This is a genomic window from Paenibacillus elgii NBRC 100335, from assembly GCF_004000865.1.
Classification (GTDB): domain Bacteria; phylum Bacillota; class Bacilli; order Paenibacillales; family NBRC-103111; genus Paenibacillus_G; species Paenibacillus_G elgii.
Genome location: NZ_BIMB01000014.1, coordinates 57672 through 114108, shown reverse-complemented (window position 1 = coordinate 114108; position 56437 = coordinate 57672). Strand labels below are relative to the sequence as shown.

Below are 56437 nucleotides of genomic sequence, written 5' to 3'. Positions count from 1 at the left end.
CGGAGGAAACGGCCACGCATTACAGCGGGACGAAAATCGTGATCAATCTGCACCGGGCAACGGACGATCCGAGCTATAATTTCAACAGTCAACGCATCGGAGCCGTATCGCCGAATCCGCGCACGTTCGAGATTGCGGGCTGCGGGACGCTACTGCTTACCGATGTCCGCAGCGATATTACCCGTTTCTATACGCCGGGACAAGAGATCGTCACCTATGCTTCGCCAAGCGAGCTGATGCACAAAATCGACTATTACCTGCACCATGAAGAAGAGCGGCGGTTTATCGCGCTTAATGCGCTGCGGCGCACGATGCTGGAGCACACGTATCCTCGCCGGATGGCGCAGATGATGCGCATTATGTTCGAAGGCGCCACCGGATGATGCGGTAGCTTTCCGTCTTCCGCGAAATAGGCGCTTTCGCTTCGTCCGTTTCTGCCGCCATCCGCATATGGTATAGGGACGTATGCGGATGGAAGGAGGGACGGAGGATGGCCAAACGCACCGCGCGCAAGCGGGCGGGCAGAACCAGGCTGCGCCGGGTCCGGAAAAGGAAACGCAGTCTTCGGCCGCTCCGCAATCGACGGCGGGCCAGACGCCGCACGCTGAAGACCGGGCGCCGTACGCGGAAAACCGGACGGCGGAGGCGGGTCGTAAAGCCAAGGCGGCGCAGCTACCGGCAGATTTATAACGAGGCATTCGACAAAGCTTACAGCGAAGGCTTTGCGCTCGGCTTCGCCAGAGGGCTTCAGGACGGTGGAGCGCCGCAAGGCTGAGGGAGAACCGCAGAGGCCGACATGCCGGGGATTCCTCAAGGAGGAATGTCCCGGCGTTCCGTTTCCGCGGAACCGGACAAGCCCTTCAAGGACAGGGACGGGCACGGAGCCGCCTCTTTAGGCGGCAGAATGGGTAAATGTCGTGCCGGACTGGTTATTTCCCTAATATATTATAAAGACTTGAGAACAAACCGAGGCGGAGGGGATGCAGGTGGAACAGGACAGCGGCACACTGCGGGCGGAACGTTCTCCGGCTCCGCTCCGTATTATGCTTTTCGCTCCGAACGGCGGCAGGCAGGCGTTGACGGGTATGGAAAAATATATGCTGACGCTGATCCGGGAGCTGAAAGAGCAGGCCGAATGCCTGCTGGTGGCCGACGAACCCGGCGTCCTGGCGGCTGAAGCCGGCTTACCGGTCATCGCACACCCGGTGCCGCCTTATCATCTGCCTGCAGAACATGAGGAATCGCCGGACACCGTCATCCGGCGGCATCCGGCATGCGGGTCCCTTGTCAATCTGCTGCATATGCGGCAACCGGATATCGTGATTGTCGGCGGTCCCCATCCCGTGCTTCCCGCGTCAGCGGCCAAGACGCTCGGCATTCCGGTGCTCTGGCTGTTGACCGAAACGGTGACCGATCCGGCTTGGACGTCGCAGACCGGGCAGTGGATCGAGAGTTACGCCGACTGGATTGTCGGCGTGTCGGACGCTTCGCTTGCGCCGCTGCGTACAAAAGCGTCCGAGAGAAAAATTTTCCTTCTCCCTCCCACCCGAAGGGGCGAGGAACTAAACCCCGATCTTCACCCCGTCTATCGCCACAAGCTCCGATCGGTTCTGCCCGTCGAGGAGGAACACCGGATCGTCGGCTTTGCCGCACCACGCTTGAAGCCCGAAATGGGGCTCTCGTGGTTCGCCGCTATGGCCGTGCAGGTGGCGGCCGTGCATCCGGACGTTCGCTTACTGGTGGCCGGCAGCGTCTGCGACGAAGCGCACTACCGCTCTTGCCGTCGCCTGATCGAAGAATCGGGGTACGGGAGCCGGTTTCATTACGTGGAACTCGAACCGCATCGCGAGCAAGTGCTGGCCGCGATGGATCTGATCGTCGTGCCAAGCTTGTTTGAGGAAAGCTTCAGCATGACGGCACTTGACGGATGGCTGCTCGGCAAAAACGTCATCACTTACCGGAGCGGCGGCTTGGAAGAAATGATGACGGCAACCGGCAATTCCGGGCTGCTGGCGCCGCAAGGGGACGTTGAGGCTTTGACGGATTGCGTGCTGAAGTGTCTGGAGACCGGGGAGCAACCGGGCTCAAGGGCGGAAGCCAGCCGGCGTTCCGCCGAAGCGGCGTACGGGGAGGAGGCGTACCGGAAGCGGCTCGCGAAACTGATGGCAAATGTCTGCAATCGTGCCCTAGTGCTTCGGCGCAGGCGGAAGCCGAGTTCGCGTCCTATGCTCCGGTCCAACGCCGTCTATAAAGGAAAGTGGAGCCCGGCCTTGTTTTTGCTGGAGCGAGGCATGAAGCGGCCGTTTGCTTCTGCAGAGGCGTTCCGCTTTTACCGCTATCGGGGAGACGATATCCGCGTGGTGCCGGATGCGGTACTGAACCTTTTCCCGACGGGGCGCATCCTGCGGCACGATCCTCCGTCGCCTCCGAATCGTCCTTCCGTTATGCTGGCTAAGGGCAGGGGGAGGCTCGTGTATCTGTTGACCGGCGGCCGGAGGCTGCCGCTGCCGGTCGTATCGCAAGCGGCGCTGCGGCAGCGGGGCCTCGATCCGACTCGTGTCGTGCTGTTGCCGAGCGACGAACTGCACGCCATGCCGCTCGGCAAGGCGCTGCAAGGTCCCGGAGACCGCAGGCGGAGCCCCAAGGGCCAGCGCCGCCGGTATCTCGGATCGAAGCAAGCGGGCTGGGCCATAGACGATAACCCGGTTCGCGGCAGGAGGCTTAAAAGCCGAAAGCACTCACGGGCCCGCCCATGACGGCTGGCTGCGGTTGGCGGAAGCTTGGGAAGCGGGGATTGCAATCGGGGAGGCGGCAAAAGGTGGTCAGGCACCGCGATAAGGAAAGGTGGCCGTACGGAGAGCGCGAGCCGATGAAGGTGCTCGTGATCGGCGGCGATGGGATGGCGGGACATATGCTGCTGCGGTATTTGGCGGCTTGCACTTCGTATGAAGTGTTCTATACGACGGAGCACGGAAAAACAAACTGCGGACGGTCTTGGGCGCTCCCGGGGGCGGGGCTTTGCCTGGACGCAGCGGATAGCGTGATGGTCGATAAGCTGGTCGAGGCGGTGTGTCCCGATCTGATCGTCAACGCCCTCGGGATCATGTACGATGCAGCCCGGCAAAGGGAGCTTGAGGCCGTCCGGATTAATGGCCTGCTGCCGCACCAGCTTGCGGAGCTGGCCGATCGGCTGCACGCGCGGCTTATCCAGATCAGCACGGACAGCGTGTTTCTGGGAGATCGCGGCCACTACGAAGAGCGCCATGTGCCCGACGGGACGACGGCGTATGCCAGAACGAAAGCGCTTGGCGAAGTGGTACGCTCCCCCCATCTGACGATCCGCACGTCGTTGATCGGACCGGAGCTGCAGGAGGAAGGCGGCGGACTGCTTCCATGGTTCCTGAGGCAGCGGGGGGAGATCCGGGGATTCGTCCGCGTGCCGTGGAACGGAGTGACGACGCTGGAGCTGGCGAGATTTATCCATTATGCGGCGGAGCGGAAAGGCCGGTTAAGCGGCATTGTTCATTTGACCGCGGCGGAGAGCGTCAGCAAATACGAGCTGCTGGAGCGATTACGGCGGATCTTCGACAAGCGGGATGTCTACATCCGGCCCGACGATACCGTTGCGCTAGACCGTACGCTGCGCTCGACCCGCCCCGAGCTTGACTTCACCGTTCCTGGTTACGACCGCATGCTTGAAGAACTGCGCGAATGGATGGAAGCGGCCCCGTAGCGGAGAGACGGCGTTTTCTTTGGCGGGAGCGTGGCGGAATCGTTTCATGGAGAGGAGGGACACCTATGCGGCATATTCGCAAGTCTCGCAATCGGAGAGGCGGCGCCTTGGGGGCGGCTTCGGTGCGGACGGCGAACGTCTCGGTCATTATTCCGGTGATCAACGAGCGCAAAAAACTGCCATCCGTGCTCCGGGAAGTGAAGAAGATCGGCGCGGGAAAGCTGGAAATCATCGTCGTGGCCAACGGCTCGACGGACGGCTCGAAGCAAATCGCCGAATCGATGGGCGCAAGGGTCGTCAGCTTCGAGGAGCCGCTTGGCCACGACGTCGGACGCGGCATCGGGGCCGGCCTGGCGAGCGGGGAAATCCTGCTGTTCCTCGACGGCGATATGGTGATTCCCGCACGCGATCTGAAGCGGTTCGTTCATGCAGTGCATAGCGGAGTGGATGTGGCTTTGAACCGCTATCTGGGACCGATCCGGACACGAAGCACCCATCCGGTCGTGCTGGCGAAGCACGCGCTGAACGTGGCGCTCGGCCGGCCCGATCTACGGGGGACCTCGATGACGACCATTCCCCATGCGATCAGCCGCAGGGCGCTCGCCGCGATCGGCGCGGCGGCGCTTGCGGTTCCCCCCAAGGCGCACACGATGGCCGTGCAGAAGGGGCTTGTCGTGCGGCCGGTCCATCTCGTGCCGGTCGGACGCATGAATCCGCGGCGCAAACGGCCCTTGACAAAGCATGGCACTGATACGATCGGTCAATTGATCATAGGAGACCATTTGGAGGCGATTCGCTGGTTGACCGAGACGGCGGGGGAGCGAGGATGCCATACCGATTTGATGCGAAACCGCAACGTGGTGAGGTGAATGGATCGATGAAGCAGCAACAGGCGATGTTGTTTGAGAAACCGGCGGTTCGGGGCCGCCTGGTCCGCAAGCCGCCGCCGGAAGAGGACGGCAAGGCGGTCGTCTCGGCTGCGCCTGTGCGGAAGAAGCCGACAGCGGCGGTCAAGCGCGCCCGGAAGCGCACCGCCTCCGGCCCTCGGCTGTTTCTGCCCCGGAAGCGGGCGGCGTCCAGGGCTTACGGCGGGGCCGCCTATCGGCTCGGCCTGCAGCTTGGCCGCGCGGACGCTCCGTCTGGGCCACCGGAGGGCGAGGGCGAGCTGCGCCGGCTGCTGAACTGCCGCTGGGCGGCGCGGGTGAAGGAACGGGGCTTGGGCGGTTATCCGTGGGCCCGCTATCACGCTGCTGCGGCCGGCTATGTCCGCGGCTTCTTCGCAGGCATGGGCCGGTCGGCGCCGGACTGGGTGCCGCTTCCGACGGAGCGTTCGGTGGCCGTTATCGTGACGGCCAAGAATGAGGAGCGCACGATCGCCGCGGTGCTGAAGGAGGCGGACCGGCTGACGGACGAGACGTATGTCATCGTCAACGGCTCGAGCGACGAGACGTTCCGGCAAGCCAGAGCGGCTTCACGGGCGATCGTGCTGTCTTACCCGCAGGCGCTCGGTCACGACGTAGGAAGATCGATCGGCGCCAAGCTGGCCCGGGCGGACATCCTGCTTTTCACGGACGGGGATATACCGATTCGGGCGGAGCAGCTCGTCCCCTTCGTTCACGGCATCGAGCAAGGACTCGACGTGGCGCTCAACAACATTTATCCGTACCTGAGGCCGTTCGGCCGGCAGGATACCGTCACGGTCATGAAGCAATTTTTAAACCTGGCGCTGGGCCGGCGGGATCTGAAGGCGAGCTCGCTCACGGCCGTGCCGCACGCTTTGTCGCGGCGCGCGGTAGAGACGCTGGGCCTTGAGCTGCTGTCTGTCCCGCCCAAAGCACAGGCGCTTGCCCTGCTCCTGAAGCTCCGGGTCGGCCATGCGGGCCAGGTGAACGTCATCCGGGGCAACAAGCGGCGCAAGCTGAACAGCGGCCGCGGCAATCCGGTGGCCTCGATGATCGTGGGAGACCATCTGGAAGCGCTGAAGCTGGCCGGCGACCGGCTGGGCGAGCGGCTCGTGCATCCGGACGTGCTGCGTAAACGACGCTATATCGGAGGCGATGCCTGATGCAGACCGTCAGTATCATTATTCCGAATTATAATGGAGCCAAGTGGCTGGCTATATGCCTGGAATCGATCCGCCAGCACGTCGCCGTGCCTCACGAAGTGATTGTGGTCGATAACGGCTCCGCCGACTCGTCGCTGCGGGTGTGCCTGAAGCATGAGGTCAAGCTCATCTCGCTGCCCAAGAACCGCGGTTTTCCCGCTGCGTGCAACTTCGGGCTGCAGCTCGCTTCAGGCAATGCGCTGATGCTGCTTAACAATGACACGCGGCTGACGGCCGGCGCGCTGGATAATATGTTGCGCTGCCTGTACAGCAGCGGCGATGTCGGCATCGTCGGCCCCATGACGAACTATGCCAGCGGCAAGCAGCAGATCGAGGAGCCTTTCACCTCGATCGCCGATATGGCGGCGCGCATGAACCGGCCGAACAGCGGAAAATGGCGGCAGACGGAACGGATCGTCGGACTGTGCTTCCTGTTCAAGCGGGAGCTGGTGGAGCGTATTGGAGAGCTTGATGAGCGCTTTTCACCGGGACATTTTGAAGACGACGACTATTGCTACCGCGCCCGGCAAGCGGGGTACCGGCTGCTGATCGCGGGGGACGCCTTCATCTACCACGAAGGCAGCGCAACCTTCCGGCTGGAAAACGAACAAACAATCAAAGCTCTGCTGGCAACGAACCGCCAGAAGTTCATCGACAAATGGGGCGTCGATCCGCATTCTTTTATATGAACCGTGTGGGCGTGAGCCGTGGACCAGGGTGCCGCAGGCGCATAGGATACTAAAAAGATATTAAAAAAGCGGAACACATGCGGCCGGCGAGGAGGTGGAGGGAACGATGCATCGGCAAGTGACCCGTATGATCCGGCATATGGCGGCGTCCCAGCAGGAAATGGCCAACATTCTCGAAGCGAACCGGCATGTGGCCGTGCGCATGGCCCAATTGGTTCACGACATTCCACCCGACAACCCTTCCTTTCAGGATATCGAGTCGCTGACGGAGCATTCCTTGCACGTCTCGAAAAGCATCGCGGTTTATTTAAGCGGGCTCGCCGATCTGGAGGAGGCGTTGGCGGAGCATATGGCGCTCATTGTCAAAATCGTTGAAATCCCGGACGACGAGGAGTAAATCCGGCATCCCTTTGGAAGAAGGAAGGGGGGTATACGTGAGCAGAATCGAAAGCTACCATAAAATGATGCAGGCCGCTTCCCGATTCCAATATAACATCGCACTGATTCTGGAAGCCAAAGCGCTGGAGGCAGCGCGCTCGTGCCAATGGATCTGCGGGCATTTGTCCAGCGCCCACTTTGCGGACCATGGCGACCAAGTGAAGAAGTCGCTGGAAGTGCACGATCAGATGATCGAAGTGATCGAAAGCATGACGAAGATGGAGATAGCGCTTGCCAAGCATTTGCACATCCTTCTTGGAAGCGGCGAGGCGGGTGGAACGGACCCGGCAAATGGGGACGGAGGAAATTATTATTCGTAAGGAAGCGACGACTCCCAATGAATTGGCATGAAGAGGAAAATAAAGTAAAGCTCCATATTCTTCATTCGCTCGCCCGCAGCCAGCGTGCGCTGGCCCGCATGATCGAAAGCATGGCCGATGTCGTGGAGAGCTCCGAGGAAGCGGCCCGCAAGCTTTCGGCGCACATTGAGGCGATCAGCCGGTATCAGCTCCAAATCGCTATGAAAATGGCCGGGGTCCGCATACGCCGCCGCTTGCGGCGCGGAATTCCGGGCAAGCCTTGGCTTGGCGAAAAGGTGAAAAAGACCGTAATAAGGAAGAGAGTCCGTACCTAACCTCCAGGAGGAAGGGCGGACTCTTTTTCTCGTGTCTAGACTTTCGGAGTTAGCGCCTTCCAGCGGAGCAGCAGTCCGCCGTAAACGAGACCTCCACCGAAGCCGAACAACAGAACGGTATCGCCGTCCTTCAGCTTCTGTTCCCGGGTAGCTTCTTCCAGCGCAAGCGGAATCGTCGCCGCAGACGTATTGCCGTACTTCTCGATCGTGTGCAGCGTCCGCTCCATCGGAATCCCCATCTTCTCGCATACGGAATCGATGATGCGGAGGTTGGCGCTATGCGGGACGAACCAGTCGAGGCGATCCGTAGACAAGCCGGTTTGGCTCAGCAGTTCGTTAACGCCTTTCGGAATCGTTTGGACGGCGAATTTGTATACTTCACGGCCGTTTTGCACAAGCTTGCCGTTCGTGTTCACCGGGTTGCCATCGATATGATCGGCAAGCAGGGAGCGGTAAATGTGCGCCCCGCCGCTGCCGTCGGTACCGCCCGTATAGGCAATAAATTGAGGGGCGGTGTCCGAATCGTCCCGCTCGAGCAGGACCGCTCCGGCGCCGTCGCCGAATAGCACGCACGTCGTACGGTCCGTATAGTCGACGATCTTGGACAGGGCGTCAGCGCCGATGACGAGCGCTTTGCGGTGCAGGCCGGAAGCGATCATCCCGTTAGCCATATGTAGGCCATAGACGAATCCGGCGCAGGCTGCGCTCAAATCGAAGGAGGTCGTCTGCTTCATGCCGAAATGCGCCTGAACCCGGCAAGCGGTGGCAGGGAAAGCGAAATCGGGGGTGCTGGTGCCGACAATGACCAGATCGACATCGTCCAGCACGGCGCCGTAGCGGTCAACGAGCTGCTGTACCGCCCGGATGCACAAGTGGCTCGTATACTCCTCCGGCGCGCTGATACGCCGCTCGCGGATGCCGGTACGCTGCACGATCCATTCGTCGTTGGTCTCCACCATGCGCTCCAGATCGGCGTTCGTCAGACGGCGTTCGGGAACGTAGCTGCCGATGGCGGTAATACGGGAGCGGTAAAGTGTCGAAGGGGAAGCAGGTTGAACTGATGATTCCATACGGGTTCACCTCGTAAAATTTAAAATGTAAAATAAATTGCCTGATATCATGAGTTAGTATTAGTACCTGGTAATAAAAATGATACTTCGATTTCTAGCTTTTGTCAATTGCCCAGTGGCCCTATGTATCCGGTAACCGTCTTTCAATCCTTTCTAATAAGCCTAAAATAGCCATATAGGCATATTGCTTCCTGTTCCGCATCAATCTATAATGTAAAAGAATAAATGTGGATTATTTTGGCTTATTTTGGCTTTAACAAAAAGGAGAATGACACAATGCTAAACAAGAAGCTAATCGCCTCGGTTGCGGGATTGTCTCTGCTTGTTGGAGTAGGGACCGGCGTTTATGCCGGCAGTAACTTGCAAGAAATCAAAGCCTATTTAAACGGCGATCTCAAAGTGCGCGTCAACGGCACCGTGGCGCAATTAAACGACGAGCAGGGCTCGGCCATTTTGCCGATCACGTATAACGGCAGCACTTATTTGCCGGTCCGTGCCGTAGCCAACGCTTTGTCGGTAGCTGTCGATTACAATGGGGCCAACCAAGAGGTCATTCTCGGGGAAAAAGTGGACGGGACTCCTTTGAATGCGGAAAAGTTCAATAACTACATGTATACGAAAGATCCTGCCCAAACTACCTATAACAATAAAAACTACAAGGAAGCTTTTTATTATCATGAGGGATCCGGCGGACCAACGATCATTATTACGCCGGACAAAAAATACCAAAAGCTGCACCTGAAGATGGCGGCGATTGATAAAGAATTGACGGGCATTAAAATTCACGATCTGGATAATAATGTGCTCTTGAAAGATGTAGGCACCATTGCAACGAAAGACGGATTAAAAGAAATCGTCGTCGATATCGGCAACGTGAAAACCGTAACCATTGAGGCACAGGTGAAAGATGGCGGCGGCTTATTCGTGCCTCTCATCGATTCTTACTATAAATAAATCCATACAATGAAATAAGATCGCCTAACAGCCTTGGTCGGATTTTTATCGACCAAGGCTGTTTTATTTTGCACTCCTTTTCTTTTAAGAGACTAAGTCATAGGAGTTGACGATAGAAACCGCCGTGCTACATGCCTTAGAGATAACCGCGTATTTATTGGTCTGGCCCCTTGCCCTCCTCTACGAAAACCGCTCCTCCAGTTGCCTTCCATAGGTTTCCGTACAGGCGTTCCGAAGAGGAACGCATATGATGAACAAATGGATGCCGTGGTTCAGGACCGTACTATTATTGAAGGAGGAAATCAATGTGGATAAATTTTATCCTGTTGCGCTGCCTGTCTTGAACGGGAATGAGAAGAAATACGTGATGGATTGCCTGGAGTCGACGTGGATCTCCTCTAACGGATCATATATCAAGCGTTTCGAAGAAGAATTCGCCGCCTTTTGCCAGGTGAAGCACGCCATCGCCTGCAGCAACGGCACGACAGCGCTGCATCTGGCTTTGCTCGCGCACGGTGCGGGGCCCGGAGACGAGATTATCGTCCCTACGTTAACGTTCGTCGCCACAGCGAATGCCGTCACCTATTGCGGGGCGAAGCCGGTGTTCGTCGATTCGGAGCCAGAGACTTGGAACATCGATCCGAAGCGGATCGAAGAGCGGATCACGCCGAGAACAAAAGGCATCGTCGCGGTCCATCTGTATGGGCATCCTGCTGACATGGACCCGATTCGGCAGCTTGCGCAGCAATACGGCTTATTCGTCATCGAAGATGCGGCTGAAGCGTTGGGAGCCGAGTATAAGGGAAAGCGTACCGGGGGACTGGGGGACAGCGCGATCTTCAGCTTGTTCGGCAACAAGATCATTACGACGGGTGAAGGCGGGGTATTGACGACGAACGACGATGCGCTTGCGGACCGGGCCCGGCTGCTTCGGGGACAGGGGATGGACCCGGAACGCCGTTATTTCCACACCGTCGTCGGTTACAATTACCGGATGACCAACATTCAAGCAGCTATCGGCTGTGCGCAATTGCAGAACGCGGAGTGGCACATCGCGCAGAGACTGCGGATTGCAAGTTATTATACCAAGTATTTGCGGGGTTGCAGCGCGCTTGCACTGCCTGTCCAGCAGGATTGGGCGAAGAACGTCTATTGGCTGTTCAGCGTCGTGCTGCGCGAAGGCTCGGAAGCCCAGCGCGATGAAGTCATCCGTCGGCTGCAGCTCCATGGGATCGAGAGCCGGCCGTTCTTTTATCCGATGCACGTGCTGCCGCCCTACGAGAAGCTCCAATCCGCAACGGAGTTTCCGGTGGCGGGCCGGATTGCCGCTCAAGGCATCAATCTCCCGAGCTACGGCACGCTAACCGAAGCCGATGTGAGATATATTAGTTCTACGCTGGTAAATATCGTTTCGGGTCTTTGATTCGTCCGGTCGTTGCGGCAAAGGAGTCCCTGACCAGTTCACCCGGCTGGCGGGGACTCTGTTCATTTTCTCCAGCCTTTCAACATAATCGTAAAAGAGGGATTAATTCATGAAGGAATTTTTTGAGCAATTCATTGCCGCAAGACGGAATAATATTGAATCCAAACAACAAGAACTGGATCTTCTGCGAGATATTGCTGGAACCGGCAATGAAGAGCTTATGAGATCATTTTTAAACTACAATATCATTACCAGCCCGAGGCAACCGCTTCCTTCCACGATCACGAATCCCCCCAGTCAACCGGTTAGCGTATCCAATTTGAATGACTTGCGTTCGGTGACAACCGTTACTGGCAAAGTATTCGGTTCTACGACCGACTTTTTAACGGCGGGTAACAATCAAAACATTGTTGCCGTCCTGTCTAATCCTGCGGGATCAACCTTTAATTTAGCCATTTCCTTAGTCACGCTGGCCACTTTAAAAGATGTAACCAATCAGCGGGATATTCGAAACGGTACCATAGCGGGCACGTTGACGGCCAACACGATCTACAACTTGAATAACAATTTTGGCAATACCTCCGTCGCTGCCTTTCAATCCGCAGGGGGTTCAGGCATCGACTTAACAGGCGGAACCCTTTTGGCAACAAGGGCGTTTCCGGCGAATACGACAAGTGTTTTTGACTTCTCTTCAGCGATTATTATTAAACCGGGTGACAGTTATGGAGTCAAATTTAATTTTCAGTCCGGCGGTACGGCAGCCGTTAATATGATTTGGGAAGAACAAACGAGATAAACTAGTAGTCCCTGACGATTTTTTACATAAGCCGCCGTCCCGCTCCGGGTTTATAAAATCCGTTGACTTTATAGGCTTGGAATAACTATTATGGTTATAACAAGAAGGTGATGCAAAAATGAAAAAATTAAGCAGTCGTTTCTCGATAGCCGTTCATGTTCTCTGTTTGATCCATTTAAGCCCGGCACTTTGTACCGGGGATTTCATAGCAGCGAGCGTAAAGACCAATCCGGTTATCATTCGCAATATTATTGCCCAACTCAAAAAAGCCGGACTTGTCGACGTACGTCCCGGAGTGGGCGGAACATTTTTGCTGAAGGACTTGGGAGAGATCTCGTTGCTGGACGTATACCATGCTGTAGAAGTTATTGATAACGGCGAGTTGTTCAATGTACACGCAGAACCGGATACGAATTGTCCGATAGGCAAAAATATGGTAGCTGTTCTACGGTCGGAAATGAGAGCCGCTCAATCCGCCATGGAACAGAGGTTAGCTCAAGTTTCGTTACGACAATTGGTTATAGAACTTGGCGAACGGAACGATGCTTAACGGAACTATTTTTTTAATCTCGTTATAATCAAAACACTTATAACGAAGTTGATTATAACTTGATGATATAAAAACGATGAAAGGAAGATCCGTTCATGAAGATTATGGTTACAGGAGCAACTGGTCAGCTTGGAGGTCTCGCTCTACAACATTTGCTCCAAAAAGTTCCGGCAAGTCATATTGTTGCCGTCGCGCGTAGTTCTGAAAAAGCCGCCGCACTTGCAGGGCTTGGGGTTGAAGTTCGTCAGGGCGATTATAATGATCCGGAGTCTCTTCGCAATGCTTTTAGAGACGGTACCAAGCTGCTGTTTATCTCAAGTTCGGAACCCGATGATCCACTACGCGTCGTTCAACATGCCAATGTCGTAAAGGCCGCCCGCGATGCAGGTATCAAGCACATTGCCTATACCGGCTTCGCTTTTGCCGAGGACAATCCGTTCGCTCTCGTTCATCTGGCTACCGAGTATGCGATTCGCACCACGAATATTCCGTACACCTTTTTGCGTAACGGTGGTTATGCCGAGTTTTTTATCAATCCGTCACTAAAGGCAAATGTAGAGAACGGGACGATCGTTACAAATACCAATAAAAGAAAAGTGAATGCGGTTAGCCGTAGCGATTTGGCCCTGGCTGCCGCAACGGTTCTGACAGGGGAGGGACATGAGAACAAGGAATACAATCTTGTTTCCAATGATCCTTGGAGCTTTGACGATTTGGCTGAAATTGTTTCCGAAGTTTCCGGTAGAAGCGTTGTTCATCAGTCGGTTTCCTTCGAAGAAGAGAAGAGCATTCTTGTTCAATCCGGCATGCCTGAATCTTTTGCTCAAATTACGGCTTTTATCTATGACACCATTGCAGCGGGGAACATGGAAAGAACGACCGATGATTTACACAAACTGATCGGATTTCAGACGCCTGTTAAGGAACTCGTCATAAAAGCTTTGCAAGGCTAAGACGATAGTTGATATACAGAAAAAAGCCGACCAAGACTGTGTATTGTTCCAGTATTGGTCGGAATACCATTGAGTGTATGTAGGTTTCATGTTCGGTAATTATCTCAGGACTTTTGATTTTTTGGCATGCCGGGTACAACTTCCAGAATACTGTCGGCTTGGTTAGACTGGGCCTTTCCGATTGGGCGTACGTGCCGAAGCTGCGTAACAACAAGGACGATGATAGCAAGCATGATAGCACCACTGGCTGCCGCAACAGCGTGCATCCCGACGGTAAAGGCTTCGCGTGCGCCAGTGAGCAATGCCTTGCCGACTTGTTGGGTGAGCCCTTCCGCAATAGCCGTTGCACCAGCCAAGCTGTCCTGGGAAGCTTGTACCGCAGACGTCGGCAAGTCGGCGGGAATAGAATTCGCCACCTGGTTGCGGTAAACGACCGTGCCGATGCTACCCAATACGGCGATGCCCAGCGCGAAGGCGAATTCACCGCTGGTTTGGAGCATGGCGGCCGCCGATCCCGCCTTTTCCGGCGGGGCTGAGCCGATGACAAGGTCGCTGGACAGGCTTGGGAGTGGGGCTGCACCTAGATTGAAGCAGATATACCCCAGCACCAGAAACGTGAGACCTGATTCAACCCCCACCTGGGTCAGCAGAAAACAGCCGGCGGTCGATACCAATAGACCCGTTCCGATAAGACGGGCCGGGCGGACCCGACGTGCGATAAGCGGTGAAAGAAGCATACCGGCCATCGAGGCAATTACCCCGGGGAGCATGTATAACCCTGCCTGAAACGGCGACATTCCTTGAACGAATTGGAGATGCTGCGCAATGAAGAGCATGGTCGCTCCTGTCAGTGTTATACCGAACATGCCCCCTAGTGCAGCTCTGAATCCGGGACTCGCGAACAGACGCAGGTCCAGTAAGGGACTCGTCAGCCTGCGCTGCCGCGACACGAACATCGTGCCGAGGACAACCCCCGCCAGTATTGATAGCGCAGGAACCATCTGCAGACCGTGCTTGGCGATTTCCTTGAGGCCGTATATGACTGGCAGGATGGTGCCTAGCGATAACGCGACACTGGTCACATCCAATTTGCCGGATTCCGGGTGCCGGTATTCGGGCAGCAGTATGGGGCCGGTTATTAGTAGAAGCAACATGACCGGCACGCCCAGAAGGAACACCGAGCCCCACCAGAAGTGATTCAACATGATACCTCCAACCACCGGGCCGAGGGCCATTCCACCCATGGAGCACGTTAACCATATGCCGATGGCGAAGGAGCGCTGCTTGTGGTCACGGAACATGTTGCTTATCAAGGCTAGAGTAGAAGGCGATATAGTCGCCCCGGCAATGCCGAGTAGTGCGCGGGCCGCAATGAGCATCTCAGCGCTTTGGGAGAATGCAGCCAATATCGAGGCTATGACGAATGCAGCCCCGCCGATCAACAGCAGCTTGCGGCGGCCGATCCGATCCCCCAGCGAACCCATGGTGATCAAGAATCCGGAAAGCATGAAACCGTAGATGTCGATGATCCACAACTGCTGAGCGCTATCGGCACCGAGGTCGGCGCCAATATGCGGCAGTGCGAGAATCATTACGGAGAGATCAATTGAGACTAGAAGGGCGGGCAGGGCTAGTACCGCAAGCCCTGTCCATTCCCTGATGCCGGCCTGCATCTCGTTTCCATATAATGCATTCTTCATTCGTTCTGCAGCTCCACGCCAAGCTTATCCAACATAAGCTTTGTTCCGTCCTCACGCTGTTCCGGTGTATCGTGACCATCGAGGAAGGCTCCTTGTTCGGTGTAGATGAGTTGAGTGACGCTGCCCGACCGCTTTATTTCCACTGTCGTCACAGAGACTGACATCCGCGAGTCTCCTTTGTCCAGGGTGTAGGCATAAACGATGCGTTTGTCTTGAACGATTTCTTGATAGCAGGCATCGAAAGTGTATATTGGTCCGTTCGGCGGGCCGCCACGGTTGATTTCTCGCCCACCGACCCGAAAGTCGAATTCGTCGGCTTTCGGGAACCACCGGGCTTTGGCCGACGGGTCCGACCAGGCGGAGAATACCCGCTCGGGCGATGCATTATAATTTTTCTCGATAACAAAGGTAGAGTATTTTACAGATCGTTCGTTCATGGTTTATTTTGTCCTCCTTTGGGAATCGTCATCTGGATACTCGTCAAGAAAATCGCCTATCCGGTCGAGATGGGATTCCCAGCTCGCTTTCCGCTCAATAACGGATTTGACCTGATCCAACGACAAGCCGAGCTCCTTCAATGACAGAATTTGCTGCAGCTGTGCAATATCGGATTCTGTATAGATCCTGTGTCCTGAGTCAGTATGGCCGGATGGAGAGAACAAACCGATCTGATCGTAGTATCGCAATGTTCGAACCGTTAATCCTGCTAATTTTGCAAGTTCTCCAACTTTCCACTCCCGTTTCATGATCATCCCCTTTTTTTCGCGCGAGGTTTTTACCGGTATCCACAGCATAAATCATTACGTTACGGTAGTTTCAAGTAATGGGAAATTTAAAACCGAGCGTTCGTATCGGCGACGAGCCAAGTGGTTTATTCCTTTTTCCAATGAACAAAATTTAGACAGGCCGGATCGCTGTGGATTGGATTCATGTCCATTCCCAAAATGTAAGTTGAATCGTATTTTAGAATATTCGGGAGGTGGTTGCGGCATGGAGATGAAAAAGCACCTGTTGGCGAAGGGCAGCAGATTTGAAACCCCTTATTACGTCATTCGTGGAAACTCAAAAGGAAAGTCAATGATGCTAACTGCCGGAGTGCATGGGAATGAAATTGCCAGCATTCTCGCGGCCGAAAGACTTGTAGACTTGCTGAAGAAAAACAGGCTCTGGATCGAAAGAGGGACATTGATCGTTGTTCCGATTGTCAATCGACAGGCATATAAGCTGCGCATCAGGGGAATTCCCGATTTGAACCGGACGTTTCCGCGAAGCGAAAAAGATAAGGCGCGCCACCGGCTGTCAGTCGCGTTATTTCAATTAGCGAAGCAGTACCAGCCGGCGTGGTATGTCGATCTGCATGAAGCGAACGGCTTGTCTAAAATAAACCCGCAAAGGCTGGGGCAGACATTGATAGCTAATCCCAAAAATGCGGCAATCCCTGCAATAAAACGAATTGTTGCACATGTGAACCGCCCTATTGTTCAAAAATCAAAGCAGTTTACGGTGCGCTTGCGGAATTTATCAGGTTCGGGACGCCATGCCGCACATCACTTATTGAAAGCAAAAGCAGTTACCGTAGAGACATGCTGGAGCCTGCCTATGTCCGACAGGGTAATCTATCAAATGAAAATCATGAAAGGCATTTTAGCTGAAGCTAATCTGATTTAACGCGAAAGTATGACCGAGGCTGCAACAAGGCGGCATCCTGCTTTTGCTTTTAGCTGCCATAGGGTATATAGTAATAATTACTATTTTATATGCGTCCAGCGGTACTGATGAACGAACTGGGCAGGACAGCCTGATGGAACCGCAATTGATCGGTCGTGTGCATCTCAAATGGGTGGTGACCGTGCTGGATGCGGGGCATGTAATCGAGTGGCATGATTTGGATCATCGTATTTTAATACGAAATTAAGCTTTATTCGTTATGATGTTGAAATTAGTGTACCTATTTCGACAGGAAGCCAAAGGTGTGAAGATCGATGCCCAATCCATAGGGAAAATCAAGGCACGGAAACCGCCTTATGTGTATCCAAATCACGACTTCGTTGATCATTATCAGTAAAGCAGGGGGTACGATGAACAAAACAATAGTTTCCCTTTTTATGGCGGTCACGGTTCTTTTAGGAGGATGCGCAAAAAATACAGCCGAGCCCGTCCTGACACCATCAGCCTCCTCTCCAGACGCGTCTGTTGACAGTCCAGTTCCCGGAGCGGCGACGCAGATGAAATCCGATACCGCGGGAGTTCAAACGGTCAAGGACCCCGATAGCATAACGGTGCTTGTTAATAAACACTTTGCACTCCCGGCAGATTACAAGCCGAAAGATATGGTTTTTCCCGATGTTCCTTTTCTGTTCAAAGAAAAAATAGAAAAACGCGAAATGCGGCAAGAGGCAGCACACGCGCTGGAAGCGTTGTTCGCCGCAGCAAAGCAGGACGGCACAAGGCTGGCAGGCGTTTCCGCTTACCGGTCCTTCACGACGCAGAAGGTGCTGTATGCTCATTACGCGGAACAAAGCGGCAAAGCCAATGCCACAACCTACAGTGCCGCGCCCGGAACCAGCGAACATGAAACAGGGCTGGCTATTGATCTTTCCGGCAGCGACGGCAAATGTGCGGCGCAAGATTGCTTCGCCGATACCAAAGAAGCAGCTTGGCTTGCAGCGAATGCGCCAGCCTACGGATACATCATCCGTTATCCGAAAGGAAAGGAATCGATCACCGGGTATCAGTATGAACCGTGGCATATCCGTTATGTTGGAACGAAGGCGTCCAAAGAGATTGCGTCGAAAGGACTGACATTAGAGGAGTATTTGAAGCAAGAGTAATGAACAACGTGTTAAGTTACTTAATCGGGAACGGAGAATACCAACGATGCGGCTGTCTTTTCAATGGATTGGAACGATCTTTTTAGTTATCATGTTCACTTGTGCTTTTATTAATGACGGGTTAAAAAGCAGTAAGGGAACCCACTTCAGCAATGAGGTAGCTGTGCTTGAGTATCATCACATCGATCCCGAAGCTTCGGCCTATACGATTACTCCTGAAGCTTTCAAACAGCATCTGCTAGCATTAAAAGCAAACCATTACAACGTTATTTCGATGGAGGATTTTATCGAATTTCTGGAAGGGCGGCGTTCGTTGCCTTCGGATGCGGTAGTACTCACCTTCGATGACGGTTACGAATCATTTTACAAATATGCTTATCCGATACTGAAAGAGCAGAACATGGTAGCGACCAATTTCATTATTGTAAACTATTTGGGTACAGATCCAGGCACCCCTTTTTTGAATTGGAACGAAATTCAGGAAATGAAGAACGATGGATTTAGCTTTTATTCCCATACCTATAATGCGCATGATTTTGCAGCAGATCTGAACGGCAAGCCCGTTGACCCACTGACCAATCCGATTTATTTGCAAAATAGGAACCGAATGGAAACCGAAGAGGAGTACGAGCAGCGAGTCAAGGCGGATCTTGTGCAGGCGGATCAGATCATAGAGAGCAAGCTGGGAGCGCATGACAAGTTGTTTTGCTTGCCGCATGGAAGGTACAATGAGAAGCTTCTCGAGCTTGGAAATACGGTGGGGATTCAATATTTCTTTACGGGGATGGACGGTTTAAACGCTCCCGGAACCAAGCTGGTGAAACGGATCAATGCGGGGTCTGCAGACGTAACGCCAGGGAAGCTGCTTCACAAACTGAATGACGAAACAACCTTAATTGGGAGATTAAAAATTACGTTAAAGAATTATCTTACAAGTCAGCGCATGTCGGAATAACAGGAGGGCATCTTATTTTCTTTTTGTGAAAATAAAGATGCCTTTAGCATTTATTGGAAATTTCATAAAAGAAACAGATTTTTTCTTGCAAGCGAGTTACATCGATTTCTTGATAGTTCACGATGGTGCGTTTGGAAACATATTTTTTTGCTTCTTCATACTGCTTTTGCATGGTTAGCGCAATAGGTCATGGGAGTTTTGCTGGCTCAGAAATTTTACCTAATTTAATTACTCCTTATACCGAGAGCCAAGTGAGCATCAGATTTAATTAAACACTAATTATCAAATATGCATCTTCCTTGAATTAAGGGGGATGCATATTTTTTGGAAATCACGTAACTTTCAATTAATTTAGTTCGTTTAATTCATTAAGGTTCAGATGAAAGGGTGATTTCTTTTGAAAAAATTTGTTATGGGTGCAATAGTTGGCGCAAGTTTGTCCCTTGGAGCCTCGACACTTGCATCCAACTCTCCAGAGGTGTCCTTTTTTTCAGTTAAATATATTTTTAACAGTGTAGAAAAGCAACTTCCCGAAGAATACACAAGTCTAAACTATAACGGCCATGCTTACGTTCCGATTAGGTTCATTGCCGAGAATAGCAGTATGAATATTGGATACGACTCTGTAGAGAAAAGAGTAATCATCAATTATGGAGTGAATGGCCAAGAACCCGCTCCCATTCCATCTGAATATCTCGTTAATGATGTAACTTCAGCGGCACTCCCATATATAACAAACAACCATATGGCATATGGAAATATTAAAGTTACTAAGGAAGGAATCAATTCGAGAGTATCCTTCCAAATTAAGAATGATATTCCTCAAAATGATCTTGGAGGCACTTTAAGATTATTTGACGAGAAAGCTAATCTTATTGGGCAATTACCAATAAATCATACCTTTGATACAGGAATATCCACTTACGAAAACACAATAGAAGGCGATGCAACTAATTTTAAATATGCTACTTTAACATTTGGAAAGGTTGAGGGTGCCCTTTATCATCCTTTGTTAATTTCCCGGGAACAAAAGGAGCAAGACTCGATTATACATTTAAAATCGAAAATGATTACAGAAGATCAACTATCAAAGCTTGGTGATAAGAAAATGGATATAAGTAATATTGCATCATACATGAAACTTAGCAACAGTCAAGTATTGCAACTGGTAAATGCTATAATCTCAGGTTGATGTCTTCTTGTATCGCTCTATTTAAGATCGATCCTTTTTTAATTTTCATTATTAATAAGTTGCAACCAGACTTATGTATGTTTTGTTTTATAGTAATCGTCAATTCCATTAATCATATTTCTTTTCGCCGGGCATTTCTTCCACTTTCTTTTGAATTCCTAGTTGTTCATTCGTGCCGTCGATTTCATATAACATAGCTAAAGCGAAAAGCAGATCCTTGATGCCGCAGGTTCTTCTTATGTGCGCTTTTTCTCAAATTGTCAGTTAGGCTTTTGTTAGTATAAGGAGTTGTATTGAAAAATGAAATATGTATATTTTTTAATACTAATTTTTTTACTGCCGGGCTGCTCTCTTGCAACGAATGAGAACATTAATAATAATCAAGCGTTATCGGATGTATTCCCGGCCAACGACTTAAGATTGATTAACATCCATCTGTATCGTTCAGATTCCTATAAAACTCAACCGGAACTGATTAATGTTTTTTTTGACGAAAAAGAAAAAAGTAACGTTATACAATGGATTAATTCGATACATAAAAGACAGGAACATATCATGTCGAAGGGCATAAATGAAATATATATATTACAGTTTGAATATCCGGATGGCAACAGTGAAGTCAGTAAATATTTGGTATATGCAAAGGACTCCAAAGGGAACTATTACGCGAAAAAATTCGAGATGACGGCAGAGTTATTTAACTATGAAGCTTTTACCAAAGAAATGCTTGCATCAGTTATTGGAAAAATGGGGGAAAAAGACTGGTTTGACGTAGAAAAGTTAGTCATTCTAACACCGTGAACTATTGTAAAAAGGGCCCTTCCACTGCCAAGTTCATGGCATTCTGGAACAGCCCTTTATCTTCTTTATATAACGTCAGCCGCCAACTCCGCCATGGTGATCTGTCTGATCCAGCTTATCTGCCGTGATAGGATGCGCCTCTGTTAAGTGTCCGCCATTCAATAACATTAGTGCCATGAGCAGTGACAACAATATTTTTTTCATTGTTCAGACACTCCATTCAATATGTTTTTGTACTCCCTCTTTTGCTGTTCCGTGGCGTATTCGTCATGATCTTCGAATAACGTAATACATCGCTCAAATCCGGAATAGTATTGTATTTTACGAGAAAGGTACAAAGCATACAGCAGTTCATTGATCCCGTCGCCAATTTTTCCGTTATTAAAGCTGTAGATCGATTTCTCATACCAATAGTGAAACAATTGCGTGCCGTTGATATAGCTTATAGATGAATTTAAAGGGGGGATTCTTTGGCAAAAACGCTCAATAATTTCATCGATGAGAAGATTGAATTTGTTAGCGGCTTCCATAATACTGAGCAAATAAGGTAAAGTATATTCCGGGTGTTCATCAAGGAATTTGGCAAAATCATGCAGCACGTTTTTGTTCCCGGTCATGAGCTCCAGCGTATACATATTCCCCTTACCCCAAATTCGAAATTTCTCAACCTCCCTTCTCCCGGTTTCGTCCAGAAGCTCAAACCATCCAAGATCGGAATACTCTTTCACATAAGGTTTCGCTTCTTCGTATTTTCCTTGCATAGTTAATGCGATCCCTTTCAGGAGGAATCCTTGTCCATAATATACGACCAAATGACGTTCTGTTGGCTCATCTTCAAAATGATCTGATAGTTTTTGATCGTATCGCTTTTTTGCCAAGGTATGTAATTCATCCGCATAGCTTTCCACTTTGTCCCAATCCCAAAACGTATAGTAAACGTTTGCCATTTGCAGTATAGCATCTAACCGGACATGTTCCGGCAATTGGTTGTAGTAAGACTCAAAACGAAGCAAGGCTTCTTTATTTTCCTCTGCGCCAATCCCTATTAAAGCCAGAAATAAACGGTACTGACTCATGATGAATTGTTCATGATCGCATTCTTGTTCATGATTTACGACATAACGAAAGAAAGGAACAGCATCTTTTTTTCTCCCGAGCTTAAAGAGATGCTCTGCTATTGAATACATTTGCGAGCATGACAATGGCTTGTCCTCCGACAAAATATCTTCTAATTCCATATTGGGATGTATAATCATGTATTAACCTCCCTTATAAGTAAAATAATAACACAATATATTTCAAAAATACAGTTATTTTTCAATATATTACCATAATATTCTATCTATTTTTAATATGAAGTGTAGACATAGAAAGAAAAGTGTCGTTCAACGCATCGGTTAAAAGAACAGCATGCCGAAATCGTTGCTACAAAACATTGGTCAATTCGAGCATGAGGAACGCAATAGGCCAGCCACAAACTTTTGGGCCGGCCCTTTTTTATTACCTCTTAATTCAACTTATTCCAAACGCTAGGTAGCGTTTGAAGACGGGCGAGCTGCTCGGCCAGCTCCTTCTCCGGATGAGCCGTAAGGTCGTCGTACGGGTTGCGGAGCCCCGGCAGGCGTCTCCGCCTTAACTGCGTGGCAATGGCCTGCTCGATCCGGGCGGCGTCGAAAGGGATGGAGACCACGTTATCGGCCGCTTCCTATGTGCGCCGAATCAAGCATCACCCGGAGTTGACGATATTTCACGGAAGGTCGGAATTAAACAGGCAGGGCATTCGAAAGATGTACGATCGGATGACGGAATCGGGTAAGTAATTGATCTTAAAACCGAATGGACCGCATAGGCATTATAGAAGAAGGAAGCATTTAAATGCGGGGAGGAATGTCCATGTCGGATCTGTTCGTTGCTCGTTCGCTTGAAGAAATAAGGTTTTGGTCCCGTATTATGAAGGAACATTCCTTTTTTCTTAGACTAGGCTTCCGATGCGAAGATACTCAGTTGATTCATGAAGCCAATCAATTTTATGCGGTATTTGAACAAATTGAACTCAAATCGCACGCTTATGAAGCGAATACGGATCCGCAGACGATTCGCCAATTTAATACGGAAGTTTACACGGCGGCCAGCTATATTTGGGCTTTTAAAAGAAAAGTGTTGGGGCTAATCCTGAGCTGCCAATTACCCGGGGCCAATAACTTCCCGCTATTGGTTGATCATATAAGCCGCGAAGCAAACTATTTTAGAAATCGATTGGCCGAGCTGAACGCCGGAAGGCTCGAACCGCTACCCGATGCCATTATCGACGAAAACGTATTTTTCTTAAAAATCATGGCCGACCATGCCAAATTCATCGGTCATTTGCTTGATCCGTCAGAACGAAAGCTGGTGGAACAAGCGCGAGAATTTAGCCATGATTTTGACCAGCTTGTCTTTCAAGCTATAGATTTAAGCTCCATGCGCCCCCAATCCCAGACGGTTCCTCTGCTGAGCCAATTTGTCGGTCAGAATAAAGTATCCGTCAAATCTTTGCGCGACTTTAAGAAAACCGCGCGCGATTTAATAAACGACTGTCGTATAAAAAGCATTATTCATCCACTGTTAGCGGATCATGTATTTAGGGAAGCCGAGCATTTTCTTGTCATTCTAGATATGTTTGAACACTTCTTACAAGGCCGGAATGGCTCCGAATCATATTGACGACAGGAATGAACCGGGTTAAGCGATGTTCCTAGTTACTTAGGAGCATCGTTTTTTTTCTGAAAGAGGCCAAAAAGCCTCTTTTTATTTGCATTAGCGGCAGTTCCCTTGTTTTATTCACTCGTTCTTGGACATGGCGAGCGGATATCCGGACGAAACGTTCCAACTGAATTGTAACTACATTTCGTAAAATGGTACCTTATCCGATCAACGTGGGCTATTTGACGCTTCCGTTCTGCCAAATTGGCAGGTACAGACGGGAATGTGGGCTGATATAATTGCATGTCAATTGCCACCTGTCAGTAGTCTATACATTCAATTCTGTATCTGCATATTGTAGGATTAGAGTTACCGCGAAGTGATCAAGACGGTACTCAATACTATTTAAAGGAGTGTTGACTAATGAGCTCCGTTGGAGGCTTCGGTGGTTTTACTTCGACAGGCGTGATTCTTGTTCTTTTTATTCTGTTGGTAATTATTAGCTGCAGTCTTTGGTTCTAACATGAAATCGAGCTTTATTTTGGAGGGGTCGCCGCAGGCGGCTCTTTTTTTTGTGCTGTAATTTTCATTATCTGGATAGGTGCAGAAACGGCAGATGTCATCGAATGATGAGTGACGCTTATTTCAGGAAGTGACTTGTACAGACGGGAATGCGGGCTTATATAATTGCATGTCATTTGTTACCTGTTATTTGTCCAAACAATCTTTCCACTAACGAATACACTAAATCATGGGTACTCGGGAGGGATCAAGCCGATACTCAATAATACCCAAAGGAGTGTTGACTAATGAGTTGTGTAAGAGGTTTTACTTCCACAGGCGTGATTCTGGTTCTTTTCATCCTGCTTGTTATCGTTGCTTGCAGTATCTGTTTTATTTAAGCACCGGTTTATCGCATGTAAATTTTAAAAATATGGAGTTAATTAGAAGGGTCGCCGTCAGGCGGCTCTGTTTTTCTATGTCCAAAGTAACCAACCAAAGAATACTAGGACATCGTTCCCTGTAGAAGCACACCATTATTTTTGAACTATAGGTTTACACCGTGTTTGAAATTTATATTCATCATAAAATGTAAAAAAAATATTAAGGAGAAAAGAGGATAGCCGTGGGAATTGGAAAAATGAAAAAACATAGGGAAATGCTGCAGCACTCCGTTTTGCGGCACCATATCCCCGAAACGCTCTGGTTTACCCATGCGAGGGCTCTGAGGATGCTGAGATCGTATTCGACGATCTTCATCAAACCCAATCATGGCAGCGGGGGTAACGGCATCATCCGAGTCAATAGGGTCCGCAACGGCTACGAGGTCCGGTGCGGTCTTAGGCGCACACGCGTCGGTCCCGCCTCTTTATATAAGACGATTCAGTCTTATTTGCAACCATCCGGACAATATCTGGTGCAGCGGGGACTTCGTTTGGCCCAATATAAGGGATCGATTTTTGACGCCAGAATTTACATGCAGAAACCGAATAAGAAATGGGAAATTTCCGGTATGGCTGCCCGAGTGGCCGCTCCGCGCCGGTTCGTCACAAATTATCACAAAGGCGGACATGGGGTACAGCTCAACCGGGTGTTATCGGGGCTCTTTAAGGATCGAAAAAAAGTAAATGACACGCTGCGAAAAATAACAACGATCTCCCATCATATGGCTAGAACCATCAATAAACGGCATGCGATTCGTGAACTGGGAGTTGATCTTGGGATTGAGAAAAACGGCCGTATATGGATTATCGAAGCCAATTCGAAGCCCGGCCATATGTTGTTCACTCAACTTCCAGACAAGACCCCGCTGCATAGAATTATGAAAAATAAGCGTTTGATTCGGAGGCGGCTCATGAACTAGAAAGGAAAACGGCCAATGAAAAAGACAGAACAACTAAAACAAATGATCAACTCGCAACATTTGGAATTTATTATGGAAGCCCATAGCGGGCTGTCGGCTGCCATTGCCGAAGAGGCCGGGTTCAGAGGCATCTGGGCCAGCGGATTATCCATCTCCGCGGCAATGGGAGTAAGGGATAACAATGAAGCTTCCTGGACGCAGGTGCTGGATGTTTTGGAATTTATGAGTGACGCAACGTCTGTTCCGATCTTGCTTGACGGGGATACCGGCTACGGAAACTTCAACAATGCCAGAAGATTGGTGAAAAAATTGGAACAGCGCCAAATTGCAGGGGTTTGTATCGAAGATAAGCTCTTCCCGAAAACCAACTCCTTCATTCATGCCAAAGCTCAACCGCTTGCTGATGTGGATGAATTTTGCGGCAAAATTAAAGCGATGAAAGATACGCAATCGGACGAAGATTTTGTCGTCGTGGCAAGAGTGGAAGCGTTTATCACAGGATGGGGGCTGGAAGAGGCGCTACGGCGAGCCGAGGCTTACCGGCAGGCGGGTGCTGACGCTGTTCTCATTCACAGCAAGAGATCGGACATCGTGGAAATCGAATCGTTTATGAAGGAATGGGGCGGAAGGCTGCCGGTCGTGATCGTGCCCACCAAGTATTACACCACTCCGACACTCCGGTTCCAGGAGCTCGGGGTCAGCCTCGTTATCTGGGCAAACCATAATTTGCGGGCCTCGATTGAGGCGATGAAAAAAACATCCAGCCAAATTTTTCAGGAAAAGAGCCTTGTCCATGTAGAAGACGGTGTCGCTACGCTTGAGGAAGTGTTCCGGCTTCAAAGGGCCGGGGAGCTCCAGACAGCGGAGCAAAAATATCTTCCTTCCACGGGAAAAGATTCGGATGAACGCCCATGATCAACACGAGGTTATTTGGAAAGGAAATGAAAAACCTGGGATTTCAGCTGTTCAGCGGTGTTCCGTGCTCTTTTCTGAAAAATTTAATCAATTATGCCATCAACGAATGCGAATACGTTGCAGCAGCGAATGAAGGGGATGCGGTCGCCATTGCATCCGGTGCCTATGTGGGGGGAAAGAAGTCGGTTGTGCTCATGCAAAATTCGGGTCTGACCAATGCCGTATCCCCATTGACCTCCCTTACCTATCCGTTCCGGATTCCGCTGCTTGGATTTGTCAGTCTTCGCGGGGAGCCGGGTATTCCCGATGAGCCTCAGCATGAACTGATGGGCAGAATCACAACCGGGCTACTGGATTTGATGCAAGTGGAGTGGCAGTATTTATCCAACGATTTGGAAGAGGCCAAGCGTCAACTGGTACAGGCTGACGAGCATATCGCAAACAACCGCTCCTTTTTCTTTGTCGTTCGAAAAGGGACGTTCGAGGTAGAGGTGCTGCGAAAACAACAATCGTCGATCCATGGGAATCAACTCATAACGCACCGTCATGCGGAGCTTCAGATGCCGACGCGTTATGAAGCTTTGACCGTCATCAATGCATTGAAGGATAGCAAGACCGTACAGCTTGCCACAACCGGCAAAACCGGGCGGGAATTATACGAAATCGAAGATGCCGATCATAACCTGTATATGGTAGGCTCCATGGGCTGCATTGGTTCTTTTGGACTTGGGATGGCATTGACCCAAAGCGGCATAGATATTGTGGTGATTGACGGAGACGGTTCCTTGCTTATGCGGATGGGAAGCTTGGCTACGAACGGTTATTACCACCCGCCCAATATGATTCATATTCTGCTCGACAACAACGCGCATGAATCGACAGGAGGACAAAGCACGGTATCCCATAACAGCGATTTCGTCACGATTGCCGCTTCCTGCGGCTACATGAAGTCGCTATATATTCATAGCTTGGAAGAACTGGAAACTGCACTGAGAGAATGGAAACAAACTAAAGGACTGACTTTTCTATATATGAAAATATCTAAAAACTCCAAGGAACAGCTTGGACGTCCGCAAATGAAGCCTTACGAAGTAAAAGAACGGCTGCAGCGGTTTTTGAAAAAGGCTATCGGACAGTAGGGAAGAGGGAAGGCTATGCAGGCTGTGAAGAGGAATATCTTGCTTAATCCCGGGCCAGCGACAACAAGCGATAGCGTGAAGCTCTCGCAGGTGGTGCCGGATATTTGTCCCCGCGAACCGGAATTCGGCGATTTGATGGCCTATATCTCCGCAGAGCTGACCCGATTGGTCGGCGATCCGGATCATTATACGACGGTGTTGTTCGGCGGCTCCGGCACGGCGGCGGTTGAATCCATGATCAGCTCGGTCCTGGCGGAACAAGATGTAGTCGTGGTCATCAATAACGGGGCGTATGGGAAACGGATATGTGAGATTGCGGAAGCCTATGGACTCCATTATCTGGAATTTAAAAGCCCTTCCGATGATGCGATTAATTTGGCTGCTCTGGAAGGGTTCATACAAGCCTCCGGCCGCGCGATCTCGCATCTCGCCGTCGTGCATCACGAGACGACCACCGGTCTGCTTAACGACATTAAGGCGATTGGCGAATTGTGCAGCCGGTATCGAATCGACATGATCGTGGATGCCATGAGTTCTTTTGCCGCTGTTCCAATTCAGATGATGGAAATGAATGTCCGTTATTTGGCCGCAAGCTCCAATAAAAATCTTCAGGGCATGGCGGGAGTTTCTTTTGTCGTAGCGGAAAAAAACAAATTGGAGAGCCTGAAGCACAAGAAGCCGAGAAATTATTATTTGAATCTTTATGCGCAGTATAAGTATTTTTCCGACCACCGGCAGATGCGGTTTACGCCGCCTGTACAGACCCTTTACGCTCTGAAACAAGCGATTGAGGAATTAAAGCAGGAAGGCGTGCAGGAACGCTACGAACGGTATGTGAATTCGTGGACCACGCTCATTCACGGCATCACCCGGCTAGGTTTAACTTACCTCGTCCCCGACCAATATCACGGCAAAATCGTCACTTCCATCCTCGAACCGGATTGCGCCGCCTTTCATTTTCAAGAGATGCACGATTATTTTTACAGCGAAGGGATTACCATTTACCCTGGTAAACTTGATCGATTGAATACTTTCAGAATCGCAACGATGGGGGATATTGCTTATCAAGATATCGAAACGTTCCTGGAACGGCTTGAGCACTATCTCCAAAGCATCGGTTTTGTAAAACGGGAGGAGGAGACGGGCGATGTCGGCGACAAAAGATAAGTGGCTGAAATATTGGTTCTTGAAAAAATACAAACGGTTGGACCCCTACGTGCCGGAAACGAGAATGATGTCGAGATCTGCTCTTTGGAATCTTATTTCCAAATATCAGCACGTCATTTTGAAACCGGTAAGAGGCAGCCGGGGACGGGGCGTCATTCAAGTATCTTCGTTAGGCGGCCATACGTATGCTTTGCACTTTGAGAATATCAAAATCAAGCTACAGGGGAAAGAAAACACTTACAAATATATCCAAAGAAGAATCGGGAACACCCGTTATATGATTCAACGCAGAATTGCCCGCCCGACCATAGCCGGTTGTCCTTTTGATATGCGGGTCATCATACAGCGGAAAGGGTACTCTAGTAAATGGAAAGTAACGGCAAAGATTACCAAAGTCGCAGGCAGGGGCTATATCGTCTCGAATAATGAGAGAAGCAAAGGAAGGCTGCTTCCAGTGAAGACGGCTATTCAAAGTTCGACAATTAAGCATCTTTCTTCGCAAAGATTGCAGTGGAAGATGGATCGAGTTTCTTTAAGAGCGGCCAGAAGATTAAGTGTTCTATTTCCACACCATCGAATTTACGGATTGGATGTCGGATTTGATCTGAAAGGCCATCCGTGGATCATTGAAGCCAACCTGTTTCCGTCCATGTCCCATTTTCTTAAACTGAAAGATAGAGCCATGTATCGGCGAATTGCGGCATATAAATAATCTGTGCAGATCTAATAAGCAGTGAACCGCGGGCCTCTCTATTATTCATTAGTAGAGGGGCTTTACCATGTCTATAGGATGTTTACATTTTTTCCTTATATAATCAATTGATTATATAATTGAGTTGGTATATATTTATTTTTGTAATTTCTATGAATCCGGAGCGATAGAGGGGTTCTATGGAACAAATCAATGAAATGGCCGATAGCTTCAAGCTGCTTGGCGACAAGACACGTCTAACGATTCTTGCTTTATTGAAAGAGCGGGCCCTGTGCGTTTGCGACCTCGTGGAGCTGTTGGGGACGTCGCAGCCCAATGCAAGCCAGCATTTGCGCAAATTAAGAGCTGCCGGGCTTGTATACGAAACGCGCAAAGGGCACTGGATTTATTATTCCTTAAACCTCGAACACAAGCCCTATCTTCAAGTGGCTTTGGACTCCGTTCCTTCGTTTAAAGAAAAAATCGGGCAGATCAAAAACGTTTGCGAATAGGATGGAGGAGTTTATGGCTGTCACTGCGTTTCTTATCTTTTTGGTTACTCTAACGTTTGTTATCTGGCAGCCCAAGGGGTTGAGTATCGGCTGGTCGGCAAGTGCGGGAGCTGTCCTTGCTTTAATGTTCGGCGTGGTGAGCTTCACGGATGTTGCCGCCGTAACCGGCATCGTATGGAATGCCACCTTGACATTTGTAGCCATTATTTTAATTTCATTGGTGCTCGATGAAGTCGGCTTTTTTGAGTGGGCGGCGTTACATATGGCGCGCCTTGCACGAGGCAACGGCATGCTCCTATTTATAAGCATCATTTTGCTTGGATCGGCGGTTGCTGCCTTGTTTGCCAATGATGGCGCAGCCTTGATCATGACGCCGATTGTGCTCGCTATGGTCCGGGCGCTTCGGATTGAGGACAAAATGGTTTTGCCGTTTATTATGGCGAGCGGATTCATTGCCGATACGGCTTCCTTGCCATTGGTCGTGAGCAACCTGGTCAATATCGTATCTGCCGATTATTTCGGCATCGGCTTTGCGGAATATGCAGGCCGTATGCTCGTTCCTAATTTCTTTTCCATTCTGGCGAGTCTTCTTGTACTGTACCTGTATTTTCGCAAAAGTATCCCAAGGAATTACCAAGCCGCCCGGCTCAAAAGGCCAAGCGAAGCCATTAAGGATATGAGGCTGTTTCGATGGTCTTGGGTTATTTTGCTGGCGCTGCTTATCGCTTATTTCGTAAGCGGGTTGTGCTCCGTTCCCGTATCGGCTATTGCGGGCATCGCCGCTATCGCTTTTCTTGCAGCCGCGAGAAAAAGCCCGGCTGTTCATACCTGGAAGCTTGTTAAAGAGGCTCCCTGGTCGATTGTCGTCTTCTCCATCGGCATGTATGTGGTTGTTTATGGATTGCGAAATGCCGGACTAACCGATGCGTTGGGCAGCGTCATCCAAGCCGTCGCAGACAACGGATTGTTCGCGGCTACCGTAGGGACAGGGTTCATCGCGGCTATCCTATCGTCGATTATGAACAACTTGCCGACGGTCATGATCGACGCGCTGGCCATTAAGGGGACGGAAACACAGGGCTTCATTCGCGAGGCATTAATTTATGCTAACGTGATCGGTTCCGATTTGGGACCCAAAATCACTCCGATCGGCTCGTTGGCCACTCTGCTGTGGCTGCATGTATTATCTGCGAAAAACATGAAAATCGGCTGGGGCTATTATTTTAAAATCGGCCTAATTTTAACCGTTCCTACCTTGTTTATTACTCTCTCAAGTCTTTATTTATGGCTTTATCTGCTGCAAGTTAGCCACGCGAACGTATGGATTTCTACGATAACGATTACCGTGGTACTGGTTGCTATAGCGATGATCGTGAAAGTGGTGTTGGGGAGCAAGCTGAGCAAAGGCAGACAACAAGGCGTTTAATTCGGATTCATTCGCGATTCCGTTAAAAGCCGGATCGAACAGAATAGCACAAAAAGGCGCTTCCATCCCGATTAGCGGGGGAAGCGTCTTTTATTGATTAACAGCCTGTGCCAAGCGCCCGCCAACGAAGTCTATTGCCTTCGCTTTATGACCCGCGCCGGAACGCCGACGGCCGTGCAATCGTCCGGAATGTCGCGGACAACGGTCGCTCCGGCTCCGACGACGGACCATTCTCCGATCCGGATGCCGTCGATCACCTTCGTTCCCGTGCCGAGCAAGGTGCCCCTTCCGACCGTCACGTTCCCGGACAAGGTTGATCCCGGCGCGATATGGCATGCGGTGCCGATCCGGCATTCGTGATCGACCGATGCGTTCGTATTGATGACGGCGTAGTCGCCGATATGCGCTTCGGCGTGAATCACGGCGCCGGCCATCACGGCAATCCCGCTTCCGAGTGTCGCCGATTCCGCAATAAAGGCTCGCGGGCTAATGGCATTGACGAGCTCGAAGCCGGCCTCGGCCGTCTGCCGGCACAGCTTCTCGCGCAGCCAGTTGTCTCCGATGGCGACAAAAGCGTGCCGGACGCCCTCTTTATACAGGCGTGGAAGCACGGAATCGTCGCCAAGGATAGGAATGCCCGACACTTCGGAACCCGGCGCTTTCGTTGTGCAGCCTGCAAGGCATACGGTAGGATCGGACTTCAGAATATCGATAACGACTTTGGCATGCCCTCCCGCGCCGATAACGACCACTTTCCGTACCCCCGTCATACGGAATCTACCTCCTTGCGATCCCGGTCACCGGTGAATGAGGCTTTGAAATAGCCGGTAATATTCTTGCGCCACGTCGGACCACGTACGCTGCAGCGTTCCCCGGATGGCGGCTTTCTCTTGGGCGGCCAAGGAATGGCGATTCTGGTAAAGCCGCGCGATGGCGGCGGTCATCTCGGGCACCGAGTAAGGATCGAACGTGACGAATGCGTTCATATCATTGACGACTTCCCGGGTCACCTCGATCCGGCTGATCGCTACTGGCGTATCGACGGTCAAAGATTCGAGAATCGGGAAGGGGCAGCTTCCTTCGAAAAGCGTAGGAACGATTGTACCCGCTGCATACTTATACAGCGAAGGCATGTCGCGGGACGGAAGTCTCGACAAGTAAACGATGCTTTTTAAGGCTTCATGGTTCCGGCATCGTCCCAGCACCGCGGCGATTTCGTGTTCCAGCGGCCTGTGGCGGTAATGATCCGTCAGAACGAGCTTCAGCTTGGAAGCCCGGCCTTCGGGGGATTGCCTGTAATTCAGAAAAGCCTCCAGCAGCCGGTCGTGATTTTTATGCGCCCGAATGATGGAAGGGAACACGAGATAATCCCCGTGCAATTGATACTTGCTGCGAAAAGCCCCTTCGTCCAGCAATCCCAGATTGCGGTATTCCTCCACGGGGGCTGCCAATCGGATCACCTGCGTTTTATGATGCGGGAGCTGCAAGTAGCTGAGGCCTTCATAATTTTGAACGTACAGCGAGTTAAAGACGACTTTGGCCGCTTTGTCCGCCATGGCATGAACGATCCTGTCCAAGCCTTGAACCAATTCCGGATGCTTACGGACGTACAGCTCCCGAAAATGCGTATACACGAGGTCGTGAACGCATAAAACGACAGGACGCTCAAGCTGCAAGGCCAGATCCATTCCTACATAGGGCACGCACCAGACGTCCACCGGGAGATGCTGGTTCAACCAAGGGACGCTTGGAAAATGATGCATAAACAGCCGGTTCGGATAGAGCGAGGCGAAGGCTTGGAACAATTTCTCCACTTCCGCAAAATTATGCTCCGTCGTCGCGACGTGGATCATAACGTCCGGAGCGTTCAGCAGCAAGCCTTCTGCCAATCGGACGACAAAGCGTCCGATGCCTTCCCCATCCAGATAAATCTTCGGTTGATACCCGAGAAAGATGCCGATATGCTTATAGGACTGCGCATGGGGCAGCGGAGGCGCAGCTAACGGAGGTACCGCATGTATTTTTTCCTGAAATTCCCCGGATTCGATAAAGCTGCAGAGCAGCCGGACCCGGGACAAGCCGAGCGAGAGATGGTGAATATGGCTGTGAAGTCCCGGCAGATCGGGCTGGCGCAGCAGCAAGTCTTGATATAAGTAATATACGAATTCCACATCGGTCACGTGATTAATCCGGTGAAAACTACCGATGAACGTCGTATGGGGATATTTCGCCGGCGACTGGGACGGGCTGTACAGACGTTCGGCTTCGGCGCTCTGCAGGAAATAGAGCAGGAAGCTGGTTTTCGGCACGCCGGCGTTCAGCCCGTTTATATGGGATTGAAAGCCTTCCGGATCAGCCTCCCGGAAAAAGAACTGCCGGTACAGTTCCCAGACGAACTCGTCTCCTTCCAGCAGCAGCAGATTGCGCAAAATGTCTATAAAGCGGAGCGTCGGCGCCTGCTTCAGCTTTTCCGTAAAGCGGGCGCTGCTCAATCTTAAGTTGATAATGTCCATACGACAAACCTCCCTTACCATAAATTTCTTGCCGTTACAGCAAGCCGAGCTGGGCCAGACGCTGCTCGATCAGGCGGCCTGCGGCAGAGGGCGAATACCGGCTGCGGATCGTCTCCTGCCCGGCAGCCGCGATTCGGCTTCGCCATTTGGCATCTCGGACGAGCTTGCGCATATGTCCGGCTGCCTGGCCGATGTCGGGATCGGCCCATACTTGATGGGCGCCGTAAGGTCCGAGGTCTGTTCCTACTTGTACGAGCTTATACCCGACCGTGCACGAGTTTTCCGGATTCATGAAATCCGTATTCCCCGACCAGTGCGTGCCGATCACCGGCTTGCCAAGATACATGGCTTCCGCCAGTCCGAGGCCGAAGCCTTCGGCGCGGTGCAGCGAGACGAAGCTGTCGGTGCAGGCGATCAGGGCATTCACTTCATGTCGCGCAAGCGTACGGTCCATAATCATAATTTGGGGGAAGCCGGCAGTTACGCGATGCAGAAGGGCTATATCGTCCGGTATCATCCCCGCATTGTTCACTTTAACGACGAGACCGGCCGACGGATCGTCCTTATCGAAAGCCGTCTTGAACGCTTCAATGACGGCAAGCGGATTTTTCCGTTCCTGAAAGCTTTGCGTGTCATACATGGAGCAGAACAAAAAACGATTGTCCGGCAAGCCGAAGTAGGTCCGGTTCATCGCCGCATCGTAAGCTACCTCGATGCCGTGCGGGATATGGATGACGGGAAGGGGAGACCTTTTGGCAATATTGGCCGCCACATACGCCGAGGGAGCCCACACCTCCTGCAGGTATTGGAAGCCTTCGGCGTAAAAATCGGGAAGCTCCGGCAGCTCCCAATGCCAGAAGCCGATATTGTAGCGCCCGTGCAAAAGGGAAGCGCCAAAGTGTTCGACGACATGCTTCATCGTGTTCCCGTTGATGTGAAAAATGTTCACGTTATAGGCAGGTCCCTGGATTTCTTTATGCGCCCACGTCATATCCTCGTTGCGGTAATCCCCGTATACGGGGCAGTTCAATATCCCGAATGGAATCCTCGTCGTCTGTAGCGCCCGGGCCGCTAACCTGCCGGATTCGCCGATGCCGGTCTCGGCGCGGATTAAGCCGATCAAATTCACCCCGGCGGCGGACGGGGCGGCTGTCGGGGGAGGGTTACCTGCCTTGGCCCCTTTAGGCCGGCGGGCACGCAAGGACGACGGGAGCGTGGACCGCCGCTTTTTTCGCTTGCGGCTCGCGTCCTTTCGAAGACCTGTGCGGCGTCTCCGGCCCCGTTTCCCGGCAGCTTGCGGCGTCTTTTTGCGCTTCGGACTCCTGGAGGCTTTGGACAAGGCACGCTTGGGGCTCCGACGGACCGATGCGCGCCGGGTTTTCTTCTTTCGCATGTCTTTCATCTCCAGACTTGATTGATCTGCAGCCTGCTGTTTTACGGGAAAGAGCGCCAATAATTCAGAAGATCTCTGAGCGTCTGGTCCAATGGAATTTCCGGCTTCCAGCCGGTCGTCTCATGGAATTTCCGATAATCCCCCAGCAATATTTCCACATCCGACGGGCGCAGACGGGCCGGATCGACCTTGACCTCGATTTTTGCCTTGCTAAGCGCAAGCAGCTTCTGAAGCAGCTCTTCGATCGTAATGCAGGAGCCGGAAGCGATGTTGTATGTTTCCCCGGGTAAGCCTTTTTCCAGCGCCATCCAATACGCGCGCACGACATCCCGGACGTCCGTAAAGTCCCGCTTGGCTTGCAGATTGCCGACATAAAGCACCGGGGGCTGCTTGCCTTTTTCGATATCGGCGATTTGCTTGGAGAAGTTCGAGGTGACGAAGTTTTCGCCCCGGCGCGGTCCCGTGTGGTTGAAGGTCCGGGTCATGACAGTGTGGAGACCGTAGCTTTTGTAATATTGGTAGCCCAAAAACTCCTGCGTCACTTTGCTGACGGCATACGGGCTGAGCGGCCGAAGCGGGTTCGTTTCCTTGATAGGCACCTCGTAGGCTTCGACGTGGCCGTATTCCTCGCTGGAGCAGGCGATTTGGATTTTACAGTCGGGCTTGATCCGCCGGACGGCTTCCATGATGTTGATTTGGCTGGCGGTGTTGTTGTAGATCGTGTCCACCGGAGAATTCCAGGAGGTCGGCACGAAGCTTTGGGCGGCCAGATGAAAGATCCGGTCGGGCTTCACGCTGGCGATCAGGGCCTCGACGGAAAAAGGATCGCGCAGCTCACATTCGATCAATTCGACCAATTGAAGATCCATTAAATGCTTAATGTGATCCAGTCGGCTTCGCTGGCGGATCGTCCCTACGACTTCATGCTCCTGGAGCAGATACTCCGCCATATGGCTGCCGACAAAGCCGGAAATCCCGGTAATAAGCACCTTCATAAGTTCGTTATCCTCCTTTAACGTCCATAAATTTCTGCGCGTCCTTGATATGCTGCTCGTGAGCTTTGTCGCATACGAGCAAGCCGTCGGGGGTAGAGACGACGATTAAATCTTTGACTCCGATGACGACGGTCTTCAGGTTCTCCGTATAGATGATGCTGTTGCTCGTATAGAGAGGGGAGGCGTCTCCCATCACGATGTTTCCTTGGTCATCCGGTTGATGCACGCGTTCCAGCGAGGTCCAGGAGCCGATATCGTCCCATTCGAAATGAACGGGGATCGTATAGATCGACGAAGCTTTCTCCAAGATGGCGTAATCGACGGAAATTTTGGGCAAGCACGAATAGACGTTTTCCCACTGACCGCCGCATCCTTCGAGGAGCGTCCACATGTCCTTTTGGCTGCGGCTCATATAGTAGGCGATGGTCGAAGGCTTCCAAATGAAAATGCCGCTGTTCCAATACACGTTCTTTTGCTCGATCAATTGCTTGGCCCGCTCCGGAGGGGGCTTCTCGATAAAGGCTTTCGCCGCAAGCGCCTGCCCCTCTGCCGTCGGCTCTTCCGTCACGATATAGCCGTATCCGGTCTCGGGCCGGGTCGGTACGATCCCCAGGGTAACGATCGAACGATCCGATCTGGCGACGACCTCCGCTTGCTTCAGTGCTTCCCACAAGCTGTTTCCTTCCGGGATGTATTGGTCGGACGGTGTCGTCACCAGGACGTCGTCTTCGCCTTTTTGCAAGAAATGCAGCGCCGACAAAGCGATGCAAGGAGCCGTATCCTTCGGTTCGGGCTCCAGAATGATGTGTTCATGCTTCAGCTCGGGAAGCTGCTCGTGAACAAGGCCGCTGTATTGCTTGGTCGTCACGACGTAGATGGACGTGTCCGGCACATATTGGAGAAATCTGCGATACGTTTGCTGCAGCATGGTGGCTTTGGAGGTTAGGGAGAGGAATTGCTTCGGCTTCGATTTGACGCTGCGCGGCCAAAATCTCGTTCCTTGTCCGCCGGCCATGATCATGATTTTCATCGGTTTCATCCTCCTTATGCAGATGATCGTTCTGCCTCCGATTAATATATTGGGGCGGGCCCGTTCATCGGCACGTCGGTTGTCCCCTGTACATTCGTACAAATTACAAGTAAAACCCCCGATAATGGAAATGGGCAGAATGAAATATGGCGATGTAATATTTGGCAATATCGTCCCACGAGACCGTCGGATCGTTCATGCCCTGTAAGGCGGATTGCTTGAAATGCGCATAATTGTTAGTCAGGCTTTCCATCGCGCGGGTCATATCGTCCGGCGATTCGGGGTTAAACCAGGCCACTTCCGCGCTCCGCCGTGCCAGATGCTCCCGCATGACCGGAATGTCCGAGCATAAGACCGGCGTTCCCATGCTGAGCGCCTCCTCCACCGGATAGCTGCCTCCTCCTTCGGCAAGACTTGGCATAATCAGAGCGAAGGCGTTCTTGATTAACGGAGCGACCAACTGGTCCTGCACCAGCCCGAGCGGGAAGACGTCTTTATCAATCTGGAGCCCGACTCTTTTGATCAGCGAGACCAAGGTCGGAATCGAAGCCAGCTCCGGCCAGTAGGGCGGAACACTTCTCAGCATCTCCGTATTGTAGCCGATCAGAAGAAGCGGGTGCTGGCTTCGGCGGGAGTAGCGCGAGTAGGCGAGCAGCAGATTGTAGTGATTTTTGTGCGGAGAGGTATTGGCCGGATAGATGAAATAGGGAAACGGGAAGAGCTGGGTAAGTGTCGTATCCACCGACGGATTCTCGAAATATTTGGACGGCGAAATCGCATGCGGAATCAGGAAGGCGGATTGGCAGACCGGGCCGAAATGCGCGACGAGTCTTGACTTCACATACTCGGAGGATACGACGACGTGCGTGCTTCTCTCCAGCCAGTCCTTGGCTTTCTCCCAATGCTCCCGAACGACCGATCCCGGCGTGAAAGGCGGCACGTAATCGAAGAGGGTAGCATCGTGAAACGTAATGACGGTCGGCTTGTGAAAGTCGACGAATGCCGGTCCGTGCGGCCAAAATACGTACACGACGTCACAATCGGCAATGTACGGGTGGTTCGGAGTGTTCCGAATGTCCTCTTCGCTGTAAACAATGTCAATTTTAGGATGTTCCAGCGTGCTCACTCTGTCTTTAAAACCGGTTTGAGCCGACAGGACGACCCGGACATAATGCACGTCAGGCTGCCGGGCAAGCGCCGTCGCCAAATTGCTCAGCAGCCTGCCCCCACCTCCGATGGAGAACATGTAGCTCCATATCAAAATTTTCATTCCGCAACCTCTCCTTGAGGGCAAAGTTCATCAGGTTCGTGTCTTCGTATGTACTAACATATGGGATAGGCCCCTTCATCGGCACGACGGATGTCCTAGTCGGAATAATTTTGACGAGACCCTAATTTTCGTACAAACAAAAGCCTGCCATCGAGGGATGACAGGCCGCCGGGGTTGCCGTAAAAAAGTTTCGCGTAGAAAAGAAAAGGCGTATAACCTTGCCAAGCTTTTACCCATATACTGGACTAATGTAATGGCGAATGGGTATACAAATAGTCCGCATATTGCAGCGGACGCTTATAAACCGCGTCTTGGCCGCGAAACTCGTCATAAATCTCTTTTTGCGGCTTTCCGTTAACCTCGATGATCCACAGCCGCTCGTCGTTGTCCAACGCAAAATCGACGCTAAGCTCGCCCAGATGAAGGCCTGTACCCGACTCTACAGTTTCTGCGGCTTTCAGACTGATGTCGCGTATCGTTTGAAGGAAGGCGTCGGCCTTCTCGTGCGGGTACAAATGCCGAAGCACCTCATCGGACATACAAATTTTGTCGCAGATGCTCGTATTGAAGCAGCCCTTGTGCGCGATCCGGCTGACGACGTTCGTTACCGACCATACGCCCGACTCGTCTTTTTGAACAAGCGCCCGGACATCGAAAACCTGATCGTTCCATTGCTGCAAATTGACCCCTTGTTGGACGAGGTAAAGGGCGGACCCCAGAAGTTTGTCTAGCTTCGTTTGGTATTGCGGGACGTCTGCAGCGACAAATTGAGGTGAAAAATAATGCTGACTAATATGAATTTCCCCTGACTCCTTCGCCTCCACACGGTATACCCCTTTCCCTTGATATCCGTAGCAAGGCTTCACATACAGCACTTTATGCGTTTCCAGCAGTTGAGCCGCGGTCTCCCGGTCGTAAGGAACGGTTTCGGGCAAATAAGGAGCGAGCGGTTGGCTTAACAGCTTGTAGATCTCGTATTTGTCGAATCGATTTTGCTGATTGAAGCATTTGCTGCTCCCGATAGCGGCCTCGAGCCTTTCGATGGTTGTCTTTTTCGTCGTGTAGCAGCGGTTATATACTACTTCGGGGAAAGGAAACCGTTGCTGTACCCACTTCCATTTCGAATGATGGAGGCCGAGGATGGTTTTCCGCTTCCAATCAATCTCGGACGGCGTGAAACAGAATAGTCTCATGTGAGCCGCTTTGCGGGCAAGATATTTTCTTAGAACATACTTTCTCTGCCTGGGGTTCGCGACCATGATGCCGAAGGTTCTGACAGTACGGCTTTTCTTTTTCATACGTGTTCTCCTTTAGCGCTATAAAGTGAGTTGTAAACAAGGTATGTGGCTGCATTGAAAATGCATGGACAACAATACAATCTGATAGAAAACAGGCGTGTGCATGAGACGGTAAAAAAAGATTGGGATGATCTGGGCAAACGCCCTGTCTAAAGGCGGTCGTAATGAGTACATTGTTTTTGAAATCAAAAAGGAGAGTGAGCACATATGGGTAGAATACCGGGCCCTCCAGGCCCTCCAGGTCCTTCGGGACCACAAGGACCACAAGGACCCCAGGGACCGCAAGGACCGGCAAGGATCACCTCGTTTGCATTTCTGTGCAGTACGGTAGATCAAACCATTGCCGCAGCACCGACTCCGGGCGGGAAAGGCGGGGCCGTATCGTTCAATAGTACGGTCATCAATGGCACGGCGGTTAGTTTCACCCCGACCTCAACCATCAACATTCTTGAAACCGGCATTTATCACATCAATTGGGAAGTATTCCCGACAGCAGGCAATAACGCGTTCGGATTGTTCTTCGATCCGGACGGCAGCGGTCCGCTTCCGGCAACGCTGGTCATGTGCAGTAATTACGGCACCAATGCAGGAAACCAGCCTTACCCGGGGCAGGTCGTCGCTAACTTGACGGCGGGCGGCACGCTGACGTTGAACCGGATTGACAATACGGGGGCTCTGACCCTACAGAGCACTATCGGGGGCGGCACGCCGGTGGTAAGCGCATCGCTTTATATCGAGAAGCTCACCTGACGGGTGGAGTGAGGATCGCGCCAGACCCAACCGACACCCGCAAGGAAGAGAGTAAGCGGCGTTTCCGCGTAAAGCGGGCGTCGCTTTTTTCCGTGCAGTATCAGGGGAGAGGGACGGGACGGCGTTTGGCAATCTGTCACAAAAAAGAGGTTGATTCCTTTTCCGCGGAGTGCTATATTGTATGTGTAACCGGTACCATATAATTAATCAAGAGAGAATTGTCATATTTTATAAAAACCGATTAGCAGTATCTACTATTTTTTTTAATCGATGTGTAACCGGTACCACATAGCAGAGGTGAAGGAGTATGGCGACCATTCGGGATGTAGCCAAGCTGGCGGGCGTGTCCGTTGCGACGATTTCCCGGTACTTGAACAAAAGCGGCTATGTGAACGTGGAGACGGAACAGAAAATTAAGAAGGCCATCGAAGCGCTGAACTACGAGCCGAATGCGGTGGCACGGGGATTGGCCGGAAAGAAGACGAATACCATTGCCTTGATTCTTCCTGACATTTCCAACCCGTTCTTTCCGGAGCTGGCCCGCGCCGTCGAGGATGTCGCCTCGATGTACGGGTATACGGTGATTTTGTGCAACTCCGACGACGAAGGGGTCAAGGAGAAGTCGTATATTGAGGTTTTGAAGAAAAAATATATCGACGGTATTATTTTTGCTTCCAACACGCTGGATTCCTCCGATGTCGAGCAGATGACGAAGAAAGGCATTCCCGTCGTCTGCCTCGACCGGGTGCCACCGAAGCAGTCGTGCAGCGTGGTCCGCTCCAAAAACCGGGAAGGTGCGAAGCTGGCCGTTGAGCATCTTCTAGACATGGGCTGCCGGAAAATCGCCCACATCTACGGCCCGCAGGAATTCATTACGGCCAAGGAGCGGCTGGCCGGATACGAGGAGTCCGTGAAGCATCTGGACTGGTACTCGCCGACGTTTATGATTCAGGGAGACTTCCGGATCGAAGGCGGAATCCGGGCGACGGAGCTGCTGATGGAGCGTCACCCCGATGTGGACGCGATTTTTGCCGGAAACGACCTGATGGCGGTAGGCGCGCTCAAGGCGCTTCACCGGATGGGCGTGCAAGTGCCCGGGCAAGTGGCGGTATGCGGCTTTGACGGCATCGGCATGACAGAGATTACGCAGCCGGAGCTGACGACGGTCGCCCAGCCGATCTATGAGATGGGGGCGCTCGTCTCGCGGATTTTGATCAAGAAAATCGAAGGCACGCTGGAAGCGGATCAGACGTACGAGCTGGACGTCGCGCTCGTGCCCAGAGAGTCGACTTTGAGGAGGAACGGACATGAAAGCTCCTAAAATCGTTGTGATCGGAAGCTTGAACATGGATATTGTCATCGAAGCGGACCGGTATCCGCAGCAGGGGGAAACGATGCTCGGACATGGCATCCGTTTTCTTCCCGGAGGAAAGGGCGCGAATCAAGCCGTTGCGGCGGCCCGGCTCGGTGCGGCCGTAACGATGATCGGCGCAGTCGGTACCGACGGATTCGGACAAGAGCTTGTGAAAGCGCTGCAAGCCGAGAACGTGGGCACGGATGCGGTGCGGGTCGCGGAGCAGGCGGCTACGGGAGTTGCCAGCATTTACGTTTGTCAGGGAGATAACAGTATTGTCGTCCTACCCGGCGCAAATCATACGCTGCTGCCTGCGGACATCGACGCTAACCGGGAAATCATTGCCGCAGCGGACATCGTACTGCTTCAGATGGAAATTCCCGTGGATACCGTTACGCATGCGGCTCGGCTTGCGAAGGCGTGCGGGCGAACGGTCGTATTGAATCCCGCCCCGGCGCAGAAGCTGCCGGAGGAATTGCTGCGTAACGTCGACTACATTACCCCGAACCGGACAGAGCTGGCCTTGCTGACCGGGCGTTCCGCGGAAGGCGGCGCATTGGAAGCCGCAATGCGGGAGCTGGCCGGCATGGGCGCCCGGCACGTGATTACGACGCTCGGCGCGGAAGGCTCCGCCTTTATGGCGCAGGAGGGCACGCTGACCCGCGTTCCCGGTTATGTCATGGAGGTTGTGGATACGACCGGGGCCGGCGATTCGTTCAACGCAGGGCTGGCTTATTCGCTCGCTTTGGGGCAAAGCTTAGAGGAAGCCGTATCGTTCGCGGCCAAGGTTTCGGCGCTTGCCGTGACGAAATTCGGGGCTCAACCGGGGATGCCCACGCTGCAGGAAGTGCTCGATTTTAACGGGTGAGCGGAGGGGAAACGATCATGAAAAAAATCGGAATCATCAACAGCGAAATTTCCGAAGTCATCAGCAAATTGGGCCATACCGATACGATCGTGATCTGCGACAGTGGGCTGCCGATCCCCTCCCATGTGCGGCGGATCGATCTCGCCTTGAAGCAGGGCATGCCTTCCCTGCTGGAGACGCTGTCCACCGTGCTTGAGGAAATGGAAGTGGAGGCCGCGTTCGTTGCGGACGAAATGGAGCGGGCCAGCCCACAGTTCAAACGGGAGCTGGAAGCCGTCATGAAGGGCGTCCCGGTTCGGACGGTCAGTCACGAGCAGTTGAAAAGGCTTACGCATGAAGCGAAAGCGGTTATTCGGACAGGCGAATTTACACCATATGCGAACATCGTTCTGCAGGCCGGCGTGATCTTTTAAGAAAGGAGTGGCCGTCATGACGACATACCTGCTGGAAATGAACGACATCAGCAAGAGCTTCCCGGGCGTCAGGGTGCTGGATAAGGTAACGTTCAACCTGACCGGCGGGGAAGTGCACGCGCTGATGGGGGAGAACGGCGCGGGGAAATCCACGCTCATGAAAATTCTCGGCGGCATTCACCGCAGAGACGGCGGAACCGTGATCCTGAAGGGGACGCCTTGCGAGATCGCTTCTCCTTCCATGGCGCAAAGCTTGGGCATCGCCATGATTCATCAGGAATTGAACTTAATCCCGCATTTGACGGTGATGGAAAATATTTTTCTCGGACGAGAATTTACTTACGGCCGGAGCGGGATGATCAACTGGGGCAAAATGAGGCAGGAATCGGTTCGCTTCTTGTCCCAGCTCGGCTTGTCCATCGATCCCGGCATCATCGCAGGCGAGTTATCCGTCGGACAGCAGCAAATGATCGAGATTGCTAAAGCGCTTTCCATGAATGCGGAAATTCTCGTGCTCGACGAGCCGACGGCGGCGCTGACCGACCGTGAGATCGAAGCGCTCTTTACCGTGATCGAATCGCTGAAAGCCAAGGGCGTCGGGATGATCTACATCTCCCACCGGATGGAGGAAATATTCCGCATCTGCGACCGGGTTACCGTCATGAGAGACGGGCATACGGTAGGCACGGACCGCGTAGCGGATACGAATATCGACAAGCTGGTCAAAATGATGGTAGGGCGGGAAATCAAGGATCGCTTTCCCAAAATCGACGTTTCCGTCGGCGAGCCCAAGCTGGAGGTTAACGGCCTGTCGCTGCCGGGCAAGCTGCAAGACATTTCCTTTGCCGTCCGCAGCGGAGAGATCGTCGGCATCGCCGGTCTGATGGGGGCCGGCCGGACTGAGCTGGCCAAAGCTCTGTTCGGGGTGACGCCGGCCCGCCAAGGGGAAATCCGCGTCGACGGCCGGCCCGTCGCCATCCGCAAGCCGGTCGATGCGATCCGCGCGGGCATCGCGCTGGTTACGGAGGACCGCAAGGACGAAGGACTGTTGTTGAACTTGTCCGTGAAGGACAACATTTCGCTGCCTAATTTGAAGGACGTTTCCTCATTCGGGTTTGTCAGCCGCAGCAAAGAAACCGGCATCTCGGACCGGCTCATCTCGCAACTGCTGATTAAGACCCCGAACGGCGAGCAGAAGGTCGGCTCCCTGAGCGGAGGAAATCAGCAGAAGGTTGTTATCGGCAAATGGCTCGAAACGAATCCGCAGGTGTTTATTTTGGACGAGCCGACCCGCGGGGTGGATATCGGCGCGAAGAAGGAGATTTACGATTTGATGAACCAGTTGATCTCCAGAGGCGTAGCCATCCTGATGATTTCGTCGGAGCTCCCGGAGGTTCTCGGCATGAGCGACCGTATCCTGGTGATGCACGAAGGCCGGATTGCCGGAGAGTTCGCCAGAGGGGAAGCCACGCAGGAAAAAATTATGCACTGCGCGACAGGAGGAGGAAAACATCATGCAAACGGAAGCGAAAGCGGGCGGTAAGCGGGCAGGCAAAGCGTTCAGCCTGGGTCCGCTGCTCGGACTCGCCTTAATCGTCGTCGTTTTATCGGTGATCAACAGCGACTTTTTGACCGTCACCAATATTTTCAACGTGCTTCGTCAAATTTCCATCAACGCGTTAATCGCGTTCGGGATGACGTTCGTTATCCTGACCGGAGGGATCGACCTTTCCGTCGGAGCGGTTCTGGCGCTGTCCAGCGCGTTTACCGCGGGCATGATGGCCTCCGGCATGAATCCGTGGCTGGCCGTGCTGATCGGCCTCGGCTGCGGAGCGGTGTTCGGAGCCGTCAACGGCCTGCTGGTCACCAAAGGCAAGGTTGCCCCTTTCATCGCCACGTTGGCGACCATGACCGTCTACCGCGGCTTGACGCTCGTCTACACGCAGGGGCGGCCGATTACGGGACTGCACGAAGATTTCGCCATCATCGGGAAAGGGTATTTTCTCGAAATTCCGATGCCGATCGTTTGGATGGTCCTGACCTTTATCATCCTGTTCATTATATTGAAATACACCACCTTCGGGCGGCGCGTCTATGCGCTGGGAAGCAACGAGGAAGCGACTTGGCTTTCCGGGATCAATACTTCCAGAATCAAAATCATGGTTTATTCGGTAAGCGGATTATTGGCAGCTTTAAGCGGAATTATACTCACCTCCAGACTCAACTCCGCGCAGCCGACGGCAGGCACCTCTTACGAGCTTGATGCGATCGCCGCGGTTGTTCTCGGAGGAACCAGCTTATCCGGCGGACGGGGCTGGCTGGTGGGGACGCTGATCGGCGCCATGATCATAGGCGTATTGGACAACGGTCTGAACCTGCTGAACGTTTCATCCTTTTATCAGCTGGTCGTGAAGGGCGCCGTCATCTTGATTGCGGTGCTGCTGGACCGTTCCAAAGCCGCCAAATAAAAAAAGCAAAGGGGAAAAGTAACATGAAAAAAATGTACATGGTTCTGTCGCTCCTGCTGGTATTCGTCATGGTAGCCGCCGGCTGCTCCACCAAGTCCAATCTGGAGGGCGGAGCGAAGACGGCCGAGCCGAAGAAAGAGGGAGGCGCCGCCTCCGGCAAAACAACCATCGGTCTCTCCATCTCCACGCTCAACAATCCGTTCTTCGTGACGTTGAAAGAAGGCGCCGAGAAAGCGGCGAAGGAAGCCGGAGTCGATCTGGTCGTTGTCGACGCGCAGAACGACACTTCGAAGCAAATCAGCGGCATCGAGGACCTGATCCAGAAAAAAGTAAACGTCATCCTGATCAACCCGACCGACAGCGTGGCAATCATTACGGCGGTGGAATCGGCTAACAAAGCCAACATCCCGGTCATCACCATCGACCGCGCGGCGAACGGCGGGCAAGTCGTCTCGCATATCGCATCCGACAACGTCAAGGGCGGACAAATGGCCGGCGACTACATTCTTAAAGCGATCGGCGGCAAAGGCAACATCGTCGAGCTGCAAGGCATCGCCGGAACCTCGGCAGCTCGCGACCGCGGCAAAGGCTTCCACAATGCCGTAGACGGCAAAGACGGCGTGAAAACGGTGGCTTCCCAGCCGGCCGATTTCGACCGCGCCAAAGGGCTTTCCGTTATGGAAAACATCCTGCAAGGGAATAAGGACATTGCAGCCGTATTCGCCCACAACGACGAAATGGCGCTAGGCGCGCTGCAGGCCATCCAAGCCTCCGGCAAAAACATCGTCGTGGTCGGCTTCGACGCGACCGACGATGCGGTGAAAGCCGTAAACGAAGGCAAAATGGCCGCGACGGTAGCGCAAAAGCCGGCAGCCATCGGCGATGTGGCCGTAAAAACGGCCGTGAAGGTATCGAAAGGCGAGAAAGTGGAAGCTTCGATCCCTGTCGATTTGGAGCTTGTTACGAAAAAGTAAGGCATAGCGTTTAGCTAAAAGAAACGCTTTATACGGAAAGAGGACGATCCTCGTAGCGGAATGAACATGTGCCGCGGGATTGTCCTCTTTTTTTAAATATGATGAATATTTCGTAAACGGTGGCACCGCACATAAGGGGGCAGACGAAATCTAGCTCTTGAAGTATCTGATTTTGAATCTCAAATATAAATTCTATTCATCCATTCTATATTTATGGTATGATAATCCAATCACAATAGAATGGTTTTATGGGCGGTCGGCTAACCTCTCGGAAGGGAGGTGATGCCAATGGACGTGAAAGACGTGATGATTATAGTTATTAGCTCAAGTGGACTTTTAATTGCTCTGCTGACGCTGATTATAAAGATCATCGAACTTTCGCAGAAAAAGAAATAGACCGCCCTCTCGCAAAGGTAAACGGTCTATTCTTCGGCATACCCTTTGAAACCAACCGCCCTTAAAAGCGGCTATTGTGATACGTGAGGGGAATGTTAGATGTTAACGGCATCTACATTCCCTTATTTAGTATGTGCTTAAATTCAGTTGTTAGTGCCAAAGAAAGTACTACACTTTATTTTACTCTTGTTATATGGTATTGACAATACCATTTGAATATATTTCTGTTCATTAAACTGAATACATTTCTAAACACTAAACTGAATATTTAAAGTAAACAGTTGATCGATATAAATTGAATATTTACGTCCTTGACGGCCATGGGGTCAAGGACAACATATATAAGGAGTCCTTGGTGCGGTCCGTGGGTTCCTTTTTAATTTTTTCGCCAATTGAATGCGACATAACCTATTTTTATTTCATCCGGATTTACATTTCGGCGAATTTGTCTCGAAGCTTGCGACTTATCGGTATATAATGGATACGGAAACGGCGACGGGTTAATATAGGAAGAAAGGCGATGGAATAATTTTATGTCGATGCGCAAGCTAAAAATATTGACGATTCTGCTTCCGCCTCTGGTCATTGGCGGATTCGAGTATATACGCCACGACTTTCTGCTGGATGTGCTGTCCATGGAGACGGGCAATTTCTACATGACGCTGCTTACGCTGCTGCTGTCGTTCTTGTTCGGCAATTGGATGTTTAACCGCATCGAAGCCATGAATGCGAAGCTGGCCGTCGAGCAATCGAAGCGGGCGGTATACGAGGAGCGCGAGCGGCTTGCCCAAGAGCTGCATGACAATATCGCGCAAATTTTGTTTTTCCTGAACGTGCAGTTGAAGAAAGGGCAGATCGAGGAAGCGCGTTCGGCCGTTTCCGAAATCGACCACCATCTGCGGCAGGCGATCTTCAACCTGCGGACCGCGCCGGAGGAGGGAGCCGATTTTGGCTCGCGTCTGCGGACGTGGCTGGAGGAGTGGAGCGGCATGAGCGGTATCGCCGTCAACCACCGGATTACAGTTCCGGAGGAAGGGATATCGCCCTCGGCGGAGGTGCCTTTGTTCTCTATTATCCGGGAGGCGTTCACGAACATCCGCAAGCATTCGTACGCGGATCACGCGGAGGTGGAGCTTGGTCCGACGCCGGACGGGCGAAGCTGGAGACTTCGCATTGCCGACGACGGCAAAGGCATGGAGGGCGATGCCGGACAGCGGCCGAATCGGTACGGGGTATCGATTATGCGCAAGCGGGCGCAGGAGCTGGGGGCGGAGCTGGAAATCCGGGCACAGGAAGGACAGGGGCTGGAGCTGATTGTGACCGGGCCGCTGCGGGAGGTGAAGCTGTGATGATGAATTACCGGGTGCTGATCGCCGACGATCATCCGTTAGCCCGCCGCGCCATCCGCTCACTGATCGACGGGGAGGCTGGCTTCGAATGGGTAGGCGAAGCGCGCAGCGGCGCCGAGGCCGTCGAGCTGTGCGGCCGGCTGCTGCCGGATTTGGTGCTGATGGACATTCAGATGCCGGAGATGAGCGGCCTTGAAGCGACCAAGCGGATTAAACAGCTGTATCCGCACATCCGCATCGTCATGCTCACCGTGTCCGACGACGTGACCGATCTGTTTACGGCCGTGAGGCATGGGGCACAAGGGTACCTGCTCAAAAACATGGACCCCGACGACTGGATCGCCTACTTGCGCGGCTTGCTCGACGAGAACAGCGAAATTTCCCGCGGTATGGCGGACCGGCTGTTTCATTCGTTCCGTTCGGCCGGCGAATCCGCGGCAAGCGACATCGGGCCTGGTGTGCTTTCCCAGCGCGAATGCGAGATCCTGAGCTGCGTCGCCAGCGGGCAGAGTAACCGCCAGATCGCCGAGACGCTGATTATTACGGAGAACACGGTCAAGAACCATATCAAGAATATTTTATCCAAGCTGGCGCTGGACAACCGGGTGCAGCTGACCGCTTATGCGGTGCGTCACGGATTGACACAAATCGGACAAAAACAAGGCGGGAAATAGCCCGGTCGAGCCATTCTTTCGATAAGCGGTTTACGATAAAGTACAGTAGGATAAACTGATCGCTTATAGAGAAAGGGGCTTTTATTTATGAAAAAATTGCATTTTGCGCTCGCGCTCGGACTGCTTGCTTCCATGCTTGGAGGAGGCTTCGCCAGCGCGCATGTGACGGTGCTGCCGAAAGAAGCGACGCAAGGAAGCTATGAGAAATTTGCCGTTCGGGTGCCGACCGAGAAAGACATTCCGACGGTAAAAGTCGAAGTCAAGTTCCCGCTTGACTCCGTATCGATTTCCCGTTTCGAGCCGAAGCCGGGCTGGAAATACGAGCTGACGAAGGATGCGAACAATAAAATTACCGGTGTAATATGGACGGCTACCGGTGAAGGCTTGGGCGCTACCGAATTCGGCGAGTTTTACATGCAGGGAAAAGTAGCCGATAACGCTACCGCGATTACGTGGAAGGCGTACCAGACGTACAAAGACGGCAGTGTCGTCGAATGGGTCGGCGCCGACGGCTCGGACAAACCGGCTTCCGTGACGAAAGTAAACGCGAAACCGGCCGGAGCCGGAACGGACAGCCACGGCAATACGACGGCCCCTGCGGCACCGGCGGCCAATAAGGCTGCATCCGAAGCTCCTGTCGCGTCCCAAACGCCGCTTTACTTGTCCATCGCGGGCGTCGTGCTCGGAGCCGCAGCTCTGATCGTTTCGCTGATGCGCAGAAAAGCCTAGTCCGTCAACTGTCTGACGGCTATATGTAAGGCCCGTTTCCATCGTTTGATAGGAAATGGGCTTTTTGGCTTGTCTTTTCCCCCGAAAAACGGTTAAACTGGTGAAAACGCCATTCTAAACTACACCAAGTCAAAAAAAGGAGACAGCTGTAGGATGCCGTCAAAAATTTTGAAAGAATTCAAAGAATTTGCAATTAAAGGAAATATGATCGATCTGGCGATCGGGGTGATCATCGGAGGCGCATTCGGCAAAGTCGTTACGTCGATCGTTAACGATCTGGTCATGCCTCCGGTCGGGCTTCTGCTCGGCAAAGTGAATTTTACGGATTTATTTATTAGCTTGGATGGGAAGTCCTATGCGACGCTTAAAGAGGCAAAGGATGCGGGTGCAGCCACGTTTAACTACGGATTGTTCCTCAGCACGCTGCTCGATTTTCTGATCGTCTCGTTCGTCATCTTTATCGCCGTCAAGCAGATCAACCGGTTCCGCCGCAAAGAAGAGGTCAAGCCTGACCCGAAAGAAAACATGAAGGAATGTCCGGAATGCTTGTCCGAAATCCCCAAAAAAGCATCCCGCTGCAAATACTGCACCGCCGTTCTCGAAGCTCCAGCGGCGGAACGCGCCTAGCCCCCTTACAGCTCAGATAGCCTGTGCTCCTGTTTAAAACCTTATGGAGCCTGGCTTTTTTCTTAAGAAATAATTCAGAAAAACCTCCATTTGTTCTAAAGATATTTTGGATATCCTAAGTACATCGACTTCCATTGGACGAAACAAACGGACTCTTACTTTCGTTTTAAAAGTAAATAATTGAAGGGAAACAAGGTTCGAACAGCGTCTAAATGGTTAAATCTAGAGCAACAAGGAGGGCAATGCATTCATGAGTTTCCACGCCAGCGTTCAAGAAAAGGTGCTTTTTTTAAATAAATTTTTTCAATCTCCCCGTGAAATGGGCAGCGTTACGCCCAGCTCCCGATTTTTGGCCCGGGCGATGACCAAGCCTGTTCCTTGGGCTCAAGCGCAAGTTGTGGCGGAACTCGGAGCCGGAACAGGCGCATTAACCCGGTTCATCCGGCAAGCCATGGGACCGAAGACGAAGGTGCTGCTGTTCGAAAAGGAACAGGTGCTAAGGGAGCAGCTGGCCGTACAGTTTCCAGAGTTCTCCTGTCATGCCGACGCCTGCAGTATGGGGCAAGTGCTGCATCAGCGGGGGATCGAGGGACTGGATGCCGTCATTAGCGGCCTGCCGTTCTATAATTTCCCGCAGCAATTGCGCGACCGGCTGATCGAACAAATCACGTCGTCCCTTAAGCCAGATGGCCGGTTCATCGCGTTTCAATATTCGCTGCAAATGAAGTCCCAGCTCGAACAATACTTTGACATTGAGACGATTCGCTTCGTGCCGTTTAATTTTCCTCCTGCATTCGTGTATGTGTGCCGGAAGCCGGGGGGAACGCCGTAATGACCTACGATACGCTAATGCTGTGGATCGGGCAGTTCGGGTATTTGGCGTTGTTTTTCGCGCTGTGGCTCGGCATTGTAGGGATGCCGATTCCCGACGAAGTTATCGTGATGACCGGCGGTGCAGTAACGGCCAGCGGCCTGCTGCACCCCGTTCCCGCCTTTCTTTTAACCTATCTTGGCGTCGTATCGGGGTTATCGCTCGGATACGTGCTCGGCCGGTACGCGGGCACTCCGGTATTGGAGCGGCTCCGAAAAAAGAAGAAAATGGATAAAGCGATCGAAATGTCGGAAAAGCTCAATCAAAAATACGGCAGTCTGGCCTTGATCATCAGCTACTTTTTCCCCGTTGTCCGCCACGTCTTGCCATACCTCGTAGGAATGAACAAAATGTCCTTTCGCCGCTATGCTCTCCTTTCCTACACGACGGGGTTCGTATGGACTCTTGCCTTTTTCTTCATCGGGCGGCTAACGGCCGGTCACGCTCAAGAAATCGGCATGCTCATCTATAGTTACGGGCTTAAGCTGCTTTGGATTCCGCTGGCGCTTGCTGCCGGATGGGTCCTTATCAAGCTCGCGCAGCGCAAAAAATTGCAGGAGGGCGGTTCGATTGGAGCAGGCGAACAGCGTATTGGTAGCTGACGACGATCCGGATATCCGGGATATTATTCAAATTTATTTGCGGAACGAAGGCTACCGCGTACTGGAAGCCGAGGACGGAGTGCAAGCCTTGAAGCTGGCCGAACGGGAAAAGGTGGACATCATCATTTTGGATATTATGATGCCCCAGATGGACGGCATTCGCGCGTGCGTGAAAATCCGGGAAAAGAGCGACGTTCCCATCATTATGCTGTCGGCCAAGGGCGAGGATCTGGACAAAATCACCGGCTTGTCCACGGGCGCGGACGACTACGTCGTGAAACCGTTTAACCCGCTGGAGCTGGTCGCCCGGGTCAAGGCCTGCCTGAGACGGCAGCACATGATCGGCAAGAAGGCGGAACGCGGCCGGGTGGAGGTCGGCGACCTCGTCGTTGATCCGGCCCGTCACTTGGTGTCGGTTCGCGGCAAAAAGGTCAATCTCACGCCGATCGAATTCGCAATACTGGCTCTGCTGGCCAAAAACCGGGGCCAAGTGTTCTCCGTTGATGCGATTTATGAGCAGGTATGGAAAGAAGGCGCTTTCCATTCCGACAATACTGTTATGGTGCATATCCGCAATCTCCGGGAAAAGATCGAAGACATCCCGCGGGAACCCCGGTATATTAAAACCGTATGGGGAGTGGGCTATAAAATTGAGTAGGGTGCGTTTGCCGAAATGGCCGTTTTTGGTAACCCTTCGCGTGAAGCTGATGCTGACCTTCGTCGGATGCCTTATGCTGAGCACGCTAGCCTCGACTTTATTGGAATGGGGTTACCAAGAAATTCAGCCGAACGATTCGGACAATTACGATTCGATCCGGAGGACGGTGAACGAACGGCTGGACAACCTCGACAAGAAGTGGGCGGCCTTGAGCGCAATAGATTCGGATGAACGGACGGCGGCTTCGCTGGTGGAACAGGCCGGACAGGGAGGCAAGCTGAGAGCATACGTTTCGGACGAGTCCGGACGTGTGCTTTTTCGCTCTTCCGAAGCCTCGGAGAGCAGGCTCAGCTTGTATGAACTGCTGATGTCGGCCAAACAAGCGAACAACAGGCAGCCGGGTGCGGCGTACACGGCGGTGCTGCCGGCGCAGTACCGGGGTCAGGCCGTCTATTTGATCGTTTCCAGCAAGTTGGTTCCGCAGCCGGGGAATGCGTACGAGACTAACGAGGTATGGTTCAAATTTTTACTGTTCATCGCTCTGTTCGTGCTGTTCTTCTATGCTCTGACCTGGCGCAAAATGAGGCAGATTCGGTACATCAACCGCGGATTGAACGAAATCGCCCACGGCGAGCTGTCCGTGCGGCTGGCGACAAACAGCCGGGACGAGCTTGGCTTGGTCGCCGCCAATATCAATTCCATGGCGGAGCAGCTGGCCCGGCAGCAGGAGAAGGAGCGGCGCCTGGAGAAGTCGAAGATGGACTTGATCACGAACGTCTCCCACGATCTGCGGACTCCGCTAACCAGCGTTATCGGGTATTTGAACCTGCTCATGAATCCTGCACAAACGGATGCCCCTGAGCGGGAACGGTATTTGACGAGCGCTTACAATAAAGCCAATCAGCTGAAGAAGCTGATCGACGACTTATTCGAATACACCCGGCTTTCCGGGGGAGAGGCCAAGCTGGAACGGCGAGAGATCGACATTCACCATTTGCTGGAGCAATTGGTCAGCGAATTCGAGCCGATTGCGGAGCAGCGTCAGATTGCCATCGAATGCCGGCTCCCGGAAGCCCCGTTGTATGTTGTTGCCGATGCGGAAAAGCTCGTTCGCGCGCTGGACAATCTGCTGATGAACGCCGTTAAATATTCCGTCGCCCCCGGCCGCGTAACCGTGACGTTAGCGGCCTACCCGAAGCGTGCGGCTATCGAATTCGAGAACGAAGGCCGGCCGATTACGAAGGCGCAGGAGGAGCTGCTGTTTGAGCGATTCTATAAAGCGGACGAATCGCGGAGGGGGGATTCATTGCCTGACGGCGCGGGACTCGGACTGGCGATCGCGCATAACATTGCCGAGCTGCATGGAGGACGGCTGACGTTCCGGCACGAGCAGGGACGGTTTGCTTTTCGCCTGGAGCTGCCTTTGAACGAGTAATTCGGTGAGCTTCTTCGCCAGTTTCAATAATTTAACAAGCGGAAATTCCTTATGTTCTTATTGACTTTACATGAATAATTTTGTACACTAACAACGTTTCATACCATTGGATTGAAAAGTTCATTTAATTTCATAGAAGCACTTCTTATCAAGAGAGGCGGAGGGAAAAGGCCCGATGAAGCCCGGCAACCGTTCCTTAACAATTCGGAAATTCTGAATTGTAGGAAATCAGGTGCCAATTCCTCCAGAACCGGAGCAAGGTTCTGGCAGATGAGAGGGACATGAGTTAAACCGCTAACCCTGTACCTCGTCGTGCAGGGTTTTTTTGCGCTAAGCGAACGTGCCCGTTTAACCGAACAAGGGCCGTTTATTCCGGGGAGGAAGACGATTTGATTCATTTGAAAGGCGTTATGAAAAACTACGATGTCGGGGGCAGGCAGGTTACGGCGCTGCGGAATATCGATTTGACGATCCGCAAGGGCGAGATCTTTGGCATCATCGGCCATTCGGGGGCAGGCAAAAGCACGCTGATCCGGACGATCAACATGCTGGAGCGCCCGACTGCCGGGGAAGTCGTCGTGGACGGCGTCGAGATGACGAAGCTGGGCACCGGCAAGCTGCAATTGGAGCGCCGCTCGATCGGGATGATTTTTCAGCATTTTAACCTTCTGTCGTCCGCGACGGTAGCCGATAATATTGCGTTTCCGCTGCGGCTCGCCAAGCTGCCGAAGGAAGAGATCGCCCGCAGGGTGGAGGAACTGATCGGACTCGTCGGATTAACCGGCCACGGCAGCAAATATCCGGCACAGCTGTCGGGCGGCCAAAAGCAGCGGGTCGGTATCGCCCGTGCGCTGGCGACGAATCCGAAGGTACTGCTGTGCGACGAGGCGACGTCGGCGCTCGATCCGCAGACGACCGGCGCAATTCTGTCGCTGCTGCTGGACATAAACAAGCAACTCGGCATTACGATCGTCCTGATTACGCACGAGATGAACGTGATTCGCACGATTTGCGACCGTGTGGCGGTCATTGACGGTGGAGAGATCGTGGAAGAGGGGCCGGTGACCGACGTGTTCCTGAAGCCGCAGCATCGGACGACCAGAGAGTTCGTCGCTCAAGTTTCCGATGTGGCTGCGATCGGATTGGAGACATCCGGGAGCGCAGCGGCAGGCAACCGGACGCTTGTCCGGGTGACTTACATCGGCGAGCAGACGTACCAGCCGGTACTGTACGAAACGATGCGCGAGACGAACGTGCCGTTCGTCATCCTGCAAGGGACGGTATCGAAGCTCAAGGATACCCCTTACGGACAGCTTGTCGTAGAGCTGCAGGGGCAGGAAGGCGGCGCGGAGCAGGCTATCGCTCTGCTGCGAGGCCGCGGATTGGATGTGGAGGTGATTCAGCATGGATGAACTGCTTAATCTGGATTGGGGAGCGATCGGAGAGGCGACCTACGATACGTTGACGATGCTTGGTCTGTCCATGGTGTTTACCGTGCTGATCGGTCTGCCGCTCGGCATCATCCTCTTCGTCACTTCGCGGGGACAGCTTCTCGGGCAGCCTGTGGTGTACGCGCTGCTGTCGCTGGTGGTCAACGTGCTGCGCTCCGTGCCGTTCGTAATTCTAATGATCATGCTGATCCCCTTCACCAGACTGGTCGTCGGCACATCCCTCGGGGTATCGGGCTCGATCCCGCCGCTGGTCATTGCCGCGGCTCCGTTCTTCGCCCGTCTGGTGGAGACGTCGCTGCGCGAGGTGGACCGCGGCGTCGTGGAAGCCGCGCAATCGATGGGCGCGACGTACTGGCAGATCGTATCGCGGGTCATGCTGCCCGAAGCGCGCCCCGGCTTGATCGCCGGGGCGACGATTACAGCGGTTACGCTCGTATCGTATACGGCCATGTCGGGGGTTATCGGAGGCGGCGGTCTTGGCGACTTGGCGATCCGTTTCGGCTATCAGCGTTTCCAAACGCTCGTGATGATCGTTACCGTGCTTCTCCTGCTCGTGCTGGTTCAAATCCTGCAGTCGCTGGGCGACCGGCTTGTCCGGAAGTTTCAGCGGAAATAAGGATTTTTATATACAAAGCAATCGATACTATACTATACAAAAAGGTGGAGGAATCTTACTATGAAAAAAATGATGATTACCGCATTGTCCGTCGTAATGGCCTTCTCGCTGGCTGCTTGCGGCAGCAAACCCGCTCCGGAATCGGCAGCTTCGCAAACCGGAGGATCGACGCCGGCTCCCGAGAAAAAAGAAGTGACGCTGAAGGTCGGCGCTTCCGCCTCGCCGCATGCGGAAATCTTGAATTCCGTCAAAGCGAAGCTGAAAGAACAAGGCGTCAACCTGGAAGTAAAAGAATTTACGGATTATGTGCAGCCGAACGTACAGGTGTTCGAGAAGCAGCTGGATGCGAACTTCTTCCAGCATACGCCGTACCTGGAGCAATTCAACAAAGACAAAAACATGAATCTCGTTACCGTGACTGGCGTTCATATCGAACCGTTCGGCGGCTACTCGCAAAAAATTAAAAAGATCGACGAGCTGAAAG

The 56437-nt window shown here is 52.4% G+C and carries 64 protein-coding genes and 1 riboswitch (2 of these 65 only partly in view); of the genes, 51 read left to right on the top strand and 13 right to left on the bottom strand.

Going from position 1 to position 56437, the window contains the following annotated elements; genetic code table 11:
- From PEL01S_RS13255 to PEL01S_RS13210, 10 genes are all read left to right on the top strand, one after another.
- Positions 1–383 carry the final stretch of a CgeB family protein gene (locus PEL01S_RS13255; RefSeq protein ID WP_127460594.1) on the top strand. Its footprint begins 793 nt before the window's first position, so only the last 383 of its 1176 coding nucleotides appear in the window; its start codon lies off the left edge, out of view; it ends in the stop codon at positions 381–383.
- Positions 384–490: 107 nt separating this feature from the next.
- A complete protein-coding gene (locus tag PEL01S_RS13250; protein WP_127460593.1) occupies positions 491–775 on the top strand; it encodes a hypothetical protein in 285 nt (94 codons plus the stop codon).
- Between the two features lie 211 nt (positions 776–986).
- The gene (locus tag PEL01S_RS13245; protein WP_163768449.1) at positions 987–2756 is read left to right on the top strand and encodes a glycosyltransferase family 4 protein; all 1770 of its coding nucleotides are present in this window, start codon (positions 987–989) and stop codon (positions 2754–2756) included.
- A gap of 62 nt (positions 2757–2818) precedes the next feature.
- Positions 2819–3733 (top strand): dTDP-4-dehydrorhamnose reductase family protein, encoded by a 915-nt coding sequence (locus PEL01S_RS13240; RefSeq protein WP_231884822.1) that lies wholly within the window; start codon positions 2819–2821, stop codon positions 3731–3733.
- 65 nt (positions 3734–3798) lie between these two features.
- Positions 3799–4602: a glycosyltransferase family 2 protein gene (locus PEL01S_RS13235; protein ID WP_174806942.1), complete on the top strand. Its 804-nt coding sequence runs from the start codon at positions 3799–3801 to the stop codon at positions 4600–4602.
- Positions 4603–4610: 8 nt separating this feature from the next.
- Complete coding sequence (locus PEL01S_RS35280; RefSeq protein WP_239551508.1) at positions 4611–5798, top strand: glycosyltransferase family 2 protein; 1188 nt, start codon at positions 4611–4613, stop codon at positions 5796–5798.
- Positions 5798–6526, top strand: coding sequence for a glycosyltransferase family 2 protein (locus PEL01S_RS13225; protein WP_127460591.1), 729 nt, complete (start codon positions 5798–5800; stop codon positions 6524–6526). Before PEL01S_RS35280 ends, PEL01S_RS13225 begins: the two co-directional genes overlap by 1 nt.
- 106 nt (positions 6527–6632) lie before the next feature.
- A complete protein-coding gene (locus tag PEL01S_RS13220; RefSeq protein WP_063184996.1) occupies positions 6633–6923 on the top strand; it encodes a hypothetical protein in 291 nt (96 codons plus the stop codon).
- A 37-nt stretch (positions 6924–6960) separates the two neighbouring features.
- Entirely contained in the window at positions 6961–7284 is a 324-nt protein-coding gene (locus tag PEL01S_RS13215) for an alpha-helical endospore appendage domain-containing protein (RefSeq protein ID WP_127460590.1), read from the top strand.
- A 17-nt stretch (positions 7285–7301) separates the two neighbouring features.
- The gene (locus tag PEL01S_RS13210; RefSeq protein WP_127460589.1) at positions 7302–7598 is read left to right on the top strand and encodes a hypothetical protein; all 297 of its coding nucleotides are present in this window, start codon (positions 7302–7304) and stop codon (positions 7596–7598) included.
- A gap of 35 nt (positions 7599–7633) precedes the next feature.
- Here PEL01S_RS13210 and PEL01S_RS13205 read toward each other — a convergent pair whose 3' ends face one another.
- A complete protein-coding gene (locus tag PEL01S_RS13205) occupies positions 7634–8668 on the bottom strand; it encodes a ketoacyl-ACP synthase III (RefSeq protein ID WP_063185002.1) in 1035 nt (344 codons plus the stop codon).
- Between the two features lie 276 nt (positions 8669–8944).
- On the opposite strand from PEL01S_RS13205, the gene PEL01S_RS13200 reads away from it, so the two are divergent.
- From PEL01S_RS13200 to PEL01S_RS13180, 5 genes are all read left to right on the top strand, one after another.
- Positions 8945–9622: a stalk domain-containing protein gene (locus tag PEL01S_RS13200; protein ID WP_063185004.1), complete on the top strand. Its 678-nt coding sequence runs from the start codon at positions 8945–8947 to the stop codon at positions 9620–9622.
- Between the two features lie 307 nt (positions 9623–9929).
- Positions 9930–11045, top strand: coding sequence for a DegT/DnrJ/EryC1/StrS family aminotransferase (locus tag PEL01S_RS13195; protein WP_218032548.1), 1116 nt, complete (start codon positions 9930–9932; stop codon positions 11043–11045).
- A 109-nt stretch (positions 11046–11154) separates the two neighbouring features.
- Positions 11155–11841 (top strand): hypothetical protein, encoded by a 687-nt coding sequence (locus tag PEL01S_RS13190; RefSeq protein ID WP_127460588.1) that lies wholly within the window; start codon positions 11155–11157, stop codon positions 11839–11841.
- A 118-nt stretch (positions 11842–11959) separates the two neighbouring features.
- Entirely contained in the window at positions 11960–12391 is a 432-nt protein-coding gene (locus PEL01S_RS13185; RefSeq protein WP_127460587.1) for an Rrf2 family transcriptional regulator, read from the top strand.
- 95 nt (positions 12392–12486) lie between these two features.
- Entirely contained in the window at positions 12487–13344 is an 858-nt protein-coding gene (locus tag PEL01S_RS13180) for an SDR family oxidoreductase (RefSeq protein WP_127460586.1), read from the top strand.
- 104 nt (positions 13345–13448) lie between these two features.
- On the opposite strand, the gene PEL01S_RS13175 is transcribed toward PEL01S_RS13180, so the two are convergent.
- The 3 genes from PEL01S_RS13175 to PEL01S_RS13165 are packed head-to-tail and all read right to left on the bottom strand — an operon-like array spanning position 13449 to position 15790.
- The gene (locus PEL01S_RS13175; RefSeq protein WP_127460585.1) at positions 13449–15044 is read right to left on the bottom strand and encodes an MFS transporter; all 1596 of its coding nucleotides are present in this window, start codon (positions 15042–15044) and stop codon (positions 13449–13451) included.
- Complete coding sequence (locus PEL01S_RS13170; protein WP_063185013.1) at positions 15041–15481, bottom strand: SRPBCC family protein; 441 nt, start codon at positions 15479–15481, stop codon at positions 15041–15043. The genes PEL01S_RS13175 and PEL01S_RS13170 overlap by 4 nt, the downstream gene beginning before the upstream one ends.
- Before the next feature lie 3 nt (positions 15482–15484).
- Complete coding sequence (locus PEL01S_RS13165; protein WP_063185015.1) at positions 15485–15790, bottom strand: MerR family transcriptional regulator; 306 nt, start codon at positions 15788–15790, stop codon at positions 15485–15487.
- A gap of 244 nt (positions 15791–16034) precedes the next feature.
- On the opposite strand from PEL01S_RS13165, the gene PEL01S_RS13160 reads away from it, so the two are divergent.
- From PEL01S_RS13160 to PEL01S_RS13135, 6 genes are all read left to right on the top strand, one after another.
- Positions 16035–16712 carry a succinylglutamate desuccinylase/aspartoacylase family protein gene (locus tag PEL01S_RS13160; RefSeq protein WP_127460584.1) on the top strand — a complete coding sequence of 226 codons (678 nt, stop codon included), beginning with the start codon at positions 16035–16037 and terminating at the stop codon, positions 16710–16712.
- 43 nt (positions 16713–16755) lie between these two features.
- Complete coding sequence (locus PEL01S_RS13155; RefSeq protein WP_127460583.1) at positions 16756–16959, top strand: hypothetical protein; 204 nt, start codon at positions 16756–16758, stop codon at positions 16957–16959.
- Positions 16960–17098: 139 nt separating this feature from the next.
- Complete coding sequence (locus PEL01S_RS13150) at positions 17099–17875, top strand: M15 family metallopeptidase (protein ID WP_371860701.1); 777 nt, start codon at positions 17099–17101, stop codon at positions 17873–17875.
- 46 nt (positions 17876–17921) lie between these two features.
- Positions 17922–18830, top strand: coding sequence for a polysaccharide deacetylase family protein (locus PEL01S_RS13145; protein ID WP_127460582.1), 909 nt, complete (start codon positions 17922–17924; stop codon positions 18828–18830).
- A gap of 397 nt (positions 18831–19227) precedes the next feature.
- Positions 19228–20022, top strand: coding sequence for a stalk domain-containing protein (locus PEL01S_RS13140; RefSeq protein WP_127460581.1), 795 nt, complete (start codon positions 19228–19230; stop codon positions 20020–20022).
- Between the two features lie 300 nt (positions 20023–20322).
- Positions 20323–20823 (top strand): hypothetical protein, encoded by a 501-nt coding sequence (locus PEL01S_RS13135; protein WP_063185025.1) that lies wholly within the window; start codon positions 20323–20325, stop codon positions 20821–20823.
- Between the two features lie 200 nt (positions 20824–21023).
- Here PEL01S_RS13135 and PEL01S_RS13130 read toward each other — a convergent pair whose 3' ends face one another.
- Both PEL01S_RS13130 and PEL01S_RS13125 read right to left on the bottom strand, forming a co-directional pair.
- The gene (locus PEL01S_RS13130) at positions 21024–22079 is read right to left on the bottom strand and encodes a hypothetical protein (RefSeq protein ID WP_063185027.1); all 1056 of its coding nucleotides are present in this window, start codon (positions 22077–22079) and stop codon (positions 21024–21026) included.
- A 251-nt stretch (positions 22080–22330) separates the two neighbouring features.
- The gene (locus PEL01S_RS13125; protein WP_063185028.1) at positions 22331–22513 is read right to left on the bottom strand and encodes a hypothetical protein; all 183 of its coding nucleotides are present in this window, start codon (positions 22511–22513) and stop codon (positions 22331–22333) included.
- Between PEL01S_RS13125 and PEL01S_RS34470 the strand changes: the two genes are divergently transcribed.
- The 11 genes from PEL01S_RS34470 (at position 22503) to PEL01S_RS13075 (ending at position 31219) form a co-directional block, all read left to right on the top strand.
- Positions 22503–22643, top strand: coding sequence for a hypothetical protein (locus tag PEL01S_RS34470; protein ID WP_163768447.1), 141 nt, complete (start codon positions 22503–22505; stop codon positions 22641–22643). The genes PEL01S_RS13125 and PEL01S_RS34470 overlap by 11 nt on opposite strands.
- Before the next feature lie 73 nt (positions 22644–22716).
- Positions 22717–23526: a DUF2935 domain-containing protein gene (locus tag PEL01S_RS13120; protein WP_174806941.1), complete on the top strand. Its 810-nt coding sequence runs from the start codon at positions 22717–22719 to the stop codon at positions 23524–23526.
- A gap of 402 nt (positions 23527–23928) precedes the next feature.
- Positions 23929–24027, top strand: a complete 99-nt coding sequence (locus tag PEL01S_RS35275) for a hypothetical protein (RefSeq protein WP_010493918.1) — start codon at positions 23929–23931, stop codon at positions 24025–24027.
- A gap of 287 nt (positions 24028–24314) precedes the next feature.
- The gene (locus tag PEL01S_RS35270) at positions 24315–24407 is read left to right on the top strand and encodes a dihydroorotate dehydrogenase (protein WP_100085706.1); all 93 of its coding nucleotides are present in this window, start codon (positions 24315–24317) and stop codon (positions 24405–24407) included.
- A 224-nt stretch (positions 24408–24631) separates the two neighbouring features.
- Entirely contained in the window at positions 24632–25369 is a 738-nt protein-coding gene (locus PEL01S_RS13105; RefSeq protein WP_063185030.1) for a YheC/YheD family protein, read from the top strand.
- 15 nt (positions 25370–25384) lie between these two features.
- Positions 25385–26284, top strand: a complete 900-nt coding sequence (gene aepX, locus PEL01S_RS13100; protein ID WP_063185032.1) for a phosphoenolpyruvate mutase — start codon at positions 25385–25387, stop codon at positions 26282–26284.
- Positions 26281–27423, top strand: coding sequence for a phosphonopyruvate decarboxylase (aepY, locus tag PEL01S_RS13095; RefSeq protein WP_174806940.1), 1143 nt, complete (start codon positions 26281–26283; stop codon positions 27421–27423). The genes aepX and aepY overlap by 4 nt, the downstream gene beginning before the upstream one ends.
- A 15-nt stretch (positions 27424–27438) precedes the next feature.
- Complete coding sequence (locus tag PEL01S_RS13090) at positions 27439–28590, top strand: 2-aminoethylphosphonate aminotransferase (RefSeq protein WP_063185034.1); 1152 nt, start codon at positions 27439–27441, stop codon at positions 28588–28590.
- Positions 28571–29302 carry a YheC/YheD family protein gene (locus PEL01S_RS13085; protein ID WP_063185035.1) on the top strand — a complete coding sequence of 244 codons (732 nt, stop codon included), beginning with the start codon at positions 28571–28573 and terminating at the stop codon, positions 29300–29302. Before PEL01S_RS13090 ends, PEL01S_RS13085 begins: the two co-directional genes overlap by 20 nt.
- A gap of 179 nt (positions 29303–29481) precedes the next feature.
- Positions 29482–29793, top strand: coding sequence for an ArsR/SmtB family transcription factor (locus PEL01S_RS13080; RefSeq protein ID WP_063185037.1), 312 nt, complete (start codon positions 29482–29484; stop codon positions 29791–29793).
- Between the two features lie 13 nt (positions 29794–29806).
- Positions 29807–31219 carry an arsenic transporter gene (locus PEL01S_RS13075; RefSeq protein ID WP_127460580.1) on the top strand — a complete coding sequence of 471 codons (1413 nt, stop codon included), beginning with the start codon at positions 29807–29809 and terminating at the stop codon, positions 31217–31219.
- Positions 31220–31350: 131 nt separating this feature from the next.
- Here PEL01S_RS13075 and PEL01S_RS13070 read toward each other — a convergent pair whose 3' ends face one another.
- The 7 genes from PEL01S_RS13070 to PEL01S_RS13040 all read right to left on the bottom strand — a co-directional run bounded on the left by PEL01S_RS13070 (position 31351) and on the right by PEL01S_RS13040 (position 39718).
- Positions 31351–31989 (bottom strand): acetyltransferase, encoded by a 639-nt coding sequence (locus PEL01S_RS13070; protein WP_127460579.1) that lies wholly within the window; start codon positions 31987–31989, stop codon positions 31351–31353.
- Between the two features lie 27 nt (positions 31990–32016).
- Complete coding sequence (locus PEL01S_RS13065) at positions 32017–33732, bottom strand: DUF4214 domain-containing protein (protein ID WP_063185041.1); 1716 nt, start codon at positions 33730–33732, stop codon at positions 32017–32019.
- A 34-nt stretch (positions 33733–33766) separates the two neighbouring features.
- A complete protein-coding gene (locus tag PEL01S_RS13060) occupies positions 33767–35125 on the bottom strand; it encodes a glycosyltransferase family 4 protein (protein ID WP_063185043.1) in 1359 nt (452 codons plus the stop codon).
- Between the two features lie 41 nt (positions 35126–35166).
- Entirely contained in the window at positions 35167–36120 is a 954-nt protein-coding gene (locus PEL01S_RS13055; protein WP_010493931.1) for a GDP-mannose 4,6-dehydratase, read from the bottom strand.
- A 7-nt stretch (positions 36121–36127) separates the two neighbouring features.
- A complete protein-coding gene (locus PEL01S_RS13050; protein ID WP_063185045.1) occupies positions 36128–37150 on the bottom strand; it encodes a mannose-1-phosphate guanylyltransferase in 1023 nt (340 codons plus the stop codon).
- A gap of 103 nt (positions 37151–37253) precedes the next feature.
- Positions 37254–38420: a glycosyltransferase family 4 protein gene (locus PEL01S_RS13045; RefSeq protein WP_063185047.1), complete on the bottom strand. Its 1167-nt coding sequence runs from the start codon at positions 38418–38420 to the stop codon at positions 37254–37256.
- Between the two features lie 245 nt (positions 38421–38665).
- Positions 38666–39718: a YheC/YheD family endospore coat-associated protein gene (locus PEL01S_RS13040; protein ID WP_127460578.1), complete on the bottom strand. Its 1053-nt coding sequence runs from the start codon at positions 39716–39718 to the stop codon at positions 38666–38668.
- A gap of 207 nt (positions 39719–39925) precedes the next feature.
- Between PEL01S_RS13040 and PEL01S_RS13035 the strand changes: the two genes are divergently transcribed.
- From PEL01S_RS13035 to PEL01S_RS12950, 19 genes are all read left to right on the top strand, one after another.
- The gene (locus PEL01S_RS13035) at positions 39926–40468 is read left to right on the top strand and encodes a hypothetical protein (RefSeq protein WP_082867127.1); all 543 of its coding nucleotides are present in this window, start codon (positions 39926–39928) and stop codon (positions 40466–40468) included.
- 307 nt (positions 40469–40775) lie between these two features.
- Entirely contained in the window at positions 40776–41789 is a 1014-nt protein-coding gene (locus tag PEL01S_RS13030; RefSeq protein WP_063185051.1) for a LacI family DNA-binding transcriptional regulator, read from the top strand.
- Positions 41776–42690 carry a ribokinase gene (rbsK, locus tag PEL01S_RS13025; RefSeq protein ID WP_127460577.1) on the top strand — a complete coding sequence of 305 codons (915 nt, stop codon included), beginning with the start codon at positions 41776–41778 and terminating at the stop codon, positions 42688–42690. The genes PEL01S_RS13030 and rbsK overlap by 14 nt, the downstream gene beginning before the upstream one ends.
- Positions 42691–42707: 17 nt before the next feature.
- On the top strand, positions 42708–43103 hold the full coding sequence (rbsD, locus tag PEL01S_RS13020) for a D-ribose pyranase (protein WP_127460576.1): 396 nt from the start codon (positions 42708–42710) through the stop codon (positions 43101–43103).
- A gap of 16 nt (positions 43104–43119) precedes the next feature.
- A complete protein-coding gene (locus PEL01S_RS13015; RefSeq protein WP_127460575.1) occupies positions 43120–44646 on the top strand; it encodes a sugar ABC transporter ATP-binding protein in 1527 nt (508 codons plus the stop codon).
- A complete protein-coding gene (locus PEL01S_RS13010; protein ID WP_127460574.1) occupies positions 44618–45571 on the top strand; it encodes an ABC transporter permease in 954 nt (317 codons plus the stop codon). The genes PEL01S_RS13015 and PEL01S_RS13010 overlap by 29 nt, the downstream gene beginning before the upstream one ends.
- Positions 45572–45594: 23 nt before the next feature.
- Positions 45595–46545, top strand: coding sequence for a ribose ABC transporter substrate-binding protein RbsB (gene rbsB / locus PEL01S_RS13005; protein WP_108534352.1), 951 nt, complete (start codon positions 45595–45597; stop codon positions 46543–46545).
- A 288-nt stretch (positions 46546–46833) separates the two neighbouring features.
- Positions 46834–46941, top strand: a complete 108-nt coding sequence (locus PEL01S_RS35265) for a putative holin-like toxin (protein WP_223275788.1) — start codon at positions 46834–46836, stop codon at positions 46939–46941.
- A 533-nt stretch (positions 46942–47474) separates the two neighbouring features.
- Positions 47475–48290: a sensor histidine kinase gene (locus PEL01S_RS13000; RefSeq protein ID WP_063185062.1), complete on the top strand. Its 816-nt coding sequence runs from the start codon at positions 47475–47477 to the stop codon at positions 48288–48290.
- Positions 48290–48964 (top strand): response regulator, encoded by a 675-nt coding sequence (locus PEL01S_RS12995; RefSeq protein ID WP_174806939.1) that lies wholly within the window; start codon positions 48290–48292, stop codon positions 48962–48964. The genes PEL01S_RS13000 and PEL01S_RS12995 overlap by 1 nt, the downstream gene beginning before the upstream one ends.
- A gap of 87 nt (positions 48965–49051) precedes the next feature.
- Positions 49052–49693 (top strand): YcnI family copper-binding membrane protein, encoded by a 642-nt coding sequence (locus PEL01S_RS12990; RefSeq protein ID WP_063185064.1) that lies wholly within the window; start codon positions 49052–49054, stop codon positions 49691–49693.
- A gap of 165 nt (positions 49694–49858) precedes the next feature.
- Positions 49859–50320: a large conductance mechanosensitive channel protein MscL gene (mscL, locus tag PEL01S_RS12985; protein ID WP_174806944.1), complete on the top strand. Its 462-nt coding sequence runs from the start codon at positions 49859–49861 to the stop codon at positions 50318–50320.
- Between the two features lie 250 nt (positions 50321–50570).
- The gene (locus tag PEL01S_RS12980) at positions 50571–51152 is read left to right on the top strand and encodes a class I SAM-dependent methyltransferase (protein WP_127460572.1); all 582 of its coding nucleotides are present in this window, start codon (positions 50571–50573) and stop codon (positions 51150–51152) included.
- Positions 51152–51793: a DedA family protein gene (locus PEL01S_RS12975; RefSeq protein ID WP_108534347.1), complete on the top strand. Its 642-nt coding sequence runs from the start codon at positions 51152–51154 to the stop codon at positions 51791–51793. The genes PEL01S_RS12980 and PEL01S_RS12975 overlap by 1 nt, the downstream gene beginning before the upstream one ends.
- A complete protein-coding gene (locus PEL01S_RS12970; protein WP_164824276.1) occupies positions 51762–52451 on the top strand; it encodes a response regulator in 690 nt (229 codons plus the stop codon). Before PEL01S_RS12975 ends, PEL01S_RS12970 begins: the two co-directional genes overlap by 32 nt.
- Before the next feature lies 1 nt (position 52452).
- The gene (locus PEL01S_RS12965) at positions 52453–53886 is read left to right on the top strand and encodes a sensor histidine kinase (protein ID WP_255320110.1); all 1434 of its coding nucleotides are present in this window, start codon (positions 52453–52455) and stop codon (positions 53884–53886) included.
- Between the two features lie 142 nt (positions 53887–54028).
- Positions 54029–54163: riboswitch (SAM riboswitch) on the top strand.
- 112 nt (positions 54164–54275) lie between these two features.
- Positions 54276–55298 (top strand): methionine ABC transporter ATP-binding protein, encoded by a 1023-nt coding sequence (locus PEL01S_RS12960; protein WP_127460570.1) that lies wholly within the window; start codon positions 54276–54278, stop codon positions 55296–55298.
- Complete coding sequence (locus PEL01S_RS12955; RefSeq protein WP_010493954.1) at positions 55291–55953, top strand: methionine ABC transporter permease; 663 nt, start codon at positions 55291–55293, stop codon at positions 55951–55953. Before PEL01S_RS12960 ends, PEL01S_RS12955 begins: the two co-directional genes overlap by 8 nt.
- A 60-nt stretch (positions 55954–56013) precedes the next feature.
- Positions 56014–56437, top strand: the beginning of a protein-coding gene (locus PEL01S_RS12950) for a MetQ/NlpA family ABC transporter substrate-binding protein (RefSeq protein ID WP_063185076.1). 428 nt of this gene lie beyond the right edge of the window; the window shows 424 of its 852 coding nt (coding positions 1–424); the start codon lies at positions 56014–56016; the stop codon falls past the right edge of the window.

Coding starts and splice junctions, on each gene's coding strand:
- PEL01S_RS13050 (WP_063185045.1), bottom strand. CDS start 37,150: ATGAAAATCATGATCATGGCCGGCGGACAAGGAACGAGATTTTGGCCG.
- aepY (WP_174806940.1), top strand. CDS start 26,281: ATGATCAACACGAGGTTATTTGGAAAGGAAATGAAAAACCTGGGATTT.
- rbsD (WP_127460576.1), top strand. CDS start 42,708: ATGAAAAAAATCGGAATCATCAACAGCGAAATTTCCGAAGTCATCAGC.
- rbsK (WP_127460577.1), top strand. CDS start 41,776: ATGAAAGCTCCTAAAATCGTTGTGATCGGAAGCTTGAACATGGATATT.
- PEL01S_RS13035 (WP_082867127.1), top strand. CDS start 39,926: ATGGGTAGAATACCGGGCCCTCCAGGCCCTCCAGGTCCTTCGGGACCA.
- PEL01S_RS13175 (WP_127460585.1), bottom strand. CDS start 15,044: ATGAAGAATGCATTATATGGAAACGAGATGCAGGCCGGCATCAGGGAA.
- PEL01S_RS13065 (WP_063185041.1), bottom strand. CDS start 33,732: ATGGACATTATCAACTTAAGATTGAGCAGCGCCCGCTTTACGGAAAAG.
- PEL01S_RS12990 (WP_063185064.1), top strand. CDS start 49,052: ATGAAAAAATTGCATTTTGCGCTCGCGCTCGGACTGCTTGCTTCCATG.
- PEL01S_RS13120 (WP_174806941.1), top strand. CDS start 22,717: ATGTCGGATCTGTTCGTTGCTCGTTCGCTTGAAGAAATAAGGTTTTGG.
- PEL01S_RS13060 (WP_063185043.1), bottom strand. CDS start 35,125: ATGCGAAAGAAGAAAACCCGGCGCGCATCGGTCCGTCGGAGCCCCAAG.
- PEL01S_RS13045 (WP_063185047.1), bottom strand. CDS start 38,420: ATGAAAATTTTGATATGGAGCTACATGTTCTCCATCGGAGGTGGGGGC.
- PEL01S_RS35275 (WP_010493918.1), top strand. CDS start 23,929: ATGAGCTCCGTTGGAGGCTTCGGTGGTTTTACTTCGACAGGCGTGATT.
- PEL01S_RS13130 (WP_063185027.1), bottom strand. CDS start 22,079: ATGATTATACATCCCAATATGGAATTAGAAGATATTTTGTCGGAGGAC.
- PEL01S_RS13070 (WP_127460579.1), bottom strand. CDS start 31,989: ATGACGGGGGTACGGAAAGTGGTCGTTATCGGCGCGGGAGGGCATGCC.
- aepX (WP_063185032.1), top strand. CDS start 25,385: ATGAAAAAGACAGAACAACTAAAACAAATGATCAACTCGCAACATTTG.
- PEL01S_RS35270 (WP_100085706.1), top strand. CDS start 24,315: ATGAGTTGTGTAAGAGGTTTTACTTCCACAGGCGTGATTCTGGTTCTT.
- PEL01S_RS13165 (WP_063185015.1), bottom strand. CDS start 15,790: ATGAAACGGGAGTGGAAAGTTGGAGAACTTGCAAAATTAGCAGGATTA.
- PEL01S_RS13135 (WP_063185025.1), top strand. CDS start 20,323: ATGAAATATGTATATTTTTTAATACTAATTTTTTTACTGCCGGGCTGC.
- PEL01S_RS13000 (WP_063185062.1), top strand. CDS start 47,475: ATGTCGATGCGCAAGCTAAAAATATTGACGATTCTGCTTCCGCCTCTG.
- PEL01S_RS13015 (WP_127460575.1), top strand. CDS start 43,120: ATGACGACATACCTGCTGGAAATGAACGACATCAGCAAGAGCTTCCCG.
- PEL01S_RS12955 (WP_010493954.1), top strand. CDS start 55,291: ATGGATGAACTGCTTAATCTGGATTGGGGAGCGATCGGAGAGGCGACC.
- PEL01S_RS13190 (WP_127460588.1), top strand. CDS start 11,155: ATGAAGGAATTTTTTGAGCAATTCATTGCCGCAAGACGGAATAATATT.
- PEL01S_RS13075 (WP_127460580.1), top strand. CDS start 29,807: ATGGCTGTCACTGCGTTTCTTATCTTTTTGGTTACTCTAACGTTTGTT.
- PEL01S_RS12975 (WP_108534347.1), top strand. CDS start 51,152: ATGACCTACGATACGCTAATGCTGTGGATCGGGCAGTTCGGGTATTTG.
- PEL01S_RS35265 (WP_223275788.1), top strand. CDS start 46,834: ATGGACGTGAAAGACGTGATGATTATAGTTATTAGCTCAAGTGGACTT.
- PEL01S_RS13160 (WP_127460584.1), top strand. CDS start 16,035: ATGGAGATGAAAAAGCACCTGTTGGCGAAGGGCAGCAGATTTGAAACC.
- PEL01S_RS13205 (WP_063185002.1), bottom strand. CDS start 8,668: ATGGAATCATCAGTTCAACCTGCTTCCCCTTCGACACTTTACCGCTCC.
- PEL01S_RS13225 (WP_127460591.1), top strand. CDS start 5,798: ATGCAGACCGTCAGTATCATTATTCCGAATTATAATGGAGCCAAGTGG.
- PEL01S_RS12995 (WP_174806939.1), top strand. CDS start 48,290: ATGATGAATTACCGGGTGCTGATCGCCGACGATCATCCGTTAGCCCGC.
- PEL01S_RS13010 (WP_127460574.1), top strand. CDS start 44,618: ATGCAAACGGAAGCGAAAGCGGGCGGTAAGCGGGCAGGCAAAGCGTTC.
- PEL01S_RS13145 (WP_127460582.1), top strand. CDS start 17,922: ATGCGGCTGTCTTTTCAATGGATTGGAACGATCTTTTTAGTTATCATG.
- PEL01S_RS13090 (WP_063185034.1), top strand. CDS start 27,439: ATGCAGGCTGTGAAGAGGAATATCTTGCTTAATCCCGGGCCAGCGACA.
- PEL01S_RS13200 (WP_063185004.1), top strand. CDS start 8,945: ATGCTAAACAAGAAGCTAATCGCCTCGGTTGCGGGATTGTCTCTGCTT.
- PEL01S_RS13040 (WP_127460578.1), bottom strand. CDS start 39,718: ATGAAAAAGAAAAGCCGTACTGTCAGAACCTTCGGCATCATGGTCGCG.
- PEL01S_RS12980 (WP_127460572.1), top strand. CDS start 50,571: ATGAGTTTCCACGCCAGCGTTCAAGAAAAGGTGCTTTTTTTAAATAAA.
- PEL01S_RS13055 (WP_010493931.1), bottom strand. CDS start 36,120: ATGAAGGTGCTTATTACCGGGATTTCCGGCTTTGTCGGCAGCCATATG.
- PEL01S_RS13180 (WP_127460586.1), top strand. CDS start 12,487: ATGAAGATTATGGTTACAGGAGCAACTGGTCAGCTTGGAGGTCTCGCT.
- PEL01S_RS13250 (WP_127460593.1), top strand. CDS start 491: ATGGCCAAACGCACCGCGCGCAAGCGGGCGGGCAGAACCAGGCTGCGC.
- PEL01S_RS13185 (WP_127460587.1), top strand. CDS start 11,960: ATGAAAAAATTAAGCAGTCGTTTCTCGATAGCCGTTCATGTTCTCTGT.
- PEL01S_RS13085 (WP_063185035.1), top strand. CDS start 28,571: ATGTCGGCGACAAAAGATAAGTGGCTGAAATATTGGTTCTTGAAAAAA.
- PEL01S_RS34470 (WP_163768447.1), top strand. CDS start 22,503: ATGGAGACCACGTTATCGGCCGCTTCCTATGTGCGCCGAATCAAGCAT.
- PEL01S_RS13235 (WP_174806942.1), top strand. CDS start 3,799: ATGCGGCATATTCGCAAGTCTCGCAATCGGAGAGGCGGCGCCTTGGGG.
- PEL01S_RS13030 (WP_063185051.1), top strand. CDS start 40,776: ATGGCGACCATTCGGGATGTAGCCAAGCTGGCGGGCGTGTCCGTTGCG.
- PEL01S_RS13080 (WP_063185037.1), top strand. CDS start 29,482: ATGGAACAAATCAATGAAATGGCCGATAGCTTCAAGCTGCTTGGCGAC.
- PEL01S_RS13210 (WP_127460589.1), top strand. CDS start 7,302: ATGAATTGGCATGAAGAGGAAAATAAAGTAAAGCTCCATATTCTTCAT.
- PEL01S_RS13170 (WP_063185013.1), bottom strand. CDS start 15,481: ATGAACGAACGATCTGTAAAATACTCTACCTTTGTTATCGAGAAAAAT.
- rbsB (WP_108534352.1), top strand. CDS start 45,595: ATGAAAAAAATGTACATGGTTCTGTCGCTCCTGCTGGTATTCGTCATG.
- PEL01S_RS13220 (WP_063184996.1), top strand. CDS start 6,633: ATGCATCGGCAAGTGACCCGTATGATCCGGCATATGGCGGCGTCCCAG.
- PEL01S_RS35280 (WP_239551508.1), top strand. CDS start 4,611: ATGAAGCAGCAACAGGCGATGTTGTTTGAGAAACCGGCGGTTCGGGGC.